The following is a 57,671-nucleotide window of genomic DNA, read 5'->3' on the forward strand; positions in this document are numbered from 1 at the left end:
AGTGTGATCCTTCGTTCCTCAGGATGACAAGTTTGTGTAAAACCTTTGTGGCTATGAACCTCTGCACCTTTGAACCTTAAGAATGAAATTCTGAACTATCTCGCGGAGTTTCTTTCCGATCAAACATTCCATAATCCCGAACGACATGAGCAATCCTTAAATGATAATTTTTAAAAACTTCATTTCTTCCTTTTGCCTGTGCGTGTCGGTGCATTTCCAGATTTCGCCATTGCTGAATGCTTTCTTCATCTTTCCAAAAAGACAAAGACAAAACCTTTTCAGGATTGCTAAAACTCTGAAAACGTTCGATTGAAATAAAACCTTCAATGTGATCTAATTCTGGACGCAAACCTGCAGCAATATCCAGATATTCTTCTTTTTTTCCTTCGTTCGGAATAACTTCAAAAATTACAGCTATCATATTTTTATTTTTTTTATTGTAGTGAAATCCAGATTGTTTTTGGTAATCTGGCATTAATCATGGGTTCGTATTGAATATTGTTTTCTAAAAGTTGTATCGCTTTATGGTTATCAAATAAAAACCATAAAGCGTCTGTGGCTAACTGAATCGAGAAATGTTTCGCCAGACACATATGGCCGCCGATTCCGAAAGTTAGATTTTCATTATTGTTTATTCTTTCAATATCGAAATCCGTAGCATTTTTAAACTTTTCAGAATCGCGATTGGCCGAAGCGAGAATAATTAATATCGAATCACCTTTTTTAATTTGGCTTTCGCCGATGTAAAAATCTTCAGTCGCAATTCTTCTGGTATTATGAATTGGCGGATCAAAACGCAATGTTTCAATAACCGATTTTTCTATTTCGATTTTATTCGAAAAAGTTTTATGATTCAGAATTTGTAATAATGAATTGCTCAAAACTCCTCTTCCAGCATCAAAACTCTGAATAAATAATCCAATTAAATTGCTAATACTTATTGTTTTAATTTCGTCAGGCGAAAGAGAATTTGATTCCGAAATTTTGGCTGATAAAGATTCGTAAAAATATAATGAAGAAAGCTGTTTTTCTACAATAGAAAATATTTCATCTGAAATTTCATTGATAGATTTTACTTGCTCTTCTGTTTTCTGCGGAAGCATTATTTTTACCAAAAATTCAATTCTGGCTGAAATAAAATCACAATCCTTTTCTTCAAAACCAAAACTTTTTAAAACAATTAAAACGGGTAATTTTTTGCAAACCGAATTTACCCAATCAATTTTATTATCGGCTAAATCACTTTTTATTAAATGAGAAATAATGGAATTGATATCGACCGATTTCATTTTTGAAAACAATAGCATAGCAATCTCTTTTGAAATTTCATGCTGAATTCCATTTGATAATCGTGTCAGATTATTTAAAATATCTAAAGCCTTTTTATTCAGTTTTTGTTCGTTGTTTGGATTTACAACCGGAATCTCAGCTTTTGGATTTTTCAAAATAGAAACACAATCTTCATAAGAATATATTGCCCATATTTTATTCGTTTCATCCCAATAAACCGGATTGTTTTGTAACATGTTTTTATAGATTAAATAAGGATCGCTAATATCAGATTGAAGGAATAAAATCGAATTCATGTTGAATGTTTTTGACAAAGTTATTTAACTTTACAAAGCAATACTTCATTCTGCGCTTAACTATGAATATCGAAATGGAAGATCAATTTATAAAAACGGCATCCTTAATTGGCGACCCAACGCGCGCCTCAATTCTGTGGACTTTACTTGACGGAAGAGCTTTTACAGCAACAGAATTAGCTGTTTCTGTAAATACTTCTCCGCAAAATATCAGCATGCATTTAGGAAAATTGCTAGATGCCGATTTGCTTTGTGTAGAAAAACAAGGACGCCATAAATATTACAGATTTTCGAATAAAGAAGTAGCATATGCGCTTGAAGCAATGGCAAGTTTGGTCCCGAAGCCTGAAGTTCCCGCAAAAAATAAAGCAGAAAAATATCCTCCAATAAAATTCTGCCGAACTTGTTACGATCATTTAGCCGGAAAAATTGGAGTTGCTTTAACCGATAGTTTATTGGAACAAATGATAATTGTAGAAAAAAACAATGCTTTCGAAATTAGCCAAGAAGGTGAAAAATGGTTTTCAGATTTTGGAATTAATCTAGCAGAAGCTCAAAAACAAAAGCGAATATTTTTAAAGCCTTGCCTGGATTGGAGCGAACGAAGAAATCACATTGCAGGTTCAGTCGGAACTTTGCTTTTCAATAAAATGATAAAAGAAGGCTGGCTCAGAAAAACCGAAAATTCCAGAGCAATAATTGTTACTGGAAAAGGAGAGAAGGAGTTGTTGAAGTATTTTAAAATTGTTGTTTAGACCACTTAGATTTTCGCGTAAAGTTTGTCATTCCGAGGTACGAGGAATCACCGCAAGTAGCTCTGTTCCTAAAATTGCCAATCTTTGCAGAGCTTCTCGAGGTGATTCCTCGTACCTCGGAATGACAAAAATGGGGTAAAACCTCTGTCCCTTTGAACCTTTGTCACTTTGTACCTCCTGAAAACAAAAACTCAATCACCTTATCATACAATTCATCATCATGCATTCCATGACCTAAACCTTTGGTTTCAATAAATTGACTATTTTTCCAATTGCTTTGAATTTTTTTACCTTCTTCAAAAGCAACGATCTTATCTGAAGTATCATGAGCAATTAATCCGGCAACATTAAATTGGGAAGCAAATTTCTGTCCCGAAAAATCTTCCAGTTTAAAATTAAAGCGATCCATGAATTTGCTTTCTAAAAGTGAAAACATTTTAGTATTCAAACTCAACATGGAGATATAATTGTCAATCAAAGTTTTTAATTCTGATGGAGCGCCTAAAATCACCATTTTATTGATGCTTGTATTCGGAAATAAATATTGATGATAAACGCAAGCCGCGCCACCAATTGAATGACCGATAATAATTTCCGGTTGATATTTTTCGACCGCTTTATTGATAAATTCAGCATAAAGCGGAACATTGAATTCTTTTCCACTGCTTTGTCCGTGCGCGGGTGCATCAATTGCAATTATGGTGCTTCCTGATTTTTGAAGATGTGGCAAAGTCTTTTTCCAGCGTGCAGCATTGCTTTCCCAACCGTGAACTAATAAAATTTTAGTTTCATTTCCTTTCCAGATATAAGTCTGAAAATGATGTTCGTTATGATGGAAAGTTTCAGTTTCTGTGTTTTTTAAAACTTTAGGCAATGTTTCTTTTTGCAATCTTCCAATTCTTGGTTGGCTAAATAATGCATAAGAAAGTTCAAGAGCTTTCTGCGGTCGCACATAACTTAGAAAGTTAATATATTGTCCAACCGATTTTATTGTAATAAAACGAATTCCTTTTTTAATTCTCAAAACTTAAATTTTTTTCTAAAGATAAAAAATACGATTTTAATCTGTGGCAAAAAAGTAATTGTAAAAAAAAAGTCCCGATTAAATCGGGACTCGTAATTATTTAGAATTTAGAGAACAATTGTTCCATTTTTTCTTTTTCTTCTTCAGCTAATGCGCTGTCAACCAAAATTCTTCCAGAGTGCTCATCAGTGATGATTTTCTTTCTTGAAGCAATTTCTACCTGTGTTTGAGGTGGAATTGTAAAGAATGATCCTGCAGAAGCTCCTCTTTCGATAGATACTACCGCTAAACCATTACGAACACTACTTCTGATTCTGTTGTAAGCAGCTAATAATCTTTCTTCAATTTGACCTGAAAACTCAGCAGATTTCTCAGATAAGAAGATTTCTTCTTTTTGAGTTTCAGCCATAATTGCATCAAGTTCAGATTTTTTATGTTTTAAATGAGAACTTTTTGCGTCAAGTTTTTCTTTTAAGTTAGAAATAACTTCTTTTTTATGTTCGATAGAAGCTTTCATTTCTTTGATTTGCTTTTCAGCCAATTGAATTTCTAATTCCTGAAATTCAACCTCTTTAGTCAAAGAATTAAATTCTCTGTTATTACGAACTGATTCTTGTTGTTTTGTGTATTTTTTGATAACCTCTTTGTGCTCATCAATAGCATTTTTCTTTGCTTTGATAAGATCCTCAATCACTTCAAGTTCACTTTTCAGTTTCTCTGAACGAGTGCTCAAACCTGCAACTTCATCTTCTAAATCTTCTACTTCTAAAGGAAGTTCTCCTCTTACGTTTCTGATTTCGTCAATTCTAGAGTCAATAAGCTGTAAATCGTATATTGCTCTTAACTTGTCCTCAACACTTAATTCTTTCGTATTCGCCATATTCTATAAGTACTTAACTGGATTTGTATTTTCTTCTGATAAAATGATTGCAAAATTAAGGATTTTTTTTCGAAGATACTCAACAATATAGTTTTTTGTATAGCGTTCACTCTCAAAATGACCAATATCGGCTAAAAGTAACTTGTTTTCGGCTTCATAAAACTGATGGTATTTTAAATCGGCGGTCAAAAAAGCATCAGCTCCAGCCTGAATTGCATTTTTGATAGCAAAACTTCCTGAACCTCCCAAAACGGCAACTTTCTTGATTTTTTTTCCTGTAAAGGCCGAATGACGAATTCCTTTGGCAATCATTTTGTCTTTTACAAAAAGCAAAAAGTCTTTTTCGTTCATTGGAGTTTCAAATTCTCCAATCATTCCTAAACCAATGTTTTGATGTGAATTTTGAAGCTCATAAATTTCATAAGCCACTTCTTCATAAAGATGATTTTCAAAAAGTGCTTTTAGAATTCGGGATTGTAGATGTTTCTCAAAAATTACTTCAATTTTTATTTCTTCGGTTTCAGTTAATTTATGTCGTTTTCCAACAACCGGATTGCTTTTAGAATTGCCTTTGTAAGTTCCAATTCCGTTTGAGTTAAAGCTGCAATTGTCATAATTTCCGATAGTTCCGGCACCAGCATCAAATAAGGCCTGACGTACTTTTTGTGCATTTTCAGGCACAGTGTAAGTCACTAATTTTTGTATGAAGCTTTGTTTTGGGATTAAAATTTTTGTGTTTTCTAATCCTAATATATCGCAGAATATTTTATTAACGCCTTGTGCATGATTGTCAAGAGCAGTATGAACAGCATAAATGGCAATATCATTTTTAATGGCTTTTAAAATCGCACGTTCGACATAATTTTTGCCGGTAATTTTTTTGATTCCGGAAAATAAAATCGGGTGAAAACAAACGACGAAATTGCATTTTTTCGCAATGGCTTCTTCAATTACATTTTCGAGTGCATCGTGGCAAACTAAAACTCCTGTGCTTTCTGTCTCTGAATTTCCGACTAAAAGTCCAACATTGTCAAAATCTTCGGCGTAAGCCAAAGGAGCCATTTCCTCGAGAACTGCAATTATTTCTTTAATTTTCATCTTCTTTTTGTTTCAGGTTTCAAGTTTCAGGTTTTATGTTTTACGATGAGCCTGAAACTTGAAACAAATTAACGAAAAAAATTATACTTTCGTAAAATGAATGTACTTCGAAAAATACTTTTTCCGTTTTCTATTTTATACGGATTCATTACTTCAATTAGAAATTTTCTTTTTGATAAAGGAATTTTAAAATCAACTTCATTTGATGTTCCGGTTATTGCTGTTGGAAATTTAAGTGTTGGCGGAACCGGAAAAACACCGCAAATAGAATATCTTATTCGATTATTATCAAATCAATATAAAGTTGCCACTTTAAGCCGTGGTTACAAGCGTAAATCAGAAGGTTTTGTTTTGGCTGATAGAACTTCAAATGCTGAAATTTTAGGCGATGAACCTTTTCAATTCTATCAAAAATTCCCAAATATTCAGGTTGCAGTTGATGCAAATCGTACAAACGGAATAACACAGTTGCTTTCTCAAAAAGAAAAACCTGAAATAATTCTGTTGGATGATGCTTATCAACACCGAAAAGTAAAAGCCGGATTTTATATTTTGCTGACTTCTTACGGAGATTTATATGCAGATGATTTTATGTTGCCAACCGGAAACTTACGCGAAAGCAGGAGTGGGGCAAATCGTGCTAACATTATTGTAGTAACCAAATGCCCAAAAGATCTATCGGATCAAAAACAAGAAGAAATCAGATTGAAATTGAAGTTAAAATGTTCTCAACAAATCTATTTTACTTTCATAGATTATGATGATGCTATTTATAGTAAAGAGGAAAAAATTGCTGTAAATGAAATTAAATCAGATGTAAAAGTATTATTGGCCGGAATAGCAAAACCAAAACCTTTTTTCGATTACTTAAAAAATGAAAATGATGAATGTCTAACTTTTCCGGATCATCATCATTTTTCAGATTCTGATTTGGATGAAATTCAAAGTAAAGCAGAAAGTAAAAAAATTATTACTACAGAGAAAGATTATGTTCGCTTAAAAGATTCTAAATTGGTTTCACAATTGTATTATCTTCCTATAAAAAGTACTTTTATCAAGCATCAGCAAAATTTTGATGCAACGGTTTTAGAGTATGTGAAGAGAACTTAGTCCCGAAGCCTCGGAATAGTAACTTAGAACCTCAGCACCTTTAGCTCAATCAAAAAACTTAGCAATTATACTATAGAACTCATCTGGTACAAAAGGTTTTGTGATCACATCATTCATTCCGAAAGATAAAAGCATATCTCGGTTTTCGTCAAGTGAAATAGCGGTTAAGGCAATAATTGGAGTGGCTTTGTCAAATTCTCTGATGAGTTTTGTCGCTGTTGTTCCGTTAATACCTGGTAAATGGACATCCATCAAAACCATATCAAAACGTTTAACTTTTAAAAGTTCAACGGCTTCTTCTCCATTATCCAGAATTTCGCAGCAAATAGCCTTGTTCTCGAGCATTTTACGGGTAATCATCTGGTTGATTTTGTTATCCTCGATCAACAAAATTGATTTATGTTTTAATTGTTTGTCGTTATATGGTTTTGCTTCCTCAACCACTTCTAATGGTTCCTTGTTAATTCTGAAATTTAATTTAAAAGTAAATGTAGATCCTTTCCCAACTTCACTTTTTAGTTTTATTTCGCCACCTAAAAGTTCGATTAATTTTTTTACAATGGTAAGGCCTAAACCTGTCCCACCGTATTTTCGGTTTACTTCTATAGAACCTTGTGAGAAGCTTTCAAAAACAGTTTGTAATTTGTCTTCTGGAATACCAATTCCGGTATCAACAATCTCAAAATAAACAGTCGCATTTTCTTCTTCTACGGCATACAATTTTGCAATTACATTTACATGTCCGTTTTGAGTGAACTTAAGGGCGTTATTAATTAAGTTCAAAATGATTTGAGATAATTTTGTTGGATCTCCAATTAAATTATCCGGAATTGCTTTGTCAATTTCGAGATTAAAGTAGTTTTTATTGGCGGTTGCCAATTCTTTTAAGGAGCTTTGAATGTTAAATAAAAGTTCTTTTAAGTTGAAACTTATATTTTCTATCTCCACTTTAGTAGAGTCAATTTTATTGATTTCAAGAATTTCGTTGATAAAAGTAGTAAGGTAGTTTCCTGAAAACTTTAAAGATTCTAAATATTTAAGCTGATTTTTTTTGGGATTGTCTTCCAGTAATAAATGCGTTATTCCGTTAATCGCGTTCAACGGCGTCCGTAGCTCGTGACTTACTGTAGATAAAAATTCAGATCTGGCTTTTGATGCTTTTTCGGCTTTATTTTTAGCAAGAATAAGTTCTTTATTTTTTTCTCTTAAAAGTAAATTATTCTGATTTCGAATAATGTTATTTTTGTATAAAGCCAGACTTAAGAGTGATAAAATTGAAATTAAAGCAATAGCCAGAATACTAACTAATTTAGAATAGCGATAGGTTTTTAATTGAATTTTTTCGTCACTCTCACGTTTAAGCGTTTTGTTTATAGACTGTGTTTTTTTGAACTTTTCATACTCATTAAGATCCAGTTTTGCATTTTTAAGCTTTAGAATATAATTCTCAATTTGGTAATGTTCATCAAGATAAGAGTAAGCAAGATCAAAGTTTCTATGTTTTTTATAGTATTGGCTAATGGCCAAAATAATCTTTGATTTTTGAACCAGATTATTGTTTTTGACACTATAATCTAAGGCATTGTCAAAGTATACAAGAGCAGAATCATTTCGCTTAAGTTGTGTTTCGATTAATCCAAGTTGATAATAAGAATCTGTTTTGGTTTTAAGGATTTTCGAATTATCTGGTTTTTTTATTATCTTTTGAAAAGTGTTAGCAGCAAGAGGTAGATTTTTTCCGGCTTTTAATGCCATTGCTTTCTGATAATTTAAAATTTCTGCATGATCCACAAGTTTTAATTGTTTTAGCAGATTATCAGCTTTTTGATAGTAAACATTCGCAATATCATAATTGCCTTTGGCACTATTTGTTGCACCAATATAATGCAAGGCTAAAATTTTAGTGCAGGTCGGTTTTACTTTGTCAAATAAAGAAACGCTTTTATGGAAGTTTTTTAAGGCTTCATCGTACTTCTGCTGATTGTAGAAAATTTTTCCCAGCTTGAAAGTTTGATTAGCTAAATTTTCATTTTTGCCATTTGTTTGGCAGAAATCAATTGATTTTTTAGTAAAAAAAACAGCCTGATTATACTTTTTCTTATCAAGATTGGAGTTCGCTAATTTATTATAATAGGAAATGCTATCTGTATTCTTCTTTTTAGTTTGAGAATACAAAAATGAATTAAAAAAACAAACAAGAATAAGAAGCTGGTATTTCATGTATGGCAACGCTTTTACAATGAATCTATGTTTTTCTTATCAGTAAAATCAAATCTATCAATCTTGATGAATAGCCAATTTCATTATCGTACCAACCCACAACTTTTACCATTTTGTCAATAACGGAGGTTAATTGCGCATCAAACAAGCACGAATGCGTATTGCCAATTACATCAACAGAAACAATAGGATCTTCTGTATAATCTAATATTCCTTTTAAATTTGTTTTTGAGGCTTCTTCAAATGCTTTATTAATTTCTTCAATAGTAACAGCACGTTTTACGTTAAACGTGATATCTGTCAATGAACCGTCCGGAACTGGTACCCGAATACCACAACCTCCGATTTTTTTATGCAATTTAGGAAAAATTTTTGTTAATGCCTTAGCTGCACCTGTAGTTGTTGGAACAATTGACTGACTTGCGCCTCTCGCGCGGCGTAAATCCTTATGTGGCTGGTCGTGAAGACTTTGGTCAGTAGTGTAAGAATGTATCGTTGTAATGTATGCTTGCTCGATTCCGCACAATTCTTCAATGATTTTTATCATCGGAGCAGCATTGTTTGTCGTGCAACTTGCATTCGAAACGATTAATTCACTTCCGTCTAAAATATCTTCATTTACTCCTAAAACTACTGTTTTTATTGTATCAACTTCTGAAGGAGCTGAAAGAATTACTCTTTTTGCTCCAACTTCAATATGTGCATTTAATTCTTCATGTGTTTTGTATTTCCCAGTTGATTCGATTACAAAATCAATAGAATGACTTTTCCAGTCTAAATTTGAAATACTTTTTTCATGAAAAAATAAAAAATGTTTTCCGTCAACAATAATACCTTCTTCATTATAACTCACCTTAAAAGGTAAAACTCCGTGTATACTGTCGTATTTTATCAAATGCGACATGGTTTTATTATCAGCAATATCATTAATTGCAACTACTTCAATTTCTGGGTGGTTTATAAGAAGGCGAAATAAATTTCTTCCAATTCTCCCAAAACCATTAATAGCAATTCTAGTTTTCAAATGCATTGTTTATTCGGTTAATCGTCTATTTGTTTAGCCGATTTGACAGTTAAACAAATAAACGATTAAACTATTTTTATAAAATATGTTTTTGTGCTTTATATGAAGAACGAACCAAAGGCCCGCTTTCTACGTGACGGAAACCTAATTCAAGACCAAATTTTTCATATTTAGCAAATTGATCCGGGGTTATGAATTCCTTTACAGGTAAGTGTTTTTTACTTGGTTGTAGGTATTGACCAATAGTAACAACATCAACATTTGCATTGCGTAAATCTGTCATGGTTTGAAAAACTTCTTCTTCCGTTTCGCCAAGACCAAGCATAATTCCAGATTTAGTTCTGTTGATTCCTTTTTCTTTTAAATAACGTAAGACTTCCAGACTACGATCATATTTTGCCTGAATACGTACTTCACGTGTTAAACGACGAACCGTTTCAACATTGTGTGAAACTACTTCAGGATTTGCTTCTACAATTCTATCAAGATTTCTTTCGATTCCCTGAAAATCCGGAATTAAAGTTTCAAGCGTAGTATTTGGATTCATCCTGCGAATTGCTTTCACAGTTTCAATCCATATAATTGATCCGCCATCTTTTAAATCATCTCTGTCCACACTTGTAATTACGGCGTGTTTGATGTTCATTATTTTTATAGAACGTGCTACTTTTTCAGGTTCATCCCAATCTACAGTCTCAGGTCTTCCGGTTTTTACACCACAAAATCCACAAGAACGGGTACAAACATTTCCTAAGATCATAAAAGTGGCCGTTCCTTCACCCCAACATTCTCCCATATTTGGGCAACTTCCCGAGGTGCAAATAGTGTTTAAGCTGTATTTATCAACTAAACCACGAAGTTCAGTATATTTTTGTCCAATTGGAAGTTTGACTTTTAACCATTTAGGTTTTCCAGTTGGTATATTTTCAATGACTGTTTCCATATATCAAAATTCAAAGTACAAAGATAAGCATTGTAGTTTATTTGTGGATTTGTTTAAGGGTTAATTTGAAATTACATAGCTTCAATTCTGAAAAAGCAGTTTTAGATATTGTTTGCTAAATTGTTAAATTATTGTTTTTAAAAGATAACTCTGATTTAAATAATGGTATTTTGTTTGTTTATTAGGGTTGATAGGATAATTATTATAATCTGTTGACTTTTCTTCATTTAAAATTTATACCTTTATTTGTTAAAAAACAGTCTTAGAGAAAATAATAAAATGATAATCTTGTAGTACATTTGGTGTTAAATTGAAATAAAAGAAAGATGAAAAAGAAAATTATTGTATTGGGAGTTTTAGTTGCGACTTTTAGTTTTACTAAAATCAGCGCGCAAATTAATTTTGGAGAGAAAGCAATTGGCGCTGTTCAAAAAGGTGTTACCGGTTTTACATTTAGTAATGCTGATGCTGCTGCATTATCTAAAGCGGCAGTTGATAAATTGGATACAGAAAATGAAATAGCCGCTGCAACAGATGGATATACTCTAAGATTGAACAGGGTTTTTGGGAAATATACTGCTGGAGAAGGTTATACATTAAACTATAAAGTATATAAATTAAAAGAAGTAAATGCATTTGCTACTGCAGATGGAAGCGTTCGTGTATATTCAGGATTAATGGATATAATGGATGATAACGAATTGTTAGCTGTAATTGGCCATGAAATTGGTCACGTTGCTAATCATGATTCACAAGATGCTATAAAAGCGGCTTACAAAAAAGAAGCTTTAATGGATGCAGCAGCTTCACAATCAACAACTGTTGCCACTGTTACAGATAGTCAGTTAGGAAAAATAGGAAGTGCTATTATTGATAGTAAATTTAGCCGTAAGCAAGAAGCAGAAGCAGATTTGTTTGCATATAATTTCATGAAAAAGAATGGTTATAATGTAAACGCCGAAGAATCTGCGTTTAGAATTTTGGCTAAAATGAGCGAAGGAGCACAATCTTCTTTTATTGACCAAATGATGAGTTCACACCCAGACTCAAAACAAAGAGCTGAAGATGCTAAAAAGAGAGCAGAAAAAGATGGTTTATACAAACCATATGTGCAACAAAAAATTGTAAATACCGTTCCTGCTCCGGTGAAGAAAGCAACTACGACTAAGAAAACAACAACTAAAAAGAAATAATCATTTCTTCTAGGAAAATAAAACCCGACAAATTCAAAAGATTGTCGGGTTTTTTAATTTTTATGATTAACCTAAAACGTGATGTGCTAATACTTTTTGCACTTCATATACATTCACAGATTTAGTAAATTGTTTTATAATGCTTGGTTGTAATTCGCTGGCAACCCAAATTTTTAGTTCGGCATCTAAGTCAAAAGTTCCTGCTGTTTCTACACTAAATCTTGTAATGCTTTTATAAGCAATCGATTTGTATTCTGTTTTACTTCCTGTTATTCCTTGTACGTCTACTAAAATTAATCTTTTGTTAGTGAAGATAAAAGTGTCACGGATCAGTTTAAAACCCATTTCAATTGATTCATTATCAGTTAAAAGTTGTCCGTAGTTTTTTAGTAAATCTTCCTGACTTACAGAACCTGCATTACCAAGAAGTGCTGAAAATATTCCCATTTTTTAGTTTTTAATTTTAATAAAATACTTTTCTTTTATGAATGGTAAAAGTAATTAAAAATAAAAAATGAAAGCTTTCTAAATGTTTTTTTAATGATTCAGAACTAAGCAAAAAAAAAGCAGAACCTAAATTCTGCTTTTTCTTTTTTATTCTACTTCCGTTTTTATGGTAATTGGAAGGTTATATGCTGTTCTTACTGCTTTTCCATTTAATATTCCAGGACTCCATTTTGCTTTTATTGATTTCAAAACTCTAATAGCTTCTTTTCCTAAACCATATCCCGGATCATTTATTACCGTGATATCAGTAATAGAGCCATCTTTTTCAATTACAAAAGATACATATACTCTAAGTGTTTTTTCAGCGTCCAATTCTGGTTTGTGAAAATTGTTTCCAACATAAGTATAAAATTTGGCCATTCCTCCAGGAAATTCTGGCATTTTGTCTAATACTGCTGCATTTACAGGATTACTAGTACCTGAATCTGTAGGGGCAGTTCCTTCACTACCACCGTTTGATGGTAAAACGTTCACTGTAGAACCTGTTCCTGGAGTTGCATTATCAACAGCAGGAGCGTTATCTGTGTTGGGTGCAATAACATCTGGAGTAGCCTTGTCTGCTGCAGTTACAACTGGATTGACCAATTGTGTACTTGTAATTGGTGGAGTGGCTGCGGTTTGTTGCGGTGGAGCAATTGTTTCTTCTGTTTTTGGAATAACAGGCTGGTCGTGAAATTCAGTTACTACAAATGGTTCAGGAATAATAGGCTCTGTTTCTATCACGTCTTGTGTTCCAATTTTACTAATCAACATCGACGCAGTTCCCAGACTTGCCAATAATAGTAGTCCCATAAATAGCGCTGTAATTGTGGTTTTTGAATTCTCCTGGCGTAATTGATACGCGCCGTACTCTTTGTTTTTGTTTTCGAAAACAAGGTCGGTCCAATTGGTTTCGTAGATGTTTGATTTAGACATGATTAATGGATTTTAAGGTTAAGTAACATTAAATCATAAGCAATAGGGTTTTTGGTTTTAGCAACAACGTAGGGATTGTTGTTTTAGTATGTGAATAATTTATTATTTTAAGAAAAAATACTAAAATATTTTATTCTTTATCTAAAGATAGTAAATTATCTGTTACGTTCGATGATTTCGGCTAATAATTTTTTAGCGCGAAGTAACTTTACTTTTACGTTGCTTAAAGGCTCGTCAATTTTAAGGGCAATTTCCTGATAAGTCATTTCCTGGAAGTAACGTAACTGTATGACTTCCTGATAATGGGGCTTTAATTCTTTGATGCATAAAAGCAAACGAGATAGATTTTGCTCCTTAATTAAAGCATCTTCTGCAGATGGGGTAGGGTCGGCAATATTGTATGCCTGTTGATCTTCAGAGTCGGTAATTTCGATAAAAAGATTGGTTTTCTTTTTACGCAGTAAATCAATATAGACATTTTTTGCGATCGCAATTAACCAGGTGTTGAATTGAAATTCTGAGTTGTAAGTAGCAATTTTGTCGAAAGCTTTTGAGAAAGTTTCGATTGTAATATCTTCAGCAATAGTTTCGTTTTCAGTACGTTTTAGCATAAAACCGTACACTTCATTCCAATAAAAATCTAATAAAAAAGTAAAGGCAATCTGGTCGCCTTTTTTTGCTTTTTCTATTTTAGAATTTATTTCCAATGTACAGGTTTTGAAAAGAGATTAGTTATAAAGATATTAATTTGTGTGAATATAAGCACTATCTCTACCACCGGAAACCAAATTTTAAGATCATTTTCTTTTAATTTTCCAGCCGAAAAACCAATTACAGTCCACGCAACAGTGTAGCGAGTCGCTAATATTGCCAGTACAGCGATCCATTGAAACTGGAAAGCCAGCAAAAGAATGACTAATAAAAAGAATAATAATTGTGAGGTATAAAAAAGACCCAATTGCATTTTATCAAAAAACTTATAATATTCTGCCGTCGAAACATGTCTCCTTTTTTGTGTAAACCATTCTTTATAAGATTCTTTTGGTTTCGAATAAGTAAAACCTTCCGGATTGTATGAAATGGTAGTGTTACTCTTGTTCGCCGCTTGATTAATAAACAAATCATCATCACCTGAGCGAACCTGAATGTGGTCTATAAAACCGTTTACATTAAAGAATTCTTCTTTTTTATAAGCCAGATTTCTTCCAACTCCCATATATGGAACTCCAATTTTAGCCCATGAAAAATATTGTACAGCTGTTAAAACAGTTTCAAAACGGATAATTTTATTCAACAAAGAACGCTCGATTTTTTCATAACCGCCATATCCTAAAACAATAGTTTTATTCATCGTGAATTGTGAAATCATTGACGTTATCCAGTCTTTTGAGCTTGGATAACAATCGGCATCTGTAAATAGTAAATAGTCTTTTTTTGAAGCTTTGATTCCTAAAGTTAAAGCGTATTTTTTATTTCCCCAAAAAGCTTCATTGTTTTGCACTTTTACCAGACGAATATTTGAATATTGTTTTTCAAATTCTTCAAAAACTTCTAAAGTTTCGTCGCTTGAAGCATCGTCAATTAATACAATTTCAAAATCAGGATAATCTTGTTCTGCTAATAAAGGAATAAACTTTTTTACGTTTTCTTCTTCATTTTTGGCGCAGACAATGACAGAAACCGGAAGTTTTTTTTGTGTAATGTCTTGTGGTTTACTGAAAGCAAATTTCCCAAAAATACCTAAGTAATAGAAAATTTGAATAAAAACAATAGCAATAAAGAAGTAAAATAAAGTTATAAGCATCTGATTTTAATGTCTTTTAAATTTTGAATCTTGCGAGTGCAAATGTACTTATGAATTCCTAGATTTCAATGGCTAAAGCCTATTTACTTTCGGCATTTCGACATTTCTTTTGCAACAGCAATAGCCTGAGGGTTTTCTGTTTTCTCTAATTCCGAAATTATGTTTTTGTAATTGTGATCATCGCGGTTTTGAGAGAGTTTTTTAGTGGCCTGAATCTCATCGATTTCTATTTCGAAACCAAATATTCCTCTGGCCTCGCGCATTGTTTTTGCTGATAAATTCTCAACACGAACGGGATTTTCTGAATTTGCATCATATTTGTCAACTAGTTTTTTTAATTGTTCTATTGAAGTCGCTTCATCCACAATTTTAATTCTTCCATAAATATGTACGGCTATATAATTCCATGTTGGTACATTTTCATGATCATACCAGGAAGATGAAATATAACTATGCGGACCTGTAAACACAGCCAAAACCTGATCGTTTTCTGAGAATCCTTCTGCTTGCGGATTCAGTTTTGAAATATGTCCTTGCAGAATCTCTTTTCCATCAACATTGACTTCAAGTTCTATCGGAATGTGAGTGGCACATAATTTTCCGTTTGTCTGATTAATCAGAATACCAAAACTATTTTCTTTCAAAAAAGCTCTGATCGATTCCGGATCTTCGTTTTTGTATATTTCAGGTGTATACATTTTATGAGTTTATTTTAAAGATTTTCCGAAGCAAATAGCTTCTGGTCGATCTATATATTTTCCGTAATTCGGAATTACTATATAACCTTGTTTTTTGTAAAACTCTGTCGCTTCACTATTTTTTATGCGTGTTTCTAAAATCAAATCGTTGTATCCACTTTTTAAAGCTATATCTTCTAAATAAGCCAAAATAGTGTGTCCGATTTTCTTTCGTGGATATTTAGAATACATTCGTTTTACTTCTCCAGTACTTTCAGAAATCGGTCTAATTGCTCCACAACCAACAATTTCATTATTAATTTCGGCTACGACAAAAACATATTTCGAATTGTTATATTCCCAATCAATAAAAGAATTTTTTCCATCACTTCCAAAACGAAGATAAAGATTTGCCGACAATTCTTCGATAATTGCCAAAACTTTTTCATCATTTGGATTTGCAATTTTTATAGAAGTAGTTAGAGTCATTTAAAAGGAAAATTATTTTTTAAATTACATTCACTTCAGCTTCAATATGAATTCCAAAAGTTTCAAAAACAGTTTTTTGAACATCTCTTGAAACGGCTAAAATTTCCTGACCAGTAGCATTCCCGTAATTCACTAAAACCAATGCCTGATTTTTATGTACTCCCGCATCGCCAAAACGTTTTCCTTTAAAACCAGCTTGTTCAATTAGCCAGCCTGCCGGGACTTTTACTTCTGTTTCAGAAACGTCGTAATATTTCATTTCCGGGAATTTCTGATGGATTTTTTCGAAATCAGATTTCAATAAAATCGGATTTTTAAAAAAGCTTCCGCTATTTCCTAATTCTTTCGGATCGGGTAATTTGCTTTGTCTGATGGCGATTACGGCGTTGCTTACATCTTTTAGAGTTGGAGAAACAACGTTGTTTTTAGCCAATTCAGCTGTAATGTCTCCGTAAGAAGTATTGATTTTATGATTGCGTTTTGTCAGTTTATAAATTACAGAAGTAATGATATATTGATCTTTTACTTCATTTTTAAAAATGCTTTCCCGGTATCCAAAATTACATTCTGTATTTGTAAATGTTTTAATTTCCTGAGATTCAATATTGATTGCTTCACACGAAACAAAAGTGTCTTTTATTTCCGTTCCGTAAGCACCAATATTCTGAACCGGAGTTGTACCAACATTTCCCGGAATCAGGGACATGTTTTCTAAACCACCAAAATTATTGTCAATTGTCCAAAGTACAAAGTCGTGCCAGGTTTCGCCAGCCTGACTTTCAACCCAGACAAAATCTTCATCTTCTTTAATGATTTTTTTACCTTTTAAATCAATATGAATGACTAAAGCATCAATATCTTTAGTCAAAAGCATATTGCTTCCTCCGCCTAAAATGAATTTTTTCTCGTTTTTATTTTCTTGTAAAATAGTTTTCAATTCTGCAACAGAATGTACTGCAACAAATTGTTTGGCTTTGGCTTCAATACCAAAAGTATTATAGTTTTTTAAAGAAAAATTGGATTGGATTTCCATAAATAAAAGGCTTTTTTTGATTCCGAAGCTTCGGGATAATTCTGAGCTCAAAAGTAAGGATTATAATTTATTTGAACTCAATTTCTGTAAAATAACAGATTAGAGTTTTATCAAAAAAATAATTGAGCTGTATAATGTTTTTGCTTTAGCCTTTTTATTTTGTTTTTACTTTATAGCCGCAATAAATCGTTGCATTTCTTTCATGGTTCCTATTGTGATTCTGGTCCATTTTCCGTTTTCTTCGTAGATTTTCGTTCCTTGTATATTATGATCTTTCAATTGTGTAAAATAATCTTTTTTATAATTGTCTAAAGAAAAATATACAAAATTCGAGTAGGATGGAATGCAGGTTAGATTGAGAAGTGTGAGTTGATCTATTGTATATTTTTTTACTTCCTGATTTGCAGTATATACCTGCTGAATGAACTTTTCATCATTTAAAGAGGCTATTGCTGCCGCTGTCGATACAACACTAACGGCCATATTTTGAGACGATCTTACTGTATCAAGTTCTTCAATAGTAGTAGAATTTGCAATAGCATAACCAACGCGGGCACCGGCCAAACCATACATTTTTGAAAAAGTCTTGGTGATAATCAGGTTTTTGTTTTCTATAACCAAATCACTTAAAGATTGTTCTGTTGTAAAATCAATATAAGCTTCGTCAACAAATACAATGGCTTTTTTTGTTGCTTCTTTTATAAAGGTTACTAATTCTTCTCTGCTGCATATTGTTCCTGTTGGGTTATTAGGATTGCAGATATAAATCATTTTGGTATCTGAATCAATAGCTTTCAACATAGCTGATAAGTCGTGCTTTTTGTCTTTAGTTAAGGGAACAGTAATTTTCTTAAGTCCTAATTTTTCAAAAGGAGCTGTCCAGTAGTCGAATGTGGTTTCGGCCAAAATGAAATTACCTTTTTTTAATGCAGTATATTGAAGTACTAAATCTAAAATTTCTGTTGAACCTGCACCCAATAAAATGTTATTGTCTGAAACCTTATTTTTTTTAGCGATATGTGTAATTAATTCTGAAGAAAGATCCCATCCGTATCGATTACTATTATTGACGCTTTTTGTCATTGCAGCACGAGCTAGCGGAGATGGACCATATGGATTTTCATTTGACCGAAGCAATATAAGAGAATTGTCTAAATCAGGTAAACTATATTCTTCAGTTGGATTTGCATATGCTTCGAATTGATAAAGTCCTAATCCTATCGTGCCTAAACCTATTTGTTTTAGCCAATTTCTTCTGTTATTCATTTCTGTTTTAGATTAAATTAAACAATTGCTCTTAACAGTATGTCGTTGATGTGGAAGAAAAGTTACGAGTGTATTTTTTTAATATAGTTCAGAATATTGGGGTTGATTTTTATTTGCAAATGATTGATTGGTTTTGATAAACAAAAAAGCCTTCAAATTTGAAGGCTTTCATATAAGTATTTGTAGTTTTATTTTGTAGCTAGTTTTTTAGAAAGAGAAAGTGAATTGTCTCCAATAAGGGTAGAGGCTATTTCCATTTTCTGTTTTCCAAAGGTTTCATCAAAAGATTTTCTGTTTTCCTTGTCTTTATAGGATACAGTAGTTTTTTTCTCAGATTTGTCTAAAATATCTTTAATTATATTTTTCATAACAACATCATTTTATATTACAAAGGTATAAAAAATTATTTGAACTCGTCTTTAATCTCAAAGGTTATAAAATTATATATTCTGCTTTTTTTAGGGTCATATATCTGATATTCAACTTTGTCAATATTGATAATTGAATTAGGTTGCTTTCCGGTTTCTGGATTTTCAATAATTTTTAAATCGCTAATTATACCACCTTTTATGATAAAACAACTTTGAATAGAGGCTAAATTATTATTCAGTCCCATTTTGTATAATCTGTGTTTTGCAGAAGTATTTCCGAAAATGGTTAAAATGGAGTTGGGAGAGATGGATAAAAAATCCAAAGCACAAGTAAAAACCGTTTTTAAAACTTTTTTGCCGTCTTTATTGTTTTCTCGTGACATGTCAGAAATTGATTCGGAACCATTTTCATCAATAAAGATATTCCCGAATCCTAAATTATAATATCGTTCTAAACCAGGTTGTGGATATTTGACTATGGCTATTCTTTTAGGGATTTCTTTTTCGCCTTTACTCACAAAATCATATTTGGTATGCAAAGGATTACTGTCTACCTGTTCGAATTCATAGGATTCATTTATTAAATCTTCCATTCATTGGTTTTTTTAAATGAAGGCAAATCTAAATTAAATACGGTAATGTCTTGTTAAAATTATTTGATTTTTTTAGATTTTCTTTTTGTAAGTTTGAATTGATTATAATATTGCAATTATGTCGAAATCAATTAGGAACGGTTCATTTTTCTTTTTTTTATTTCTGAATATATTCTTTTCTAATGCTCAAACGAATATGTTTGATACGTGGAGAATTAATAATATAATTGGAATTCGTGATCTTAATGAATATTCTATGGTTAGGATGGGAAAAGAACGTTTGGGATATATGTTAGTTTTAAATCTTGATGGAACATTTATATGTAGAAATTTACCTGAATGCGGAAACGATTTTTCTAAAAATATTTTAGGAAACTTTATATTAATTGATGATAATCATATTCGTTTCATTTTAAAGAAAGCTTCTTATAGTAGTTTAAATAAGGAGGATAATTTAGAATCAGAGTCGAATATAGATCTAGGAATTTTTTATATTTATAATGAAGGGAATTCAATTCGGTTAATCAAAAGTAATGGTGTTTTGCAGGATGATAAAGATAAAATGCTATACACTGAAATGCTTAACACTTTTGATGAAAATTGGAAATCTTACGATTATTCATGGGAAAGTACAAAAGCAAAAACACCTGAAGAAATTGTAAAAAATTGTATTGATAACAAAAAAAGGGTTGATTTATCTAATTGTAAAATTCTGTTTTCAAAAAAAGAAGGTTATGGTAAATTATTCCTCGTTCGGGAAAAGGAAAGTTTTCATTATGTTCTTTATGATGAATTTAAACAAAAAGTATCTTTAGCTTATCCTCGGTGATTTAATAAGTCATGATATTTATCTGCAATAATCTTCATATTAATATCATAATTTGCATTTTCTTCCACAAATTTTCTGTTTTGTAAAATAGCATTATTTCGGGATTCAACATTTTCACAAGACCAAATCAATTCATCGGCTAGCATTTCGATATTATCAATTTCAATCAATTGTCCGTTTTCGCGATGTTTGATCCAACTTTGATTTCCTGGAATATCAGAAACAACCGGATAACAATTACAAGCCATTGCTTCAAACAAAGAAGCCGAAACGCCTTCCGTAATAGGCATGCTGATATAAATGTTTGATTGTTGTAATAATTTAGGAAGTTCTGTATTCGGAATTCTGCCTGTAAAAATTACTTTTTTTTCGATTTGTAATGCTGTAGCTAAATCTTTTAAAAATTGTAATCTGGTTCCGTCACCAACAATCGTTAACGAAAAATCTATTCCTTTTTGATGCAAAATAGCGAAAGCTTTCAAAATAGAATCATGACGATATTCAGGTTGTAAAGATCGTGTTACAATCGCTTCAATTTTAGTTGAATTAATACTGGAAGGAGTGAAAAGCGTTAAGTCAATTCCTTTTGGGATAACCAAAACTTTGTTCATGTCAACGCCAATTTCTCTCATTGAAATCGTCATAACCGGACCCCAGGCGTGAATTAAATCGGCTTTTTTAAAAGCATATTTCTGAATGATTTTTTTAAAAGGCAATAAAACAGAGCCTTCAGGCCATAAGTCAGTTCGGCCTTGCTGTGCAATCGCAATTGGGTGCATTCCTGAAATTGCTGCAAGAAAACCGTAACTGGTGGTTCTTTCTGCAATAATCATATCTGGTTTTTCTCGTCGGATTGTTTTTCGAATAGAAATAGGAGAGAAGCAGTATTCTAAAATACGCTTGAATCGATTGAGTTTTGAAGTGTTTGGTGTTTGAAGTTCCCAAGTGCAAATTTCAAAATCACCAAATTCTTTCAAACCTTTCATCCACGTAATAGCGTCAGCACGGTACGATTCTCCCAGAAAAAGTATTTTTCTTTTTTTCATTCGGCAAACTTAAATTTTTTGACACGAATTTCACGAATTTCCACTAATTAATTCGTTGTAGTAGCTGTTATAAAATGTTTATTTCGCATTCAAATTATGGTCAGCAACCGTAATGCTTTTTATAAAAATTAATCCATCATACGTTTCCGAAAACTTTTTTTGATAGAAGGTAATTTTGTTTGGATTGTAACCCGGACCACCTAACATTAATTGTTTAGCTTTATTTTTGAAGAAATCCGAGGAATTACCATCTAAAGCTGTAGACATATCAATAAAATAAATTTCTTCTTGTGCCTCAATAAGTGTTTTGGCATACGTTTTGGGAAACGGTTCGTTTAATTCATATCTTTTCCAGCTATTCTTGTCGGCAATATAACCAGGTAAAATGCCTTTACCAAAATCAAAACCTACACTATAATAATCATTTTTATAATATTCTTTCAAATGTCTTCCTAAATTATAGATGTTTCGTCCGCCATAATTTCCAGCTTTCGTATTGTTAATATGCTCGTTATGAGCCCAAATAAAAGCTTTTCCGTTTTTTGATTTATTTTCTATTATCCATTTAGCATTTTCAAACATTTTCAAATCTCTATCCTGAGAGTAATTATTTTGTACAAAATCGGTGTATTTCGATAAATTTTGTAAAGCTCTTATTGCTGAATCAAACTCATCTATATTCTCTTCTTTAATACCTTTTCTAAAATCGAGTAAAATATTTTCAATTTCATTTAGCTTAGGAATTTGAATGTCTGCCCAATCAGTTGATTTACCGTATTCCACTTTTTTCTCTACACATTTATCAACTACTAAAAGGAGTTCTTCGCTTACAGGAATGTTATACTTTTTTACTGAATTTCGTATTTCCAGATTGATGTTTTTTGCGCTTTGAATGTCCATGCCATAATAGTGTATTTGCTCTTCTTTAGGTTTACCAAGATTGTAATTTCTCATCCATTCCAAAAGATGGACCACTTCTTTACAATACCAGGGTGCCAGAGTAAAATTGTTGGCAATAGTTTCTGCGTTTCCTTTTCCACCACTAATCCATTCATTTATTCCAGCTTCTGAACTATATGAATCCTCTATAATAAACACTTTCACATTTTGGGTTTCAACCAAATATTTGAAGAATTTAGCCTTTAAATCGAAAAATTCTTTTCCATGATGAGAAGCTTCTCCGAACCCGAAAATTTTTGCATCAGCAAACTTTTGAGGGATGTTGGTATTGAATATCGTAAGGTTTGTATCTGGATTAGCATCTTCAATTTTAATGGCATTTTCATTAATCCAGTTTACAGTTTTATCATCTTGGGCATATGTTTGAAATAATAGAAAAAATGTAAAGGTTGAAATGAAAATTCTCATATGGTAATGTTTTTTTAAATGTTTGTATAACGCGCTAATTTGTGAAATTACTTCGTCCGGATTGTGGCGAAAAAAAGTTATTTTAAAATTCTTCCTCAGTGTCTAGCGCACGATTTATGAATTCGTTTAATGGCTTTAAAGCAATAAGTTTTTTGCTCATTTTAGATACAAAGTCTTTCTGCGTTACTTCTGAAATATCGTATTTTTGAGTAGCCGTAAAACTTTTCAATTTTAAAAATTCAATTGCAGGATGATCTTTCTCATAACCACGCGGCATACTTTTAAGAGAATTAGTTTCGTTTATATCTAAACTTCCGAATTCTTTTTTGAAATTTTTATCAGCTAAAATGGCTTCTAAATCGTCATGAAAGAAAGCGATTTCTTTACGGACTTTTTTAAGATCTGGCGCTTCAGGCGAATAAAATCCGCCGGCAATAAAACTGGCGCCTTTTTCTATATGAACATAATATCCGGCACGATTCGCACCTTTGGCTCCAGTAGACATCCAAACGCCTAAATGCGCTTTATAAGGAGATTTATCTTTAGAAAATCGAATATCACGATTAATTCGGAACGTACAATTTTTAACTTCCAATAATTCTAGTGAAGGATCAAGTGGTTTCATAACATCCAAAAAATCACTTACCAATTGATGATAATCTTTTTTGAAAATTTCGTATCGTTTTTTATTGTCCTGAAACCAATCTCTATTATTGTTCTTTTTTAAATCGTCTAAAAATTGCAATGATTCTTTCGTTAGCATATTCTTTATTTTATTGCAGTTGTTCTTTTAAGTTTTTTTCTGTTGTAAAGCCTATTAACTTCTTTTGTACCGCTTTGTTTTCGTAAATCAAAATAGTTGGAAGCTGATTGATTTTCATTGTTTCTGCCAAAGTTTTGTTTTTATCCACATCAATTCTGATGATCACTACTTTGTCATTCATTTCTTTTTGCATTTTCAGAATGAACGGTTCCATTTGTTTGCAAGGGCCGCACCATTCTGCATAAAAATCGACTAAAACTTTTTTATCGGTATTTAATAAATCGTTGAAATCATTCATCGTCATTCCAACCTGAGCAGTTGACGGATTTGATAATCCTGCTTCGCTCCAGTTTAAGAAGCCACCGTCTAATTCATAAATCGTAGTAAAGCCAAGTTCCTGAAGTTTTGCTGCTGCTTTTTTGCTTCTTCCTCCGCTCAAACAATATACAAAAACGGGTTTTGATTTATCGTAAGATTCGGCTTTGGTTGCAAAATCATCACTATTCCAATTTACATTTACAGCATTACCAATATGTTCTGCTTCGAATTCGTCAGGAGTTCTAACGTCTAAAATTTGGGGTTTTTCAGTTTTTTTGATTTTTTCTGCAAATTCTTTTGGCGCAATCGATTCAAAAGGTTTTGCTTTTTGGTCGTTGCACGAAAATAGCAGAATTGAAACTATAAATAATAAAATTTTGGGGAATCTCATGATATTGAATTTTAAAAATAGTTACGCTAAAGTAATGATTTTTAAATTTTGAATTCATAAGAGAATGATAAAATCAATTTAGTAATGAGGCTTTGTTTCAGCTTCAAGTTTTACCTGAAACCTGAAACCTAAAATTATAAATTGAATATCTTATAACTCTGATGCGTAGATTTCACAATTGCTTCGGTACGTTCAGGATGTGTGTCTGAAATAAAAAGCTGGCCAAAAGTTTCGCTGTTTACCATCTCGATAATTTTAGATACGCGGGTTTCATCCAGTTTATCAAAAATGTCATCAAAAAGTAACAGCGGTTTTACACCACTTTGTTTCTTTAAAAACTCAAATTGAGCCAATTTTAAAGCAATCAAAAAGGACTTCTGTTGACCTTGCGAGCCGAATTTTTTTATGGGATAAGAATCGATTTCAAAAGACAAATCGTCTTTATGAATTCCGACACTTGTATAATGAAGCGCTCGGTCTTTATTAATATTTTCCTGTAAAAGTGTCAATAAATCTTTTTCATACAAATGACTTTCATAAACCAATTGTACCGTTTCTTCAGATCCGGTTATGGCTTGATGATGTACATTAAATATAGGTATAAACTGTTCGAGAAAATCTTTTCGTTTTTCAAAAATTGATTTTCCAAAACTATTTAGTTGCTCATTATATATAGATAAGGTGTCGTTATCAAAAGTATGGTTCAGGGCAAAATACTTCAAAAGGGCATTTCGCTGTACAATTACTTTTTGATATTGAATAAGCTGATGCAGGTAAGTCGAATCTAATTGCGAGATTACACTGTCCATGAATTTACGGCGCGTCTCGCTTCCTTCCACAATTAAATCGCGATCTGCTGGTGAAATAATTACTAATGGAATAAAACCAATATGATCGGAGAATTTGTCGTAAGCTTTGCCATTTCTTTTTAAAACCTTCTTTTGCCCTTTTTTTAAACTGCAGACAATTTGTTCCGTCCGGTCATTTTTTTCTATTTCGGCATCAATAACAAAAAACTCTTCTCCGTGTTTGATATTTTGGACCGCCAGCGGATTAAAATAGCTTTTTCCGTATGCCAAATGATAGATTGCATCAAGCACATTAGTCTTGCCAATTCCGTTTTTACCGACAAAACAATTAATCTTGTGGTCAAAATCAAAATTGACTTCAGAGAAATTTTTATAATTGAATAAAGAAATTTTGTTTAAATGCATTTTTTAAGGAACTCTAAGGTAAAATCTGATGTTTTAGAACAACAAAAATTTGAGGGTGCAAATTATCGAAAATTATTGATATAAAAGGCTTTTGGGGCGTTTCAAGATGAATTATTTTAGTGCTGAGATGAAAGGACTTAGCATTTGTGAAATTATTTTTTTTAAAATAGTGATAAAATTGATTTTTTTTACCTCAGTTTCAATAAAAATTTTATTTTTGCCGTTCACTAAATTAATTTTAAATGGCTACTTACAATAAAAGAGGATATAAAGCACCAAAAGAAAAGGAAGTTAAAGAAGTAAATGAAGAAACACAGGTAATCATTGACGAAAAAGACAGCACAACAGCTGGTGTTTTTTCTAAATTAGATGAAACTGCTTCAAGAACTGAGGATTGGGTTGCTAAAAATCAAAAAATCATTATTGGTTTAGTTGCTGGTATTGCGGTTGCTACTATTGGATATTTGGCTTACCAAAAATTTATCGAAGCTCCTAAACAAGATGAAGCTGCAAACGAAATGTTCGTTGCACAACAAAACTTCCAAAAAGCGACTGATGGTGTTGCAAGTGATTCATTATATAAATTAGCATTGAATGGTTCTGAAGGTAAATTCGGATTCGTGAAAATTGCTGATGAGTATTCTGGAACTGATGCTGGAAACTTAGCAAATTACTATGCTGGTATGGCATATTTGAATACAGGTAAATTTGATGACGCTATTAAATACTTAGGTAACTTCAAATCTGATGATATGATTTTAAGTGCTTTGGCAAAAGGTGCGATTGGAGATGCTTATTCTCAAAAAAATCAACAAAAAGAAGCTCTTGACTATTATGTAAAAGCAGCTGAATCTAATAAAAATGATTTTACAACGCCTCGTTTCTTATTAAAAGCTGGTAAAACAGCATTGGCTTTAGGTCAAAAAGAAGATGCGATGAAATACTTAACTGATATTAAAGAAAACTTCGACGCAACTCCAGAAGCAGCTTCTGTTGATGTATTGATTGGATTAGCGCAATAAAAATTTTAGACTTTAGATTTAAGATTGTAGATTTGTAATTAAGAATCTAAATTCTAAAATCAAAAATCTAAAATAGTACAGATGGCTACCGAAAATAAAAATTTATCAGAATACGATAAAAACACAATCCCAAATGCGAAAGACTTTCGATTTGGGATTGTTGTTTCTGAATGGAACGAAACCATAACAGAAGGATTATACAATGGCGCTTTTGATGCCTTAGTGGATTGTGATGTACCGGCGCAGCAAATTATTCGCTGGAATGTTCCGGGAAGTTTTGAGCTAATTTACGGCGCAAAGAAAATGTTGCAAACACAAAATGTTGATGCCGTAATTGTAATTGGTTGCGTAATTCAGGGAGAAACAAAACATTTTGATTTTGTATGCGAAGGGGTTACACAAGGAATTAAAGATTTGAATGTTCAAACGGATATTCCGGTTATTTTTTGTGTTTTGACAGATAATAATATGCAACAATCAATCGATAGAAGCGGAGGAGTTCATGGAAACAAAGGAACTGAAGCGGCAATTGCAGCAATTAAGATGGCGTATATTCGTCAACAGGCTTCGATGTCACATCCATTTAATCAGCCTTTGCTAACTTCTGGTGCGCTTCAAATTGAAGAAACACCAATAAAGATCGAGAACGAATAAAACACAATTGTTTTAAAAATACTAAAACCTATACTGTGTAAAATAGTATAGGTTTTTTGTTTTTTTTATGACACTACTTATTTAAAAAGCCAACGGAAATTCATTAAATTTGTATGCCTTGGTTTTGAAAAACCATAAAGCAATTAATAATATTATCCTGAGGTTTTTACGGATTGATTCCGATAAAATTAAAGGACAACCTTAACCCAAATTTTTTAATGTCGAGTATAATTCAATTACTTCCTGATCACGTTGCTAATCAAATTGCTGCTGGAGAAGTGGTTCAAAGACCAGCTTCAGTCGTAAAAGAGCTTTTAGAAAATGCTGTTGATGCAGACGCAACCGACATTAAATTAATTATTAAAGATGCCGGAAAATCGTTAGTACAGGTTATTGATAATGGTAAAGGAATGAGCGTGACTGATGCACGTTTGTGTTTTGAACGTCATGCAACTTCAAAAATTCGTCAGGCAGAAGATTTATTTTCATTATGTACAAAAGGTTTCCGTGGAGAGGCTTTAGCGTCTATTGCAGCTATCGCGCACATGGAAATGAAAACCAAACAGGATCAGGAAGAGCTTGGAACACATATTGTGATTGAGGGAAGTAAATTTGTTTCTCAGGAAGCAGCAGTTTTACCAAAAGGAACTTCATTTGCGGTTAAAAATCTATTTTTTAATACTCCGGCTCGTCGTAATTTCCTGAAATCAGATACGGTTGAATTCCGACATGTAATGGATGAGTTTCAACGTGTAGCTTTGGCGCATCCAAATATTCATTTTACTTTTTATCATAATGGAAGCGAAATGTACAATTTGCCGGCTGCTGGATATCGCCAGCGCGTTGTTGGAATTTTTTCAGGTAAAACCAATGAAAAATTAGTTCCGGTTAACGAAGATACCGAGATTATCAATGTTCAGGGATTTGTTTGCAAACCTGAATTTGCCAAGAAAAATAGAGGAGAACAATTCTTTTTTGTAAACGATCGTTTCATTAAAAGCGGTTATTTGCATCATGCAGTAATGGCAGCTTATGACGGACTTTTAAAAGATGGATCACAACCGAGTTATTTCTTATATCTGCAAGTTCCTCCAAATACAATCGATATCAATATTCATCCGACCAAAACAGAAATTAAGTTTGATGACGAACAAGCTTTATATGCTATTTTAAGAGCTTCGATAAAACACAGTTTAGGACAATTTAATGTAGCTCCGGTTTTAGATTTTGACCGTGATGCGAATTTAGATACGCCATATCATTATAAAGATTTAGAAGCTGAAACACCAACGATTCAGGTCGATGGTACTTTTAATCCGTTTACGGATGACAAGACCAACCAGCATTATACAAAATCGGGTTCTTCGGGATCTGGTTACAGTTCAGGTTCTTCTTCCTCTTCTTCAGGTTCATCTTATTCCGGATATTCTAAAAGAGTAGAGCCAACAGCTAGTTGGGAAAGTTTATATGTAGGTTTGGATACAGAAAGTATCGAAAGCTCACCTTTTACTTTTGAAAATGAAGAAGTAACTTCGTCTTTATTTAACGATGATGAGGTAGAAACAGCAAGTCAGAAAACATACCAGATTCATAAAAAATATATCGTTTCGCCTATAAAATCCGGAATGGTAATCGTTGATCAGCAACGTGCACACCAGCGTATTTTGTACGAACAATTTCTTTTGAATATGACGGTAAATCAGGCTTCAAGCCAACAATTGTTATTTCCGTTGAATTTGTTTTATTCTTCAGATGAAATGACATTGATCGAAGAATTAAAACCTTCATTAGAAACAACAGGTTTTGTTTTTGAAGAAGCACAGACAGATCACATTGTGATTTCAGGAATTCCTGTAAATATTACAGAAAGCGAAGTTTCTTTGGTAATTGAACAATTATTAAGTGATTTGCAAGACGGAATTCCGGCAAGTAGTTACAGCCAAAACGATACAATTGCCAAATCAATGGCTAAAAGTTTAGCGGTTAAAACAGGATCATATTTAACCGAAAAAGAACAAGATAATTTAGTAAACGGATTGTTTGCCTGTAAAGATCCCAATATTTCACCTTTTCAAAAACCTACTTTCATCACGATGCGTGTTGAAGATATAGATAAAAAGTTTGCCATATGATGAAGATAACTCCAGTTGTAAAACAATTATTGATAATTAATATTATCTTTTTTATTGGTTCTATGTTAGTACCAGTTTCTCAACAATATTTTGCTTTATTTTTTCCTGAAAATCCAGGGTTTAAAATTTGGCAACCTATCACGCATATGTTTATGCATGGCGGATTTGCTCATATTGCCTTTAATATGTTTGCGCTCTATTCGTTCGGATCTACTTTGGAACACTTTTGGGGCGGAAAGAAATTTTTGTTTTTCTACATTTCATGTGGTTTAGGTGCGGCCTTAGTCAATTTTGCTGTTAATTATTATTTTTATCAGGATAGTTTAAATATTCTCTTGGCCAATGGTTTTCACAAAACAGATATTCTCAATTTATTAAATGATGGTAAAATTGACACAAGATGGCAGGAAATTTTAACTGTTTCTGAGTTCAAACATTTTACAGAAGCATATTTTGGAACTGTGATCGGTGCGTCTGGTGCTGTATATGGATTGTTGGTTGCTTTTACATTTATGTTTCCTAATGCCGAACTTGGAATTATGTTTATTCCAATTCCTGTAAAAGCAAAATATTTTGTTCCAATTTATATGCTGTTATTTGATGGTTTCTTTGGGATTTTTGGAAGTTCACTTATGGGAATAGAATCTGGAATTGCCCATTATGCCCATATAGGGGGAGCATTTTTTGGATTTATGATTATGTGGTATTGGAAAAAAAATCAGTTTAATAGTAATCGTTGGAATTAATTTTTAACTTTAATATCCGAAACTAAAAACAAAAAAAGCTTTTATGAATATTTTAGACGATCTAAAACTACAATATAAAATAGGAGGAATTGCTCTACGTGTTATTTACTGGAATATTGCTTGTTTCATGATTTCATTAGTGTTTTTCTACCAATATTCGGGTGGAGGTTTTACTTATCCGGATTGGCTGGCTTTATCATCAGATCCAAATAGTTTTTTAATTAGACCCTGGACATTTTTAACCTATGCCTTTTTTCATTCATCATTTTTGCATTTGTTGTTTAATATGATGGTTTTGAATTTTGCAAGCCAATTATTCCTGACCTTTTTTACACAAAAACAGTACTTAGGCTTATATATTTTAAGTGCTATTTTTGCTGGAATTGTTTTCGCATTAAGTTATTATTTTTTAAGTTATTCTGCTTCTATAGTTGGCGCTTCTGCAGCAATTATGGCAATTTTAGTAGCAGCAACGACATATCAGCCCCTAATGAACGTTCGTTTGTTATTGATCGGAAATGTAAAATTGTGGCATATTACAGCTGTAATTTTAATTCTGGATTTAATGCAGCTTCGTTTAGAAAATATGGGTGGTCATATTTCGCATTTAGCCGGCGCTTTGTTCGGATTTATTTACATCAAATTGCTTCAAAACGGATCTGATTTGAGTATTGTTATTTCCAGAACACTGGATTTCTTCGTAAATCTATTTAAAAAATCCCCTTCGACCCCATTCAAAAAAGTTCATAAAAATTATCAAAAACCTACAGAAAGAGTGATATCAAGAATTGTTACGAAAGACAAAACGCAACAGCAAATTGATGAAATTTTAGATAAAATTAGCCAGTCTGGCTATGATTGTCTGACAAAAGAAGAAAAAGAGTTTTTATTTAAAGCTGGAAAATAATCCTTTTAGCAACAAAATATGAAAAACCTCTCGTGGTTTAATAAGATAATGTTCTTTTTGAATATAGTGTTAACTGTTCTCACATTTAGCGTCTATATTTTACCTTTTCTAGCACCTAAAAGCTTTCCGCTTTTATCGGTGCTGACCTTGTTTATGCCAGCTTTTTTTGTGCTGAATGCATTCTTCTTTATTTATTGGGCCATTCAGTTTAAAAAGCGCCTTATTTTGTCCGGTTTAGTTTTGTTGACGGGAATTACATTCATCAGTAAGTTTTACAAATTTTCACCAAAAGAATATGTTAAAGACGAAAAGGATTTCTCCGTAATGAGCTATAATGTGCGTCTTTTTAATGTTTTTAAGTGGCTGGATCGAGATGATATTCCATCAAACATCAAAACCTTTATTGACGAAAAAGATCCGGATATCTTATGTATCCAGGAATATTCGAATTCCGCTCATATTGATCTAAAAGTATACCCACATCGTTATATTTTTATAGACGGAAACCAAATTAAAACTGGACAGGCTATCTTTTCCAAATTTCCCATATTATATGAAGGCAATATCGTTTTTCCTAATTCTGATAATAATGTGATTTATGCAGATATAAAACGAGGTAAAGATGTAATTCGTGTATACAATATGCACTTGCAGTCTATCAAAATTTCACCGGATGTTGCTAAAATTTCAAATGATATTGATAATGTAAATCAGCAAAAATCGCAGTTGATTTATACCAGAATCAGCAAAGGATTTAGGCAGCAACAAGAGCAGGCTGAGATGTTTAAAGAAAACATTAAGCAATGTAAAAATCCCATTATTATTTGTGGAGACATGAATAATAGTCCATTTTCATACGTATACCGAAACATAAAAGGAAAATTAAGAGATACTTTTGAAGAAGCCGGAGGAGGCTTTGGAGCGACTTATAAATTCCGTTATTACCCGGCACGAATTGATTACATTTTTGCAGACAGTAAAATGAAAGTCAAGCAATTTGAAAGTTTTTCGGATTTTGAAAATTCAGATCATTACCCTATTATGACAAGACTTTCAATAGAATAAATTTTAAAAGCAAAAAGCGCAAAGGAGAAAAACTTTTCATAAACCTTTGCGCTTTTCGCTTTTAAGAAAATGATATTAAAGATTAAAGAAATACAATTACTAATACCATTAAACCATGATCAAAAAACATTTTTTATTACTTCTTTTTGTTTGTTCAAGTCTGTTGGCTCAAAAAGATATTGACATCAATGACCTAAAATGGCTACCAAATTCACATTCTTTCTGGATAAACTCAGGAGAAAAAATTATAGTTTATGATGTTGATAAATTAAATGAAGGTACTACTGTTTTAACAGACAAACAATTAAAAGAAGCTGGTTTTAATGGCGAAATAGAAGATTTAGTCTGGAATCAAAACAGAACAAAAGTATTGATTTATACGAACTCAAAAAAAGTATGGAGAGCCAATACAAAAGGCGATTATTGGTTTTTTGATTTAACAACGGGAAAAGGTAAAAAACTGGGAGCCAACTTAGAAGAGTCATCTTTAATGTTTGCTAAATTTTCTAGTGATAATGAAAATGTTGCTTATGTATCTAAGCATAATATTTATGTGGAAAATCTGGTTTCTGGTAAAATAACACCTTTAACGACAGATGGAACAGATAAAGTGATCAATGGAACCTTTGACTGGGTGTATGAAGAAGAACTTGCTGCCAGAGATGGATTTAGATGGAGCCCTGATGGAAAAAGTATCGCTTACTGGCGTGTTGATGCTTCACAAACAAAATTTCATTTAATGATCAATAATACGGATGAATTATATCCGTTTGTTGTTCCGGTGGAATATCCTAAAGCGGGAGAAAAACCTTCGTCTGTAAAAATTGGTGTTATTGATATCACCTCTTTAAAAACAAATTGGTTGAATATTCCGGGTGAACCTGATAATAATTACCTGGTTCGTATGGAATGGGTTGCAAAAGATGACGTAATGGTGGTTCAGCTTAATAGAAACCAAAATCAGGCTTCTATATATAATTGTAATGCACAATCTGGGAAAGCCAATTTAATCTATCAGGAAAAATCTGCCGAATGGATTGATGTTTTCGATATTTCTTCAGGCGTATATGACGGTTTTCCATGTCAATTTGTAGACAATGGAAAAGCTTTTTTATGGAGTTCTGATGCAGATGGCTGGATGCATATTTATAAAATCAGTAAAGACGGAAAAAAGAAAGAACTAATTACAACTGGAAAATTTGATGCCTATTTTAAGGCATACAATGATAAGACGAAATCAATTTATTACATCTCAAGTCCGACAGATGCAACTCAGCGTTATTTGTATGAAACCAATTTGAATTCCCGAAAAACAAAAAGAATTACTCCGGAAGTATTTGAGGGAACAAATGAATATGAATTCGCTACAGACGGATCGTACGCAAAACACACCAATTCTAATATCAACCGTAATCTAAACACGAGATTGGTGTCGCTTTCTGATCATAAAAAAATACTACCAAAAGAGGCAGATGTTTTTACGGCTCCTGCACGTAAATTTTCTCTGGAAAAATTTAAAATCACAACAGTTGACGGTATTGAAATGGACGGAATAATGGCAAAGCCTTTAGATTTTGATCCGGCAAAAAAGTATCCATTGTTTTTTTATGTTTATGGAGAGCCAATGGCTACTGTAGCGAATGATATGCCCTATTTTAATGGATTTATAGATTTGTTAGTCCCGAAAGGATATATCGGAATTGCAATGGATAACAGAGGGACTCCATCTCTGAAGGGAACAAAATGGAGAAAATCTATTTATAAAAATATAGGGATTATCAATACGCGTGACCAGGCAATGGCGGCAAGGGAGGTTTTAAAATGGAATTTTATTGATAAGGATAGGGTTGCTGTTCATGGTTGGAGTGGTGGTGGTGCCGTTACTTTGAATTTGATGTTTCAATATCCGGAAATATACAAAACAGGAGTAGCAATCTCTGCAGTTACAGATCAGCATTTTTATGATAATATATACACAGAGCGTTATATGGGATTGCCAACTGAAAATGAAGCAGCTTATGTTGAAGCTTCACCAGTTACGCACGCAAAAAACTTAAAAGGAAATTTGCTTTATATTCACGGAACAGGTGATGATAATGTGCATTATAAAAATGCTGAAGTTTTGATCAATGAATTAATTAAATATGATAAAGTTTTTAATTTAATGATTTATCCAAACCGCTCACATTCTATCTATGAGGGTGAAGGTACCCGAGAACATTTAATAGATACTTTTTTAAAATTTATAGAAGAAAAATGTCCTCCGGGCGCAAAATAAAATAATTTGAAAAAAAGTAAAAGGGAGAATTTCATTATAGAAATTCTCCCTTTTTTTATTTTAGAAAACCAAATGAGTATCTGATCTGTACAAAAAAAGTACTAAGTATTCGTTTTATACTATTTTTTGCGTTTTTAAATAATCCATAGCAAATTTACCTTCATTAAAGAGTAAGTCCAGGACACTCAGGTTATTTATAAAGCCATGCTTGTCATCAAATACTTGGGTGTATTTTTTGAAAGAATTTGGATCTTTTTTACCATTTGCTAAATACCTAAAGTCAGAGATGTTTTCTGTCTCCATGAAATATTCTGTTGTTTTACTGAATTCCATTTTCATTCTCAAACATTTGATAACTATATCCAGAACTTCCATGTTTAAATCCATCAAAAAAGTATGTTTCTTTTCGAAAACAGGTCGGATATCATCTTCAAAGAATTCAAAAAAAGGCGAACTTCTGTAGCCTGCTTCTAAAGATTTAAAATGTTGTTTTTGCCAGTCAAATTCATTTTCAATCAAAACATCTTTTGTTTTTTGATGTACTGTTTTAGAATGCTTAACGGGAATGTTTAATAACTGAATTCCGTTTGGACTATAGATATAGGTACGGTTTCTGTTAGTTTGTTTTTGAAAATTATCTTCCATTTCAAAAGTAATATTTTCAGATTGAGCCATAACTGCAAAGTGGCTAATCGAAGGAAAATAAGTAGGAAGTATTAAAGAGTTCATTGTGATTTTGGTTTAATCGGTAAATCGTTTAATCGCCCTTTTTGAGAAACGATTAAACGATTTACCAGTTCAACGAATTAACGTTTTTTATGCTTTATTTTCTTTTCTCTTTCTCCAGAAATATTCTCCAACGAAATAGGCAGCAAGGACCATTAAGAAATATTTGAAGTATGATTGTGGTTGTCCTTCGCCATCAACAGTGGTAAAAACTCTGTCCCAACGAACTTTGTTGATTCCTTTTCCGTTAGTGTCCCAGCTTAGCCAGATAAAAACCGGTTTCCCTACAATGTGATCTTCAGGAACATATCCCCAATAACGGCTATCTTCGGAGTTATGGCGATTGTCTCCCATCATCCAATAATAGTTTTGTTTGAATGTGTAGGTATTGGTTTGTTTTCCATTGATTATGAAATGAGAACCATCTATTTGCAATGTATTATGCTCGTAGTTGGTAATGATTTCTTTGTAAAAAGGTAATGATTCATTTGTTAAAGCAACCGTTTTTCCAGCTTCAGGAATATAGATTGGACCATAATTGTCTTCATTCCATTTGTTAATATGTGGAAAAATTCTATCATCGTTACCCGTTGCAATTTCTCTAACTACACCTGTAATGCCAGGAATGCTTTTCATGCGTTCGGCATTAGCTTCTGTTAAGGCGCCAATAAACAAAGTATCTCTCTTAGTTTGATCTCTAAAACCTCTTACATCAACAAGATTGACATTAAGCTCTTTTAAAAGCGCTTCCAGATCTATTGGAGTTTTTTCGTCTAATGCTATTTTATAGGAGTATTGTGGTTTTGCTCTTTCAGGTAAAATTAATTTTTTTCCGTTAATATAAACGTAACCATCTTTTATAGACAAGCTATCTCCAGGAATACCAACGCATCTCTTAACATAATTTGATCTTTTGTCAATTGGTTTTATAACACCAGGTCTTCCTTTTGGTTCGTAAAAATAATGTACTGTATCAACAGGCCAGTTAAAAACGACAATATCTGTGCGTTTTATTTTTTCGAAAGCAGGCAATCTAAAGTAAGGTAATTGTGGCCACTTTAGGTATGATCTCTTTTTTGTTAATGGTATAGAATCGTGTACCATCGGAAGAGCAACTGTCGTCATTGGAACTCTTGGTCCGTAGTTTAGTTTGCTTACGAATAAAAAGTCTCCAATTAATAATGATTTTTCTAATGAAGAAGTTGGAATCGTATAAGGTTGTACTACATAAGTATGTACTAATGTTGCTACAATTATAGCAAAAAGTAATGAACTTACGGTGTCAGCAGTTTTGTTCTCAGGGGTTAACGATCTGTTGGCATTGTATTCTAGTTTTTGAGTATAGTTTACATAGTAAATATAAAAACCAAGAGTAAAAATCCCCAGAAAAGTATCTACAGTTGATTTTTTACCAAACGTTCTTAGTGTTTCTACCCAAACAACAGGAAACATAATCAGGTTTATAATAGGAATGAAAAGTAATATTGTCCACCACGTTGGCCGACCAATGATTTTCATTAAAACTATAGAATTATATACAGGAATAGCAGCTTCCCAACTTTTTCGGCCAGCAGCCTGATACAATTTCCATGTTCCCAGAAAATGAATAATTTGAACAGCTAAGAAAAAAACAAACCAAAGATATAGTGTCATAATATTTTGTTTAAAGTTTCAAGTTTAAAGTTGATTCTTGGATTAACCTTAAGCTTTAAATTTATTTATTTTAAGTTTAAAACATCTTTCATGTTGTAGATTCCCTTTTTGCCAGCTAGCCACTCAGCTGCAATTACGGCTCCTAAGGCAAAACCTTCACGGTTATGAGCAGTATGTTTTAATTCGATGCTATCTACAATCGAATCGTAAGTTACGGTGTGAGTTCCCGGAACATCACCAATTCTCTTTGCCTCAATATGAATTTCGTTGTTTTTTGCCTCATCAAGGGTCCAATTTGCATAATTGCTATTTTCGATAACACCTTTTGCTAATGAAATTGCAGTTCCGCTTGGAGCATCTAATTTTTGAGTATGATGAATTTCTTCCATTGTCACTTTGTACGAATCAAATTGTGACATAATTTTAGCTAAGTATTCGTTTAGTTCGAAGAAAATATTCACTCCTAAACTAAAGTTTGAACTCGAAATGAATCCACCTTGTTTTTCGTTGCAAAGCGCAACCATTTCATCAAAATGTTCCAGCCAGCCTGTTGTTCCTGATACTACAGGTACATTGGAATGAAAACAATTTGAAATATTATCTACGGCAGCAGTAGGAACACTGAAATCTATTGCAACATCAGCAGTTGAAAGGCCATCAAAAGTATTAGTTTCATCTTTCTTTAAAACAATTTCATGACCTCTTTCTAAAGCAATTCGTTCAATTACTTTACCCATTTTTCCGTATCCTAAAAGTGCAATTTTCATTTTATGTATTTTTTTTGAATTTTAAATAGTAAAAAAAAAACTATCTAAAAGTGGTAATTAAAAGTTAGTCCAACGTTTGGTTTAAAAGTTACATCGGCCGGATAAATTTCCGGACGAACTGATAATCTTTCGTTTACGTTAAACTGAATTAAAGCAGCATCAACATTGGCATCAATAATATTCAAAACATAAAAACCAACAACAAACAAGGCTGATAAATCCCTGTTTCGTTGATAGAATTTTTGCCCGGCAATAAGTCTGCTATCATCTAAAAATTGGTAATCATCATCGTTGTAGCCTTCCAATCTTCGTTTGTAGGCATCACGATAATCGTGGTATTTTTTATTATTGTCAATATAAAAATATAAGCTGGTACCAATTGCTCCGTAAACTAGTGGGATTTTCCAGTATTTTTTGTTGTATGCCTGACCTAAACCTGGTAAAATTGCCGAGTAAAAAGCTGCTTTTGCTGGTGTTAGCGGGTCTATTTCCTGATACTTAGTAGTGTCTTTAACAACCAAAACCGTGTCTTTTTTTGCCTGGGCAAAAAGAGAAACGGTTCCTATAAGAAAGAACAATAGACTTATGGGGACAATTTTATTCACTATCCGTTTATTAATTTTATAATTCTGTCAAAGTCGGCTTGAGAATTGAAAGGAATTGTAATTTTTCCTTTTCCATTGCCTGCGACTTTTATATCAACTTTCGCACCAAAATAATCGTTGAAAGAGTTTTTCTGTGTTTCTTTAACCAGGAATGAAGATTCTGCTTTTGCTTTTCCTTCTGGTTTTGGTTTTACTCCTTCATGATAATTTTTTACCAAAGTCTCTGTTTCACGAACAGATAAATTTTGACTTACTATTTTTTGATAGATATCAGTTTGTACATCTAAATCTTCAATATTGATAATAGCTCTACCGTGTCCCATGCTAATAAAACCATCACGAATACCAGTCTGGATAATCGGATCTAATTTTAAAAGACGTAAATAATTAGCAATTGTTGAACGTTTTTTCCCAACACGTTCGCTCATTTGTTCCTGTGTTAATTGAATTTCATCAATCAAACGTTGGTAGGATAGTGCAATCTCAATTGGATCTAAGTCATGACGCTGAATGTTTTCAACCAAAGCCATAACCAATGATTCATTGTCATTCGCAATACGAATATAGGCTGGAACATGTGTTAAGCCAACTAAAGTTGAAGCACGTAAACGACGTTCTCCAGAGATTAACTGATATTTATTGAATTCTAATTTTCGAACAGTAATAGGTTGGATCACACCAAGTTCTTTAATAGAAGTGGCTAATTCACGTAAAGATTCTTCATTAAAATTGCTTCTAGGCTGAAACGGATTTATTTCGATAGCACTTATTTCAAGCTCTATAATATTTCCAACAACTTTGTCAGCATTTTTGTCTTCTACTGATATAATGTCGTTTTCCGGATCTTTTAATAATGCTGATAATCCTCTTCCTAAGGCTTGTTTTTTAATTGCTTTTGTCATAAAAACTATTTACTGTTTTTCTTTATAATTTCCTGAGCTAAATTGATGTAATTAACAGCCCCTTTGCTTGTTGCGTCATAATTAATGATGCTTTCGCCAAAACTTGGTGCTTCACTTAATTTTACATTTCGCTGAATAACGGTATCAAAAACCATATCGTTAAAGTGTTTTTGAACTTCTTCAACCACCTGATTAGATAAACGTAATCTTGAGTCATACATTGTAAGTAGTAATCCTTCAATATCAAGATCCGGGTTGTGTATTTTTTGAATACTTTTTATAGTGTTCAATAATTTTCCTAATCCTTCAAGTGCAAAATATTCACATTGAATAGGAATAACTACTGAATCTGCAGCTGTTAAAGCATTCAGGGTTAATAAACCTAAAGAAGGTGCACAGTCGATAATAATAAAATCATATTCATCTTTTACACTTTCTAATGCTTTTTTAAGCATGTATTCTCTGTTTTCTTTGTCGACCAATTCGATTTCGATGGCTACAAGGTCAATATGAGCAGGGATCACATCAACATTTGGAGCTGAACATTTCACGATGGTTTCTTTTGGGGTGTGGCTATGTTCAAGTATTTGGTATGTACCAATTTCTACTGATTCCACATCAATCCCAAGGCCAGACGTGGCATTTGCTTGAGGATCAGCATCAATCAATAATACTTTCTTTTCTAAAACACCTAATGAGGCTGCAAGGTTTACTGATGTAGTAGTCTTTCCAACGCCTCCTTTTTGATTAGCAATCGCAATGATTTTGCCCATTTATTTTCTGAATTTTGAACCGTAAAAATACAATTATTTATGGTTTTTGAAAATCTATTTTGTTAACATTTGCTAAACTTTGGGAAGCCTTTGTTTTGTGCGTGTTTTGTCAATTTAAGTATTCTCTTTAAAAAGGATTATAAATAAAATCGGGTTTTGTTTTATGCTTGTTTTTAACATAAAAGACATAAATAAAAGTTTAATTCGAGAAAAATATTCAAATGTTAAATCTGATTTTTGTTTTAATTCTTTTTTTAGGTCTCTTATTAAAGTTGGTGTAAAAAAATAGAGTATGAGTGGCGATAATACGATGGTATATTTTTTCGTTTAATTGTTTTAATCATAATCTTGAAATTGTCTGTTTCTGCTTTAAGTAAGATTGTATCCGAAGTAACTTTTATATAAGTGAAAGGTGTGGTATATTTTCGAGACCAATTTCATAGCGAATATTTACAATTATAAATTTAGCATTGAGGAATAATTTCTTAATAAAGTTTTCTCTGTCCTAGAATTTTTACAATACTAGTCTGTATTACAAGATAAGTGACCGCTTTGTATAGTTTTTGATAAGAAATTTGAAATTATAAATGAAGATGTAGGTTGAAGATTATTGCTACTTTCGGATCGCTAAAAACTACTTACTATTAAACCAAAAAAAGTTATTTATGATTAAAAAGTTAATCTCAATATTTACTGCATTTACATTTATATTGATTCTATGCAGTTTTGTAACATCCAATTCCTGTGATGAAAGAAAACAGGAGAATAAAATAGAGGGCAAGATTATTTATAATAAGAAGAAACACAATATAACATTATCATGGCCAGCATTTGGTTCTTCAGGAAATTACATTATTACAAGAGGCGGCAGTCGTTTGGCATCAGATTTTGTTTTGATGGGTTCAATTTCCAAACTGACCTTCACAGATAATAAGCCAAATGCTGATAAATATGAAAACTATTATAAAATAACTCGTAACTCGATAACAGTAATACTTTCGTTAGAGAACCAAATTTTTGGCGATAATATGTATTTCTACGATAGAAAATATGAGAAAGCAGAAACTGCCCGAAACGAAATTAATTCGCAATTTAGTGCTATTGGTCTGGGAGGATCAAATGGCGAGTGGACTACAAAACGTCAGGCCTATTATTTCAAAGCAAATGTTAAGGATCAAACTTATGATTCTGGCGGATCAGGTTCTGCATCATCGGCGGAAGCGAATTCAATAGAATTAGGGTTTTACTCTCATATTGGAGGTTTGGGGAAGTTGCCATCAGATGTTAAATTGGGTTCTATATTCACCAGGCCTCACCTTTCTGGAGGAGCAAATGCCACATGTACATTTTGGCGTTCTGTGGAAAATGTGGAAGTTATGCGGGATTTTGCATGGACAGTTTCTCAATCAACCAGCGCAAGAAGAATGCTAATTGAAAGTACTTCGAAATATATTTCAGATGTTGGAAACACTAACTTTTGGGGCAGTGGTGGTTTTATTGCCGACACTCATTATACTTCATCCAGACCAAACTGGGCCGGACAACAACAATGGTATACCAGAAATACTATTTTCCCTTCAGGTTCTGGAGCTATGGGCGGTTCATATAATATGGTTTGGCAAGGTTGCATCAATCCTCCGCAAGAGAATGATGCCAACTCTCCAATTCCAACTACGCCTATTATCAGAGAAAAACCTTTTCTTTTTATTGACAATGATGGAGAATACAAAGTATTTGTTCCGGCATGGCAAAAGGATAGAGTAGGAGTTTCATGGTCATCAACAGATATGGGCAAAGGAGAAATTCAAGATTTACTTACAGATTGGTATGTTACCAAAGAAGGCGATACTGATGTAGAAATAAATAATGCCTTAAAAAATGGCAAGAATATATTTTTCACGCCAGGACATTACGCATTGAATGCTCCTATTCAGGTGAATAGAAAGAATGCCATACTTTTAGGTGCTGGTATAGCTTCGGTAACGCTTGAACCTACTGAAAAAAATACTTGGGGATGTGTTTATGCTGATGATAAGGATGGAATTATTATTGCCGGACTTCTCATGGATTCATTCAATAGTACAACTTATCAGGTTAGAATTGGTGATGAAGGTGCAAATGCAGATCACTCTGCAAATCCTGTCTTGCTCTCAGACATTACTTGTAGGGTAGGTGGGGTTCAATCAAAAAATATTCAGATACAGGCTTCTATGCAAATAAACAGCAATAATGTTGTGGGCGATCATTTCTGGTTGTGGCGTGCTGACCATGGTTCGCAACAAGGCGGAAAGGCACGCTGGATAAGAGATCGATGCAAAAACGGACTTATTGTTACTGGCGATGATGTTACACTTTATGCTCTTTTTGTAGAACACTTTCAGGAATATGAAGTATTATGGTTGGGGGAACGTGGCAGAACCTATTTTTTCCAAAACGAACCACCATATGATGCCCCAAATCAGGGAAGCTGGAGCAGCCAGGGAGGCAGAGTTGATGGTTATGCAGCATTTAAGGTAGCTAATACCGTAAAAGAACATCATACTATAGGATTGGGTTCTTACGCAGTTTTGACAGGAACTGATGGGAATGTGAATAAAAAAAATGGCTTTGAAATACCGAATAGCCCGAATGTGAAATTTGAAAAAATGTGCATCAATCGTTTTGCTGGTTCTGGTAATATTCAAAATGTTATCAATGGTATTGGTGGCAGCACAGCAACTGGTGTAAAACGTGTGGCATTATACAACAATAGTTTAGGTATACAGCCTTACGATGAGGAATTTGATTTGCCCAATCGTGAATCATATCCTGCATATATTTTTATGGATAAGTAATTAAGGAAAATTGCATTATACTTGAAAATCCTTCAAACAAAGCAAAACTCTGAAGCCGATTAATCTTCAGAGTTTTTTTATACAAAATAAAATTTTTTCTTATTTCTTAAATTGTTTTGGATAAGCAAAAAATAGTTATATATTTGCACCCGCTTACGGGGTGTAGCGTAGCCCGGTTATCGCGCCTGCTTTGGGAGCAGGAGGCCGCAGGTTCGAATCCTGCCACCCCGACGAAAATCCTTTCTGTATATTACAGAAAGGATTTTTTATTTTATTTCTATTTGATATTCTCTATTTTAGAATAGCAAAAACTGATTAGTTCAGTTCTTTTTTCCAACAATAAAAACTTACTTTTGCACCATCAAATTATTAATACAACTATATTATGTCAGATACAATCGAAAAAATTAAATGCCTAATTATAGGTTCTGGCCCTGCGGGTTATACTGCTGCAATTTATGCTGCCAGAGCAAATATGAATCCGGTTTTATATCAGGGAATGCAGCCAGGTGGTCAGTTGACAACTACAAATGAAGTTGAAAATTTTCCAGGTTATGTTGATGGAGTAACAGGACCAGAAATGATGATTCAGTTACAAGATCAGGCAAAACGTTTTGGTGCTGATATTCGTGATGGCTGGGCTACAAAAGTTGATTTTTCAGGAGATATTCATAAAGTTTGGATTAACGATAGCATCGAATTGCACTGTGAAACGGTTATTATTTCAACAGGTGCTTCGGCTAAATATTTAGGATTACCATCAGAACAACATTATTTAAATATGGGTGGAGGAGTTTCTGCCTGTGCCGTTTGCGACGGATTTTTCTATCGTAATCAAGAAGTTGTAATCGTTGGAGCGGGAGATTCTGCTTGTGAAGAAGCACATTACTTATCTAAACTTTGTAAAAAAGTTACAATGTTAGTAAGAAGCGAAAAATTCAGAGCTTCAAAAATCATGGAAGAACGCGTTCGTAAAACAGAAAATATTGAGATTTTAATGAACCATGATACTGTTGAAGTTTTGGGAGACAACAATGTTGTTCATGCTATAAAAGCTTTAAATAAAACTACTGGTGAAGTTATTGAAATTCCTGCAACAGGATTTTTCGTAGCCATTGGTCATAAACCAAACACAGATATCTTTAAAGACTATATTACACTTGACGAAACAGGTTATATCATCAATACTCCGGGAACATCTAAAACAAATGTTGATGGTGTTTTTGTAGCTGGAGATGCTGCAGATCATGTATACCGTCAGGCAATTACTGCTGCAGGAACAGGTTGTATGGCCGCTCTTGATGCTGAAAGATATTTGGCTTCTAAAGAGTAAACAAATTTTGTTTCAGGTTTTCTTTGTTTCAGGTTTCAAGTTGGTGGAACGTGAATTAGAGATTCAATAAAATAAAAAATCCCATTTACATTTGTAAATGGGATTTTTTATTTTTTAACGTTTCAATAATCTGAAACCTGAAACTTTTTTATTTTATTTTCTTAATCAATTTTGCTTCTTCAGAAAAACGGGTAAGTGTGATTGCAGGGCTTCCAAAAAGAGAAACTTCTGTTTTATCTCCTACTGCTAATGTTACTGTTGTTTCGGCGAAGATACTTCCTACCGAATATCCCTCAGCAGTAATACTAGCATCTTTCAAGGTGAATTTAGTTCCGGTGAAAGTCGAATTATTATCTAAACGAATAGTCGCTTTTTGAGCAATTCCTTCAAGAGTAGCAGTAGCTTTTTGATATAAATCGCACTTGAATTTAGTTGCTGACACTAATGATTTTATAGCAGAACTTTTGCTCAATTGAAGTGTAGCTTCGTCAGCTTTTAAGTTTATTTCAGATTTTGATTTATCATCAGCAATTAAACTGAATTTTTTAGCATTTACATTCAAAAACAATTTTGAAAAATCTACACTATTAAAAGTAATATCATCTAACTGAAGTTCCTGAATCGCATAAATAATAGCTTCATTTTTTACAATAACTTTGTTTAAAGTATTCGTATATGTTACGTGTACAGTAAGTTTTTTGAAAATGGTGCTTTCTTTTGAGGTGTATAAGCGAAGTGTTTTGTCTCTTAAATCCATTCCGATAATTTCATGTAAATTATCATCAGCTTCAATTTTAATCTCGTTTTTTTCTCCGCGTTCTAAGTAAACTTCAATATTATCATCGACTTCAAGAGCATCAAAATTTCCTGATTCTTTTATTGAAGTCGTTACGATTTTAGTTCCTTTTATTTTTTCTCTTTTTTGTGCAAAAGTTAATGTAGTGACTAATAATAATAGGAGTAGTAGGGCTGTACTTTTTTTCATTAATTCTAGATTTGATTTTGACAAATATAAAAAAATCATCCACTTTTGATGAATGATTTCTTTTATATTTAACACATAATTTATTTTATCCCTGATTGATACTTCCTCCTGAATTAGATGTTTTTTCAATTGTTTTAGGAGATCCTTCGTAATTAATGCTTCCTCCGCTATTAGCGTGTGCTTTCAAACTCACGATTGGGTGAATATTTATGCTTGCCCCGCTATCGGCATCTGCTTCAATTTCATTAGCTAATAATTTTTCAGCCTCTATACTTGCCGCGCTTGATGCTGAAGATTTTACTTTTAATGCTTTTCCTTCAATTGTTATAGAACCTGCACTGTCTGTATCCAGAGAGATTTCATCAGACTCTATATTAACATTCATCGTTGCAGCACTTGAGGCATCTAATTTTATATTAGTAGACTGAATGACATTGTTAGTTGTTATAGTAGAGGCACTTGATGCTTCTAATTCTTCAATAACGGGCATCTTTACGATTACTTTTTTCTTAGTAACGTTATGAAAAGAAGTAAAACTACAACGAATTACAAGTGTTCCATTTTCAACAGTCGTTTTAATTTCTTTTTGCAAATTGTCATCAGCTTCAACAATGATTTCTGTTTTATCTGATTGTTCGATTACAACATCAATAGCATTGCTTACTGATACTTTTTTAAAATCTCCCTGAACAATTCGTTTTTCAGTCGTAACATTTCCACTACCTTCTATAGATTTCATGTTGTTAAAATTACATGAAGCGAACAATAATGCGGTAACAGTGGCAATAATGAATTTCGTAATATGAATGATTATTTTTATCATGGCTTTAGTTGATTTTGATTATAACTCCGTTTTTATCAGTGGTTAACTTTCCGTTAGTTTTTTTTCCGTTTAAAACTTCTTTTCCATTAATTTTAATTGAAACTTCTTTTACAGTATCGTTGTCAATTCTGGTGGTGTCGTTACTGTCGTAGTCTACATCGTCATGATCATCTTCATCTGCCGGGCAATTCAAACATTTAATTTTAGAACCTTCAACTTTATAATTGTAATTACCACTAAAATGCAAGTTGAAAAAGTCATTCTCAGAATCATCATAATCTTGTACAGATGCGTCTGGTTTAAACAGTTGACCTTCCGGTAAGTACAAATATACATCAACTTCCTGCCCTCTAAGTTTATTTTTTACATCCGTAAGAAAATAATTATCCAAAATTAAGTGATTTCCGTTAACCTGAATATTATAATTAATTTTTTCTGCTCTTTGTTTAGCGCTTGAAAATGAATTTCCTCTTGCGCTTCTTTCAATTTGTAAATAAGGAGCAGCGTCATCAGTATGCAAAACATGTAAACGTACATCTGTCGAATAGATTAACTGATTGTTAGCAGAATCCTGTACGAACTCAAATTCTCTATGGTGATTCAAATCTTTTGCGTAGTAATCATTGTATCTGAATTTTACATAAAGTGTATCTTTCTGATTGATATTGATTGCTTTTTTCTCTATCGTTTTTCCGTCATAAGATATTTCAGTTGCTTGTTTGATTCCAACGCTGATCGCAATTGCAATAGCTATAATCCAGATGGCCAACAAAGTATATTTTGTGATATTACCAATAGACTTTAAGTTTGGCGATAACAATTTGAAACCTAAAAGTGTCAAAAAGAAGAATGGAATTCCAACAGCAAAGAACATTAATAAACCAAATGACCAAATAGGATATTCTGTAAAGTTTCCGGCTTCAACAAAGTTTTGCCAAGGAAATTCGATAAAGATGTTAGTTCCTAAGGTAAACACTCCAATCAATAACATGATTAAAACTGCTATTCCTGACATGATTAAAATTACGCCTAAAAATTTTGCGAAGATTTTAAAAACCGTAATGACAAAGTCTCCAAATGAACTACTTATTCTCTCAGCTCCCGACTTTACCTGGTTTCCCATTTTATCATAATCTGCACTTTTAAATTTATCAGATAACGACTCTATTTCTTCACGAACTTTTTTTTCAATGTTCGAAATAGTTACCGGCTCACCAGTCATTTCTAGTTTTTCTGAAGTTGTTACCGCTTCAGGAGTTACAATCCAAAGAACGAAATAAGCTAAAATCCCGGTTCCAAAACCTGCAAAAACAAATACTAAGAATACGATTTTGATCCAAACAGCGTCAATTCCAAAATAATGCCCTAAACCTGTTGCAACACCCCCAATCATACCTTTTTCTTTGTCGCGGTATAATTTTTTATGTTTTCTTGCACCATAATCATTAAAAGATTGGTTCGATTTATCTTCGTCTTCAATGATGTAATCTTCAGGTTGTCCCATAACTGTAATAACCTCATCAACATCTTTCAATCCCACAACATGTTTCTCGCTTTTTTGTTTTTCTGTTAATAATTCAGAAACACGCATTTCGATATCTTTAATAATTTCGTCTTGTCCGGATGAATTGTTTAATGATCGTTTTATGGCGTCAAAATAGCGGGTTAATTTTAAGTACGCATCTTCATCGATGTGAAAAAACATACCTCCTAAGTTAATATTTACTGTTTTGTTCATGACTATTGATTTTGATTGGTGATTAGTTTTACGGCGTCAGATAATTCTGTCCAGGTGCCGCTAAGTTCGTTTAAAAAAGTTTGTCCTATTTCGGTTAATCCATAATATTTTCGTGGCGGCCCTGAGGTCGATTCTTCCCAGCGATAATTTAGCAAACCGTCGTTTTTCAGCCTAGTTAAAAGTGGATAAACTGTTCCCTCTACAACTAGTAATTTTGCGTTTTTTAAAGTGTCTAATATTTCTGATGTGTATGCGTCTTTTTCTTTTAATACTGATAAGATGCAAAACTCAAGAACACCTTTGCGCATCTGTGCTTTTGTGTTTTCAATGTTCATAATTTCATTTTGTTTTTTTTAGATTGAACAATTCGTTTTTTGATTGATGATGATTGATTGATGATGGTGATTGATTGATGATTGATTTCTATAACCTTTAATCTTTTCAGATTACTTTATAAAAGAAATCGTTAACGGATATTTGTAATATTCTCCGTTTGAAGCTTTTATTGAAGCATAAATAACTAAAAAGAATTCAACGAATTTTAGCAAACCAAAAAGTAAAACTGCCGTTGCACCAATACTCAATAACCCAATATTTCCTTGAAAATCGAAATTTCTAATAGCGAAATCGTGATCGTTAAAAATAGCTTCCATTGGAAGGTTCTGAAGAAAAACAGTTAAAAAAACCGGAATCGCGATTAGTGCCAAAACCAATGTGTAAAGCAATAAACTCAATTGAAAGTTTAAGGTTTGTTTTCCGTGGTGATTTACAAATTCTGATTTGTCTTTGTAACTCGTCCAGATCAAAATTGGAAAAATATAATTTCCAAGTGGAACGATGTACTGTGTTAAAGTACTTAAATGTGTGAACGTTGCAGTGTTCTTTTCTGATGTCTTTTCCATGATTAGTGGTGTTGGTGTTTCCATGATTAAAAGTATATAGTAATTTCTTATACAAATATATGGCTAAAAGACAGTATCTTGTTTTGCATAGTACCAAATATTAACAAAATTTTAACAAAATTGAAATTTTAAAAGCAATTATAATGTGTTGAAAATCATTCGTAATGCCTTATTTTACTGCCATTTTAGGAAAGTAATATCAATTTATTGTGCGTGCATAGTTTTTTTGTATTTTTACATAAAAAAATAAATCTCATGGCAGTTTCAGTTTCCAAACTCAATAAATTTGTATTATTCAAATTACCATCGGCGTACTTTTGTGGTGTGCGTGTCAAAGCAATTGATAAAGATAGATGTGTAGTAAGTGTCAAACATAGATGGATTAATCAGAATCCTTTTAACTCCATGTATTTTGCAGTTCAGGCAATGGCTGCTGAATTAACAACCGGAGCTTTGGTTATTTCTCAAATCCAGGAAAGCGGAAGAAAAATCTCAATGTTGGTAGCAAATAATAAAGGAAACTTTACTAAAAAGGCAACAGGAAGAATAACTTTTGTTTGCAACGATGGACATTTAATTGCCGATGCAATTAAAAGAACAATAGAAACAGGCGAGGGACAAACCTTCTGGATGAAATCGATTGGTACAAATGAAGAAGGAGTTCAGGTTTCTGAAATGGACTTTGAATGGAGTGTACGTTTGAAATAATAGCTTTAAGAACTATATAAAAAAAGACCTCAAGCAATTGAGGTCTTTTTTATTGAAACAGAATTTCATTTATTTTTTAACGCAACAAGATTTTTTGTCTTTTTTATCTGTTGACGTTTTTTTGCAACACGATTCTTTTTTTGCTTTTTCTTTTTGAACCGGTTTTGTTTCTTGAGCACTTACGCCAATTGAAAATACAGCAGCCGTTAAGAAGGTAATTACTTTTGTCATTTGATATAATTTATTGTGTTAGAAAATTGCTTTTGGTGCATCAAATATACCAACATTTGTTAGAGCTGATTCTTACAATTTGTTAATGTTTTTATAATAATATGTCATTGAAAATTAAACAATCCAGGCATGTCTTTTTTGTTTTTAAATTGTCAATCATCTTATTTGTTATTACAGTCTGTTAAGATTATTCCAGGCATAAAAAGTGGTGTAAAATAGATTTTTACTCCTATTTTATTTGAAAAATTTGTCATCAATTTTAATATTGAGGGATTTCATGATTATGCCGTTATAGTGTTCTTTAAGTAAATTGTTTATTGCTTGTTGCGATTTGTAAACAATCTTATAATTATCATTTTCAATTTCAATGCTTTTGATAGATTTAGTGATTTTAATTATCTTTTCATCATCCCATCTTCCTCTTCCAAAATAAATATATCCGAGTTCTTCTTCTGGATTATGAGGAATTAAGTTAAAAACAATTGAATCTCCTTTTTTCATCTCATCAATCTCATCGTTTTTAACTTTCGAATTTATAATAAGTTTTACTTTTACGTTGCTTTCGCCTTTATTTGTAAAACGAATACCTTGTGAAGGATCACAGCTTATTGAGAGAAAAGCAATCAGAAATAAGAATAAGAAATTTACTTTTTTCATTTTTGAAAATTACGGTTATTTCTATGCTAATATAATATTAATAGTTTAGATTCACACCAAAACCAATTCCCATATCACTATCATAATGTGTTGTGATTCCGAAGTTTCTTCCGGCTATATATTTTAGACCCGCCATGTATTCTTTATCGGTATTCCACATTAAGTTCATTCGCAAACGCCTTGATAGCGGAATATCTTTTCGTTCAAACTGAACTCTCACGTTTCCATCAGTATAAACCTCAACTTGCGCTTTTACCAACATTGGTAACGTATATTCAAGTCCGGCGCTAAATACAGAACGATTGTCTTTTGTATTCGTTTGTCCAAATAGATTTTGTTCTTGTTCGTCCATTCCCATTTTTCGATAACGCCAGTCGAAACCTATAAAAGGCATCAGCCATTGCATTTTGCCAATGTAACGACCAATATGTGTTTCGGTTTCATAGCCGTGTTTATCATTATAACCCAAACGCCATTCTGTTCCAATGCTCCAGCGAGTATTGCTGTACATCGCTTCTCCGTCATTTCCGTTTGTGGCAAAATCATTTTCTGCTATTAAATGAAACATTCTATCATCCATTTTAAGCATTTTGTACGCCATTTCAGGATGATGAATCAACGGATTTGGTGCTGAATTTTCATAACTAAAAATACGCCCCATTCCTGCCATCATATGATATAAAATATGGCAATGAAAAAACCAGTCACCATCAGCATTTGCCTGGAATTCTATCGTGTCGGTTTCCATTGGCATAATATCAATCACATTTTTGAGCGGGGAGTAATCGCCATGTTCGTTCAAAATCCTGAAATCGTGCCCATGCAAATGCATCGGGTGGCGCATCATTGAACCATTATATAGAACAATCCGAACGTTTTCTCCTTTTTTAATTAAGATTTTGTCCGTTTCAGAAACTACTTTATTGTCCAGACTCCAAACATAACGATTCATATTTCCGGATAATTCAAAACGCAATTCTTTTACCGGCGCCTCTTTTGGTAATGTTGTTATGGTTGGAGATTTTAGCATTCCGTAATTCAATGTTGTAATTTCAGCAACTTCTGTAGTATCAGATGACATTTTCATCTCTTCCATATTATGTTGTGAATGATCCATTTTTACAGATTCCTCTTCTCCCGAAATTTCAGGATACATTACGGCATTCATGTCCATTTTATTCAAAGACATATTCATGTTCATATCATTCATTTCGCCGTTCATCTTCATCATATCATTCATCATTTTCATCCCTTCAAAATATTTTAATTTTGGAAGATGAGCAACAGACTGTTTAGTTCCTTCTCCTAAAAATAAAGAAGCTGATCCGGTTCGGTCTTCGGCTGTAGCCAAAAAAGCAAACGATTTATTCTTTTCAGGAATGGTAACGACAACATCATACGTTTCAGAAACGGCAATAATCAACCGATCCACTTCAACCGGTTCAACATCGTTTCCGTCGCTCGCAACAACCGTTATTTTTCCACCTCCATAAGTCAGCCAGAAATAACTGGATGCGCCACCGTTTGCAATTCGCAATCGAACTTTGTCGCCGGCTTTAAATTGCGAAAGCTGATCTTCATTTTTTCCGTTAATTAAAAACTTCTCATAATAAACATCGCTGACATCCATGGCATTCATGCGTTTCCACTCATTGGTCACTTTTGTTGAAAACTGTCCCTGTTTAATGGCTTCGGCATAACTTTGTGTTGTCCCTTTTTTTATGGCAAACCAATCATTGGCATTGTGTAACATTCTCTGAACATTCTCCGGTTTCAAATCGGTCCATTCGCTTAAGATGATTGGAATTGTTGGCAAATCATCAATTCCTTTTCTAAAAGTAGGATCGTCTTTCTTTTTGTTGATGATAAAGAGACCGTATAAACCTATTTGCTCCTGAAGTCCAGAATGACTGTGATACCAATAAGTTCCATTTTGAATAATTGGAAAAGTATATTTATGAGTTGTTCCAGGCGTAATCGGCATTTGCGTTAAATAAGGAACTCCGTCTTCTTTATTCGGAAGAAATAATCCGTGCCAGTGTAATGCTGTATCTTCTTTGTCTAGTTCGTTGTGCACATATATTTCGGCAATATCGCCTTCGGTAAAAGTCAAAGTTGGCATCGGAATTTGTCCATTAACCGTTAAAGCGCGTTTTTCTTTACCTGAAAAATTAACAGTAGTATCGCGAACATGTAGATCGTACCGAACTACTTTCTGCGAAAGCATAATTTGTGTAAAAAAGAATAATAATGGGACAGCTAAAAATAGTTTTTTGTAATTCATTATAACATTGTTATTAGCATAATTATACTCATGATAATCATTAGACCGTCTTCAATAATCGTAACGGTGCTCATGGGTAAATTAAAAACAGCTCCCAAACAAGCACATTGAATTTTCTTTTTATTTAAAACCGATTGTAAAACACCAATGATACTAATGCTCATTGCAATAAAAGTAACTGCGTTTGTAAAAATTGGATTAAAATTCAACAGATAAGAAATTCCCAAACCCAATTCTAAAAAAGCATAAACATATCCCCAAGCAGGAATTTTTCTAGCCAAAACATCATACATCATATAACTTTCGGCAAAACCTTTTAAGTTGAGCATTTTGAAAAAAGAGAAAACCAAAAAGAATCCTGCCATAAAATGTTGCATGGCCTGCATGAAATCAAAATGATGATTTGTAGTTTGTATCAAAACCGTAATCAAACTGATGTAAAAGAATATAAGGAGAATAGGTTTGTAAGTTTCGAACCAGGATCTTTTTTGTTCAATAGTTTCATTGTGATCAGTAGCCGAAATTTGATATTTAGAATCTAAGGCATTTTGTAAATCTGTCAGGGCGACATGTTTGCTCATGGTAACAGTTGCAGTATTGTTTTCTTTTGAAACTGCAACGTTTGTGATATTGTCAACCAATTCAAGTGCTTTTTTTACTTTGTCCTCACAACTTGAACAAGTCATTCCGGTAAGTTGATAGGTATGTGTCATTGTTTTATCTTTTAAAGTATTACAATGCAAATTTCCGAAGTAACGATTGCTTCGGTTTGTATAATTTTGAGAATGATTTGTAAGATTTACAAAATTTATTTTAAGCAATAATTTAAAACAATCCTGAATTTAAGGATTTTATATCAATAATTCTGTTTTTTCATCAATATTTGTATTGCATGATTTTTGTATCTTTGTAATAATAAATAATTAAGATTATGACAACTATAACCATTAACGAGCGAACAAAGGCAGGCAAAACACTGCTTGAACTTGCAAAGTTGTTAGCTGTTACAAATAAGGGTGTAAAAATAGAGGAAGAAGAAAGTACTTATAATCCTGAATTTGTCGCCGAGATACAAAAAAGATATGCAGATTATAAAAGTGGAAAATCTAAAAGTATAACAGTTGATCCTGATGATATATGGGGAAGTTTAGGGTTGAAGTAATTCCGGAAGCTAAGGCAGAAATTTCTAAACATTTAAAATCAGGAAATCAAGCGAGTATAAAAAAAGATTGCAAAAATTTTAGAAGAACTTAGCGAAACTCCATTTGAAGGAGTAGGAAAGCCTGAAGCACTCAAACATAAATTTTCAGGATTTTGGTCTAGAGAAATAAATAAAAAAGACAGACTTATATATAGTGTTGAGGAAGAAATTGTAACTGTTGTTGTAATTTCAGCAATGGGTCATTATTTAGATAAATAAAAACGTGCTAATTATTAGCACGTTTTTTTATGGTATAAATTCATTTACAAATTCTCAATCTGAATGCGTTTTTTATCCTTCAATTTTTTAAAATAAGTGGGAGTGAAGCCCGTAATCTTCTTGAACTGATTACTCAAATGGGCTACATTACTATAGTTTAAAATATCGGCGATTTCGCTTAACGACAATTCATTATAAATCAGTAATTCTTTTACTTTCTCAATTTTCTGACTAATAAAATATTTTTCGATTGTGGTGTTTTCAACTTCCGAAAAAAGATTGCTTAATGTGCTGTAATCCTGATTTAGATTCTCTACTAAATAATCAGATAAATTGATTTTAAGTTCATTGTTTTTATGATGAACCAAATCAATAATGAGATTTTTTATTTTCTCAATAGTTTTACTTTTTTTATCATCGATTAAGTCGAAACCTAAAGCATGCAATTGAATTAAAAGTTCTTTTTTTTGATCTTCAGATATGTTGTCTTTTAGCTCGACTTCGCCCAATTCAACAGAAATAGTCTGAAGTCCGAGTTTTTCAAACTCAGACTTCACAACCATTTTGCATCGACTACACACCATGTTTTTGATGTAGAGCGTCATATTTATTTGATGGTTTCTACAACATTTCCACAAGTCAACATAGAAGAACCGTAATACGGATTCTTAACTGCTTTTTCTTTGCTTAACCAATCAGCATCTGCCATTGGACAATATTGTTTGTATACCACTTGTGCAGATTTTGAAACTTTAATCAAATCATAAGTGTTTTTAGAAAGTGATTTGAAAGTTTCACGTTGCTTTTTAAGATCTGTAGTTGCCGAAATGCTTTTTGCATCTGCAGTCAGTTTTTTTATGACTTTCATCCAGGCAGTATGTTCGTCACTTTTAAGTTTGTCCATTTTTACAGCCGAAATTGCTGTCAATAAAGCTGCGGCTTTCGCCGAAGTTAATTTGCTGTCACTTTTTATAAGTGCGTCTTTTACTGTAAAATACGCATCGTAAACAGGTTGCAACTGACTTGAATCTACAATTTCAATTGATGTTGTTTCTGTTTTAACAGCGTTTGCCTGAATGATATTTGCAGTAAATAATGTAATGACTGATACTATAGTTGCTATTGACTTTTTCATTTTATTATTGTTTAAGGAATTTAATTTCCAATTATGTTAGAATTTTTCTTTGCGGGCCTTGTGTAAATCTTAGCGTACTTTGCGGTTAAATTTTAACCCAGTTATGGCTATACAAAATACAATTATTTTATTTTTGGTGGTGACCAAATAGAAGTAAATCCGTCTGAAACAGGCGTTTCAGTATAATATAAAATAGGTTTCTCAAGAGAGAAATTAAAAGTATTATTATTGAAATCAAATTCATTTTCTGAAATCAAACTAAATGGTAATCCAGAAGTTGTACAACCCGAATGATCACATTTTCCGTTGCAACCGTGTTGGTCTTTTTTTGAAGAATGCTCTTTTTTGCAACAATCTTTTTGACAAGAACCTGAATTTGTTTTTGTTGATGTTACTTTCTTTTCGCAGGAAGTTTTTTCAGAAGATTTTCCACATGCATAGCCCGCGCCTGACGTCAAGAAGAAGCCAAGAGTTAAAATGAGAAATAATATGTGTCCTTTTTTCGACAAAGAAAATGTGTTACTGATACAAATTTAGGTTTTTTTTCCAAGTGTCAGAATTATTTAAGATTTTGATAACTACAGTTTTTTATAATCTGTGGGTTTCATATTTTTTCTCTTTTTAAAATAATTCGACAAATGACTTTCGTCAGTAAAACCAAATTCATGCGCAATTTGCTTAATTGGCAATTGATTGTTGTGGAATCGTTTTTCGATTAAAGTCGTTCGCAAATTATGAATATAATCACGGTAACTGATGTTGAAAGTTCTTTTGAAATAAGCACTAAAATAGGTTTGTGCAATATTAAAGTGATCGGCGATTACTTTAATCTGAACTAATTTTGGATTGTAAATATTCTGATGAATATAGGAGGCAATTTGCTCGTTGTCAATTGTAGTCGATTTCATTTGAAGATTCATTCCGCGAATGGTTTCCTTTATTAAACCAAAAATCGAAAGAATCTGATAAAACACAATTGCTGAGGTCGAAACATCAGTTTTACAATTATAAGCAGAAATGTTATCGATTGTATTTTTTAAAATGGTTTTACAAGGATCTTCCAGCTTTAAAACAGTTTCTTTCAATAATTTATCACGCATGAAATCTTCTGGCGTATTCAAAAGCAAATCATCACAAAACAAATTTTTATTAGAATTAAAATAATTGTCGGTAAACTTAATATAAAAGAAACGAGTACTTTTTTTAATGTCGAAATAATGCTCGTCTTCGGGAGAAATTACAAATAGATCGCCGGCCTTATAAGGCAGTAAATTGTTATTTAGATGATGAACACCGCTTCCCTTTTTTATATAAATGATTTCATAATAGGTATGCGAATGAAGTGGAAGATGGAATTTCTCATCTTCAAACTCATCAATCATCAGGGTTTTGAATTGATTTAATTTCGGCATAACTTAAATTTACAAGTTTATATCACAAATGTACAATTTATTTGTTGTATTCCTGTCGTAAATTTGCGTCATAGAAAATCTATTCCTTTCTTAATAAAACAAATGAAAAAAAGTCTTATTGCCTTGTCTTTAGGAGGTCTAACTATTGGGATAACCGAATTTGTCATGATGGGTTTACTTCCTGATATTGCTTCAGATATGAAAGTTTCGATTCCGGTTGCCGGATATTTAATTTCGGCCTACGCTTTAGGTGTTGTTATTGGTGCACCTTTATTAGTAATCATCGGAAGAAATTTTCCACCAAAAAAAATGCTTTTAATATTAGCTTTGATGTTAACGGTTTTTAATGCCCTTTCTATTATTGCACCTACTTATAATTTTCTGTTTGCTTCGAGATTTCTTTCCGGATTACCGCACGGTGCCTTTTTTGGAGTGGGAGCGGTAGTCGCAAGCCGTTTGGCTGATAAAGGAAAAGAAGCACAAGCTATTTCAATAATGTTTGCAGGTTTAACCTTGGCAAATTTAATAGGTGTGCCAATTGGTACTTATATAGGACACCACTTTATATGGCGTTATACTTTTATATTGATTGCAATTGTTGGAATGCTTACTTTCTTGTTTATTTCTTTGTGGATGCCAAATCTCGAGAAAAGTGGTGATGTTAATATGAAAACACAATTGTTGTTTTTCAAAAAAACAGAAGCGTGGTTAATCATCGGGATTACGGCTATTGGTTTTGGAGGATTATTTGCCTGGATAAGTTATATAGCGCCTTTATTGATAAATGTTTCTAAATTTTCTCCAGAAGATGTTTCTTATATTTTAATATTAGCTGGATTCGGAATGGTAGTTGGGAATTTTCTTGGAGGAAAACTGGCAGATAAATTCTCTCCGGCACCAACTGTATTAGCATTGTTATTTGTAATGGTGATCGATTTAATTATGGTTTACTCTTTATCTTCTAATCAATATATCTCTTTATTCTTTACGTTTTTAACAGGAGCAATTTCGTTTTCGGTGATTGCACCAATTAATATGTTAATGATTAAAACAGCCAAAGATGCAGAAATGATTGCTTCGGCAGCACTTCAGGGAAGTTTTAATATTGGTAATGCCTTAGGTGCTTTTTTAGGCGGATTGCCTTTAGCAGCAGGTTATAGTTATGCTTCTCCAAATCTTATAGGAGTTGGCATGGCATCTACAGGAATGATTATAACTTTAATTTTAATGCAAAAACACAAAACTTCGCTGCAGTTGCAAAGTGTGTAAATAGTATTTTCTAAACTATACAAAAAAGCCCTTACACTAATTTTAGTGTAAGGGCTTTTTTGTGCGCAATATTATCTTCTTTTTAACATTCGTTCATGATTGCAGAAAGCAAATTAAGATTCCTTCATTTTAAAATAGTACTATTTTCCTACTTGATTTAAAAAAAAAGATTTATTGTCTTATTGACTTTAAGTGTGATTTTTACACCTGATAATTATTTAAATTTTATTTATGTAATCGATTGTTTTTTTAGCAAATAGAAAACAATTGTATGATTAATAAAAATATATTTA

Annotated in this window: 59 protein-coding genes and 1 tRNA gene; 18 read left to right on the plus strand and 42 right to left on the minus strand. The window is 32.6% G+C overall.

The window, feature by feature from the left end:
• Positions 1-76: 76 nt before the first annotated feature.
• Together AC1RRN_RS19445 and AC1RRN_RS19450 are read right to left on the minus strand one after the other, a co-directional pair.
• Positions 77-421, minus strand: coding sequence for an antibiotic biosynthesis monooxygenase family protein (locus AC1RRN_RS19445; RefSeq protein WP_492968897.1), 345 nt, complete (start codon positions 419-421; stop codon positions 77-79).
• A gap of 13 nt (positions 422-434) precedes the next feature.
• Entirely contained in the window at positions 435-1,586 is a 1,152-nt protein-coding gene (locus tag AC1RRN_RS19450; protein ID WP_492968898.1) for a cytochrome P450, read from the minus strand.
• Positions 1,587-1,648: 62 nt separating this feature from the next.
• Between AC1RRN_RS19450 and AC1RRN_RS19455 the strand changes: the two genes are divergently transcribed.
• Entirely contained in the window at positions 1,649-2,341 is a 693-nt protein-coding gene (locus tag AC1RRN_RS19455; protein WP_492968899.1) for an ArsR/SmtB family transcription factor, read from the plus strand.
• A 163-nt stretch (positions 2,342-2,504) separates the two neighbouring features.
• Here the strand turns inward: AC1RRN_RS19455 and AC1RRN_RS19460 are convergent, their stop codons facing one another.
• The 3 genes from AC1RRN_RS19460 to AC1RRN_RS19470 all read right to left on the minus strand — a co-directional run bounded on the left by AC1RRN_RS19460 (position 2,505) and on the right by AC1RRN_RS19470 (position 5,343).
• On the minus strand, positions 2,505-3,365 hold the full coding sequence (locus AC1RRN_RS19460; protein WP_492968900.1) for an alpha/beta fold hydrolase: 861 nt from the start codon (positions 3,363-3,365) through the stop codon (positions 2,505-2,507).
• 100 nt (positions 3,366-3,465) lie between these two features.
• Positions 3,466-4,245, minus strand: a complete 780-nt coding sequence (locus AC1RRN_RS19465) for a zinc ribbon domain-containing protein (protein WP_072974617.1) — start codon at positions 4,243-4,245, stop codon at positions 3,466-3,468.
• Between the two features lie 3 nt (positions 4,246-4,248).
• Positions 4,249-5,343, minus strand: a complete 1,095-nt coding sequence (locus AC1RRN_RS19470; RefSeq protein ID WP_492968901.1) for a Nif3-like dinuclear metal center hexameric protein — start codon at positions 5,341-5,343, stop codon at positions 4,249-4,251.
• Between the two features lie 96 nt (positions 5,344-5,439).
• On the opposite strand from AC1RRN_RS19470, the gene lpxK reads away from it, so the two are divergent.
• Positions 5,440-6,453, plus strand: coding sequence for a tetraacyldisaccharide 4'-kinase (gene lpxK, locus AC1RRN_RS19475; RefSeq protein ID WP_492968902.1), 1,014 nt, complete (start codon positions 5,440-5,442; stop codon positions 6,451-6,453).
• A gap of 45 nt (positions 6,454-6,498) precedes the next feature.
• On the opposite strand, the gene AC1RRN_RS19480 is transcribed toward lpxK, so the two are convergent.
• The 3 genes from AC1RRN_RS19480 to lipA all read right to left on the minus strand — a co-directional run bounded on the left by AC1RRN_RS19480 (position 6,499) and on the right by lipA (position 10,640).
• The gene (locus AC1RRN_RS19480; protein WP_492968903.1) at positions 6,499-8,673 is read right to left on the minus strand and encodes a tetratricopeptide repeat-containing hybrid sensor histidine kinase/response regulator; all 2,175 of its coding nucleotides are present in this window, start codon (positions 8,671-8,673) and stop codon (positions 6,499-6,501) included.
• A 25-nt stretch (positions 8,674-8,698) separates the two neighbouring features.
• Positions 8,699-9,697, minus strand: a complete 999-nt coding sequence (gene gap, locus AC1RRN_RS19485; protein ID WP_492968904.1) for a type I glyceraldehyde-3-phosphate dehydrogenase — start codon at positions 9,695-9,697, stop codon at positions 8,699-8,701.
• Positions 9,698-9,773: 76 nt separating this feature from the next.
• Entirely contained in the window at positions 9,774-10,640 is an 867-nt protein-coding gene (gene lipA / locus AC1RRN_RS19490) for a lipoyl synthase (protein WP_029272210.1), read from the minus strand.
• 326 nt (positions 10,641-10,966) lie between these two features.
• Here lipA and AC1RRN_RS19495 point away from each other — a divergent pair, with 326 nt between their 5' ends.
• Complete coding sequence (locus AC1RRN_RS19495) at positions 10,967-11,833, plus strand: M48 family metalloprotease (protein ID WP_492968905.1); 867 nt, start codon at positions 10,967-10,969, stop codon at positions 11,831-11,833.
• 66 nt (positions 11,834-11,899) lie between these two features.
• Here the strand turns inward: AC1RRN_RS19495 and AC1RRN_RS19500 are convergent, their stop codons facing one another.
• From AC1RRN_RS19500 to AC1RRN_RS19545, 10 genes are all read right to left on the minus strand, one after another.
• A complete protein-coding gene (locus AC1RRN_RS19500; RefSeq protein WP_492968906.1) occupies positions 11,900-12,280 on the minus strand; it encodes a PH domain-containing protein in 381 nt (126 codons plus the stop codon).
• Between the two features lie 147 nt (positions 12,281-12,427).
• Positions 12,428-13,255 carry an energy transducer TonB gene (locus tag AC1RRN_RS19505; protein WP_492968907.1) on the minus strand — a complete coding sequence of 276 codons (828 nt, stop codon included), beginning with the start codon at positions 13,253-13,255 and terminating at the stop codon, positions 12,428-12,430.
• Between the two features lie 155 nt (positions 13,256-13,410).
• A complete protein-coding gene (locus AC1RRN_RS19510; protein WP_074659495.1) occupies positions 13,411-13,962 on the minus strand; it encodes an RNA polymerase sigma factor in 552 nt (183 codons plus the stop codon).
• A complete protein-coding gene (locus AC1RRN_RS19515) occupies positions 13,953-15,059 on the minus strand; it encodes a glycosyltransferase (protein ID WP_492968908.1) in 1,107 nt (368 codons plus the stop codon). Before AC1RRN_RS19515 ends, AC1RRN_RS19510 begins: the two co-directional genes overlap by 10 nt.
• An 83-nt stretch (positions 15,060-15,142) precedes the next feature.
• Complete coding sequence (locus tag AC1RRN_RS19520) at positions 15,143-15,757, minus strand: FMN-binding negative transcriptional regulator (RefSeq protein WP_492968909.1); 615 nt, start codon at positions 15,755-15,757, stop codon at positions 15,143-15,145.
• A gap of 9 nt (positions 15,758-15,766) precedes the next feature.
• Positions 15,767-16,225 carry a GNAT family N-acetyltransferase gene (locus tag AC1RRN_RS19525; protein WP_492968910.1) on the minus strand — a complete coding sequence of 153 codons (459 nt, stop codon included), beginning with the start codon at positions 16,223-16,225 and terminating at the stop codon, positions 15,767-15,769.
• 19 nt (positions 16,226-16,244) lie between these two features.
• Complete coding sequence (gene murB / locus AC1RRN_RS19530) at positions 16,245-17,258, minus strand: UDP-N-acetylmuramate dehydrogenase (RefSeq protein ID WP_492968911.1); 1,014 nt, start codon at positions 17,256-17,258, stop codon at positions 16,245-16,247.
• 165 nt (positions 17,259-17,423) lie between these two features.
• Positions 17,424-18,524: a histidinol-phosphate transaminase gene (gene hisC / locus AC1RRN_RS19535; protein WP_492968912.1), complete on the minus strand. Its 1,101-nt coding sequence runs from the start codon at positions 18,522-18,524 to the stop codon at positions 17,424-17,426.
• A 188-nt stretch (positions 18,525-18,712) separates the two neighbouring features.
• Positions 18,713-18,892, minus strand: a complete 180-nt coding sequence (locus AC1RRN_RS19540; protein ID WP_492968913.1) for a hypothetical protein — start codon at positions 18,890-18,892, stop codon at positions 18,713-18,715.
• A 35-nt stretch (positions 18,893-18,927) separates the two neighbouring features.
• Complete coding sequence (locus tag AC1RRN_RS19545) at positions 18,928-19,488, minus strand: DUF6934 family protein (protein WP_492968914.1); 561 nt, start codon at positions 19,486-19,488, stop codon at positions 18,928-18,930.
• Positions 19,489-19,606: 118 nt separating this feature from the next.
• Between AC1RRN_RS19545 and AC1RRN_RS19550 the strand changes: the two genes are divergently transcribed.
• A complete protein-coding gene (locus AC1RRN_RS19550) occupies positions 19,607-20,317 on the plus strand; it encodes a hypothetical protein (RefSeq protein ID WP_492968915.1) in 711 nt (236 codons plus the stop codon).
• Here AC1RRN_RS19550 and AC1RRN_RS19555 read toward each other — a convergent pair.
• From AC1RRN_RS19555 to recF, 5 genes are all read right to left on the minus strand, one after another.
• Positions 20,305-21,363, minus strand: a complete 1,059-nt coding sequence (locus AC1RRN_RS19555; RefSeq protein WP_492968916.1) for a glycosyltransferase — start codon at positions 21,361-21,363, stop codon at positions 20,305-20,307. The genes AC1RRN_RS19550 and AC1RRN_RS19555 overlap by 13 nt on opposite strands.
• 78 nt (positions 21,364-21,441) lie before the next feature.
• Positions 21,442-22,731 (minus strand): erythromycin esterase family protein, encoded by a 1,290-nt coding sequence (locus AC1RRN_RS19560; RefSeq protein ID WP_492968917.1) that lies wholly within the window; start codon positions 22,729-22,731, stop codon positions 21,442-21,444.
• An 82-nt stretch (positions 22,732-22,813) separates the two neighbouring features.
• Entirely contained in the window at positions 22,814-23,494 is a 681-nt protein-coding gene (locus AC1RRN_RS19565; RefSeq protein WP_492968918.1) for a DUF2461 domain-containing protein, read from the minus strand.
• A gap of 10 nt (positions 23,495-23,504) precedes the next feature.
• Entirely contained in the window at positions 23,505-24,203 is a 699-nt protein-coding gene (trxA, locus tag AC1RRN_RS19570) for a thioredoxin (RefSeq protein WP_492968919.1), read from the minus strand.
• Positions 24,204-24,337: 134 nt separating this feature from the next.
• Entirely contained in the window at positions 24,338-25,417 is a 1,080-nt protein-coding gene (gene recF, locus AC1RRN_RS19575) for a DNA replication/repair protein RecF (protein ID WP_492968920.1), read from the minus strand.
• Between the two features lie 242 nt (positions 25,418-25,659).
• On the opposite strand from recF, the gene AC1RRN_RS19580 reads away from it, so the two are divergent.
• From AC1RRN_RS19580 to AC1RRN_RS19610, 7 genes are all read left to right on the plus strand, one after another.
• Positions 25,660-26,439, plus strand: coding sequence for a tetratricopeptide repeat protein (locus AC1RRN_RS19580; RefSeq protein ID WP_492968921.1), 780 nt, complete (start codon positions 25,660-25,662; stop codon positions 26,437-26,439).
• Between the two features lie 81 nt (positions 26,440-26,520).
• Positions 26,521-27,093: a 6,7-dimethyl-8-ribityllumazine synthase gene (gene ribH, locus AC1RRN_RS19585; protein ID WP_026982812.1), complete on the plus strand. Its 573-nt coding sequence runs from the start codon at positions 26,521-26,523 to the stop codon at positions 27,091-27,093.
• Positions 27,094-27,311: 218 nt separating this feature from the next.
• Complete coding sequence (gene mutL, locus AC1RRN_RS19590; protein WP_492968922.1) at positions 27,312-29,225, plus strand: DNA mismatch repair endonuclease MutL; 1,914 nt, start codon at positions 27,312-27,314, stop codon at positions 29,223-29,225.
• Positions 29,222-29,971 carry a rhomboid family intramembrane serine protease gene (locus tag AC1RRN_RS19595; protein ID WP_492968923.1) on the plus strand — a complete coding sequence of 250 codons (750 nt, stop codon included), beginning with the start codon at positions 29,222-29,224 and terminating at the stop codon, positions 29,969-29,971. Before mutL ends, AC1RRN_RS19595 begins: the two co-directional genes overlap by 4 nt.
• Positions 29,972-30,014: 43 nt before the next feature.
• Positions 30,015-30,878 (plus strand): rhomboid family intramembrane serine protease, encoded by an 864-nt coding sequence (locus AC1RRN_RS19600; protein WP_492968924.1) that lies wholly within the window; start codon positions 30,015-30,017, stop codon positions 30,876-30,878.
• Positions 30,879-30,896: 18 nt separating this feature from the next.
• On the plus strand, positions 30,897-31,943 hold the full coding sequence (locus AC1RRN_RS19605) for an endonuclease/exonuclease/phosphatase family protein (RefSeq protein ID WP_492968925.1): 1,047 nt from the start codon (positions 30,897-30,899) through the stop codon (positions 31,941-31,943).
• 115 nt (positions 31,944-32,058) lie between these two features.
• Positions 32,059-34,221, plus strand: coding sequence for a S9 family peptidase (locus AC1RRN_RS19610; RefSeq protein ID WP_492968926.1), 2,163 nt, complete (start codon positions 32,059-32,061; stop codon positions 34,219-34,221).
• Between the two features lie 114 nt (positions 34,222-34,335).
• Here the strand turns inward: AC1RRN_RS19610 and AC1RRN_RS19615 are convergent, their stop codons facing one another.
• From AC1RRN_RS19615 to AC1RRN_RS19640, 6 genes are all read right to left on the minus strand, one after another.
• Positions 34,336-34,950 (minus strand): WbqC family protein, encoded by a 615-nt coding sequence (locus AC1RRN_RS19615; protein WP_492968927.1) that lies wholly within the window; start codon positions 34,948-34,950, stop codon positions 34,336-34,338.
• An 87-nt stretch (positions 34,951-35,037) separates the two neighbouring features.
• On the minus strand, positions 35,038-36,600 hold the full coding sequence (gene lepB, locus AC1RRN_RS19620) for a signal peptidase I (RefSeq protein WP_492968928.1): 1,563 nt from the start codon (positions 36,598-36,600) through the stop codon (positions 35,038-35,040).
• A 65-nt stretch (positions 36,601-36,665) separates the two neighbouring features.
• On the minus strand, positions 36,666-37,367 hold the full coding sequence (gene dapB / locus AC1RRN_RS19625) for a 4-hydroxy-tetrahydrodipicolinate reductase (protein ID WP_492968929.1): 702 nt from the start codon (positions 37,365-37,367) through the stop codon (positions 36,666-36,668).
• A gap of 44 nt (positions 37,368-37,411) precedes the next feature.
• On the minus strand, positions 37,412-37,972 hold the full coding sequence (locus tag AC1RRN_RS19630; RefSeq protein ID WP_492968930.1) for a DUF5683 domain-containing protein: 561 nt from the start codon (positions 37,970-37,972) through the stop codon (positions 37,412-37,414).
• Positions 37,972-38,874 carry a ParB/RepB/Spo0J family partition protein gene (locus AC1RRN_RS19635; RefSeq protein ID WP_492968931.1) on the minus strand — a complete coding sequence of 301 codons (903 nt, stop codon included), beginning with the start codon at positions 38,872-38,874 and terminating at the stop codon, positions 37,972-37,974. Before AC1RRN_RS19635 ends, AC1RRN_RS19630 begins: the two co-directional genes overlap by 1 nt.
• 5 nt (positions 38,875-38,879) lie before the next feature.
• Positions 38,880-39,647 (minus strand): ParA family protein, encoded by a 768-nt coding sequence (locus AC1RRN_RS19640; RefSeq protein ID WP_026982801.1) that lies wholly within the window; start codon positions 39,645-39,647, stop codon positions 38,880-38,882.
• Between the two features lie 665 nt (positions 39,648-40,312).
• Between AC1RRN_RS19640 and AC1RRN_RS19645 the strand changes: the two genes are divergently transcribed.
• From AC1RRN_RS19645 to trxB, 3 genes are all read left to right on the plus strand, one after another.
• Positions 40,313-42,481 (plus strand): pectate lyase-like domain-containing protein, encoded by a 2,169-nt coding sequence (locus AC1RRN_RS19645; RefSeq protein ID WP_492968932.1) that lies wholly within the window; start codon positions 40,313-40,315, stop codon positions 42,479-42,481.
• 156 nt (positions 42,482-42,637) lie between these two features.
• Positions 42,638-42,712 (plus strand) — tRNA-Pro (locus tag AC1RRN_RS19650).
• A 154-nt stretch (positions 42,713-42,866) separates the two neighbouring features.
• Positions 42,867-43,814 (plus strand): thioredoxin-disulfide reductase, encoded by a 948-nt coding sequence (trxB, locus tag AC1RRN_RS19655; protein WP_492968933.1) that lies wholly within the window; start codon positions 42,867-42,869, stop codon positions 43,812-43,814.
• 148 nt (positions 43,815-43,962) lie between these two features.
• Here the strand turns inward: trxB and AC1RRN_RS19660 are convergent, their stop codons facing one another.
• From AC1RRN_RS19660 to AC1RRN_RS19680, 5 genes are all read right to left on the minus strand, one after another.
• On the minus strand, positions 43,963-44,799 hold the full coding sequence (locus AC1RRN_RS19660; RefSeq protein WP_492968934.1) for a GIN domain-containing protein: 837 nt from the start codon (positions 44,797-44,799) through the stop codon (positions 43,963-43,965).
• Positions 44,800-44,884: 85 nt separating this feature from the next.
• On the minus strand, positions 44,885-45,622 hold the full coding sequence (locus AC1RRN_RS19665; RefSeq protein ID WP_492968935.1) for a head GIN domain-containing protein: 738 nt from the start codon (positions 45,620-45,622) through the stop codon (positions 44,885-44,887).
• A 4-nt stretch (positions 45,623-45,626) separates the two neighbouring features.
• On the minus strand, positions 45,627-47,360 hold the full coding sequence (locus AC1RRN_RS19670; RefSeq protein WP_492968936.1) for a PspC domain-containing protein: 1,734 nt from the start codon (positions 47,358-47,360) through the stop codon (positions 45,627-45,629).
• Positions 47,361-47,362: 2 nt separating this feature from the next.
• The gene (locus AC1RRN_RS19675; RefSeq protein WP_017498072.1) at positions 47,363-47,695 is read right to left on the minus strand and encodes a PadR family transcriptional regulator; all 333 of its coding nucleotides are present in this window, start codon (positions 47,693-47,695) and stop codon (positions 47,363-47,365) included.
• 111 nt (positions 47,696-47,806) lie between these two features.
• The gene (locus AC1RRN_RS19680) at positions 47,807-48,262 is read right to left on the minus strand and encodes a DUF4870 domain-containing protein (RefSeq protein WP_492968937.1); all 456 of its coding nucleotides are present in this window, start codon (positions 48,260-48,262) and stop codon (positions 47,807-47,809) included.
• A gap of 255 nt (positions 48,263-48,517) precedes the next feature.
• Between AC1RRN_RS19680 and AC1RRN_RS19685 the strand changes: the two genes are divergently transcribed.
• Complete coding sequence (locus tag AC1RRN_RS19685) at positions 48,518-48,970, plus strand: DUF4442 domain-containing protein (protein ID WP_072974544.1); 453 nt, start codon at positions 48,518-48,520, stop codon at positions 48,968-48,970.
• A 69-nt stretch (positions 48,971-49,039) separates the two neighbouring features.
• Here the strand turns inward: AC1RRN_RS19685 and AC1RRN_RS19690 are convergent, their stop codons facing one another.
• From AC1RRN_RS19690 to AC1RRN_RS19705, 4 genes are all read right to left on the minus strand, one after another.
• Positions 49,040-49,201 carry a hypothetical protein gene (locus tag AC1RRN_RS19690; protein ID WP_492968938.1) on the minus strand — a complete coding sequence of 54 codons (162 nt, stop codon included), beginning with the start codon at positions 49,199-49,201 and terminating at the stop codon, positions 49,040-49,042.
• Between the two features lie 234 nt (positions 49,202-49,435).
• Positions 49,436-49,858: a hypothetical protein gene (locus AC1RRN_RS19695; protein WP_492968939.1), complete on the minus strand. Its 423-nt coding sequence runs from the start codon at positions 49,856-49,858 to the stop codon at positions 49,436-49,438.
• Between the two features lie 37 nt (positions 49,859-49,895).
• A complete protein-coding gene (locus AC1RRN_RS19700) occupies positions 49,896-52,085 on the minus strand; it encodes a multicopper oxidase family protein (RefSeq protein WP_492969023.1) in 2,190 nt (729 codons plus the stop codon).
• A gap of 56 nt (positions 52,086-52,141) precedes the next feature.
• Positions 52,142-52,855, minus strand: a complete 714-nt coding sequence (locus AC1RRN_RS19705; protein ID WP_492968940.1) for a heavy-metal-associated domain-containing protein — start codon at positions 52,853-52,855, stop codon at positions 52,142-52,144.
• Between the two features lie 218 nt (positions 52,856-53,073).
• On the opposite strand from AC1RRN_RS19705, the gene AC1RRN_RS19710 reads away from it, so the two are divergent.
• Both AC1RRN_RS19710 and AC1RRN_RS19715 read left to right on the plus strand, forming a co-directional pair.
• The gene (locus tag AC1RRN_RS19710; protein WP_492968941.1) at positions 53,074-53,304 is read left to right on the plus strand and encodes a DUF2683 family protein; all 231 of its coding nucleotides are present in this window, start codon (positions 53,074-53,076) and stop codon (positions 53,302-53,304) included.
• A 75-nt stretch (positions 53,305-53,379) separates the two neighbouring features.
• Positions 53,380-53,562, plus strand: a complete 183-nt coding sequence (locus AC1RRN_RS19715; RefSeq protein WP_492969025.1) for a Txe/YoeB family addiction module toxin — start codon at positions 53,380-53,382, stop codon at positions 53,560-53,562.
• Between the two features lie 44 nt (positions 53,563-53,606).
• On the opposite strand, the gene AC1RRN_RS19720 is transcribed toward AC1RRN_RS19715, so the two are convergent.
• From AC1RRN_RS19720 to AC1RRN_RS19735, 4 genes are all read right to left on the minus strand, one after another.
• A complete protein-coding gene (locus tag AC1RRN_RS19720; RefSeq protein ID WP_492968942.1) occupies positions 53,607-54,125 on the minus strand; it encodes a helix-turn-helix domain-containing protein in 519 nt (172 codons plus the stop codon).
• A 44-nt stretch (positions 54,126-54,169) separates the two neighbouring features.
• Positions 54,170-54,697, minus strand: a complete 528-nt coding sequence (locus AC1RRN_RS19725; RefSeq protein ID WP_492968943.1) for a DUF3347 domain-containing protein — start codon at positions 54,695-54,697, stop codon at positions 54,170-54,172.
• Between the two features lie 122 nt (positions 54,698-54,819).
• Positions 54,820-55,155, minus strand: a complete 336-nt coding sequence (locus tag AC1RRN_RS19730; RefSeq protein ID WP_492968944.1) for a hypothetical protein — start codon at positions 55,153-55,155, stop codon at positions 54,820-54,822.
• Positions 55,156-55,275: 120 nt separating this feature from the next.
• Positions 55,276-56,109 carry an AraC family transcriptional regulator gene (locus AC1RRN_RS19735; protein WP_492968945.1) on the minus strand — a complete coding sequence of 278 codons (834 nt, stop codon included), beginning with the start codon at positions 56,107-56,109 and terminating at the stop codon, positions 55,276-55,278.
• Between the two features lie 102 nt (positions 56,110-56,211).
• Between AC1RRN_RS19735 and AC1RRN_RS19740 the strand changes: the two genes are divergently transcribed.
• Positions 56,212-57,378 carry an MFS transporter gene (locus AC1RRN_RS19740; protein ID WP_492968946.1) on the plus strand — a complete coding sequence of 389 codons (1,167 nt, stop codon included), beginning with the start codon at positions 56,212-56,214 and terminating at the stop codon, positions 57,376-57,378.
• Positions 57,379-57,671: the final 293 nt, after the last annotated feature.

The organism is Flavobacterium sp. GW821-FHT11G01 (assembly GCF_058808175.1).

Excerpts from the sequence above, each read along its gene's own strand:
- AC1RRN_RS19445 (WP_492968897.1), bottom strand. The coding sequence starts at position 421 with ATGATAGCTGTAATTTTTGAAGTTATTCCGAACGAAGGAAAAAAAGAA.
- AC1RRN_RS19450 (WP_492968898.1), bottom strand. The coding sequence starts at position 1,586 with ATGAATTCGATTTTATTCCTTCAATCTGATATTAGCGATCCTTATTTA.
- AC1RRN_RS19455 (WP_492968899.1), top strand. The coding sequence starts at position 1,649 with ATGAATATCGAAATGGAAGATCAATTTATAAAAACGGCATCCTTAATT.
- AC1RRN_RS19465 (WP_072974617.1), bottom strand. The coding sequence starts at position 4,245 with ATGGCGAATACGAAAGAATTAAGTGTTGAGGACAAGTTAAGAGCAATA.
- AC1RRN_RS19470 (WP_492968901.1), bottom strand. The coding sequence starts at position 5,343 with ATGAAAATTAAAGAAATAATTGCAGTTCTCGAGGAAATGGCTCCTTTG.
- lpxK (WP_492968902.1), top strand. The coding sequence starts at position 5,440 with ATGAATGTACTTCGAAAAATACTTTTTCCGTTTTCTATTTTATACGGA.
- AC1RRN_RS19480 (WP_492968903.1), bottom strand. The coding sequence starts at position 8,673 with ATGAAATACCAGCTTCTTATTCTTGTTTGTTTTTTTAATTCATTTTTG.
- lipA (WP_029272210.1), bottom strand. The coding sequence starts at position 10,640 with ATGGAAACAGTCATTGAAAATATACCAACTGGAAAACCTAAATGGTTA.
- AC1RRN_RS19495 (WP_492968905.1), top strand. The coding sequence starts at position 10,967 with ATGAAAAAGAAAATTATTGTATTGGGAGTTTTAGTTGCGACTTTTAGT.
- AC1RRN_RS19500 (WP_492968906.1), bottom strand. The coding sequence starts at position 12,280 with ATGGGAATATTTTCAGCACTTCTTGGTAATGCAGGTTCTGTAAGTCAG.
- AC1RRN_RS19505 (WP_492968907.1), bottom strand. The coding sequence starts at position 13,255 with ATGTCTAAATCAAACATCTACGAAACCAATTGGACCGACCTTGTTTTC.
- AC1RRN_RS19515 (WP_492968908.1), bottom strand. The coding sequence starts at position 15,059 with ATGCTTATAACTTTATTTTACTTCTTTATTGCTATTGTTTTTATTCAA.
- AC1RRN_RS19520 (WP_492968909.1), bottom strand. The coding sequence starts at position 15,757 with ATGTATACACCTGAAATATACAAAAACGAAGATCCGGAATCGATCAGA.
- AC1RRN_RS19525 (WP_492968910.1), bottom strand. The coding sequence starts at position 16,225 with ATGACTCTAACTACTTCTATAAAAATTGCAAATCCAAATGATGAAAAA.
- murB (WP_492968911.1), bottom strand. The coding sequence starts at position 17,258 with ATGGAAATCCAATCCAATTTTTCTTTAAAAAACTATAATACTTTTGGT.
- hisC (WP_492968912.1), bottom strand. The coding sequence starts at position 18,524 with ATGAATAACAGAAGAAATTGGCTAAAACAAATAGGTTTAGGCACGATA.
- AC1RRN_RS19540 (WP_492968913.1), bottom strand. The coding sequence starts at position 18,892 with ATGAAAAATATAATTAAAGATATTTTAGACAAATCTGAGAAAAAAACT.
- AC1RRN_RS19545 (WP_492968914.1), bottom strand. The coding sequence starts at position 19,488 with ATGGAAGATTTAATAAATGAATCCTATGAATTCGAACAGGTAGACAGT.
- AC1RRN_RS19550 (WP_492968915.1), top strand. The coding sequence starts at position 19,607 with ATGTCGAAATCAATTAGGAACGGTTCATTTTTCTTTTTTTTATTTCTG.
- AC1RRN_RS19555 (WP_492968916.1), bottom strand. The coding sequence starts at position 21,363 with ATGAAAAAAAGAAAAATACTTTTTCTGGGAGAATCGTACCGTGCTGAC.
- AC1RRN_RS19560 (WP_492968917.1), bottom strand. The coding sequence starts at position 22,731 with ATGAGAATTTTCATTTCAACCTTTACATTTTTTCTATTATTTCAAACA.
- AC1RRN_RS19565 (WP_492968918.1), bottom strand. The coding sequence starts at position 23,494 with ATGCTAACGAAAGAATCATTGCAATTTTTAGACGATTTAAAAAAGAAC.
- trxA (WP_492968919.1), bottom strand. The coding sequence starts at position 24,203 with ATGAGATTCCCCAAAATTTTATTATTTATAGTTTCAATTCTGCTATTT.
- recF (WP_492968920.1), bottom strand. The coding sequence starts at position 25,417 with ATGCATTTAAACAAAATTTCTTTATTCAATTATAAAAATTTCTCTGAA.
- AC1RRN_RS19580 (WP_492968921.1), top strand. The coding sequence starts at position 25,660 with ATGGCTACTTACAATAAAAGAGGATATAAAGCACCAAAAGAAAAGGAA.
- ribH (WP_026982812.1), top strand. The coding sequence starts at position 26,521 with ATGGCTACCGAAAATAAAAATTTATCAGAATACGATAAAAACACAATC.
- mutL (WP_492968922.1), top strand. The coding sequence starts at position 27,312 with ATGTCGAGTATAATTCAATTACTTCCTGATCACGTTGCTAATCAAATT.
- AC1RRN_RS19595 (WP_492968923.1), top strand. The coding sequence starts at position 29,222 with ATGATGAAGATAACTCCAGTTGTAAAACAATTATTGATAATTAATATT.
- AC1RRN_RS19600 (WP_492968924.1), top strand. The coding sequence starts at position 30,015 with ATGAATATTTTAGACGATCTAAAACTACAATATAAAATAGGAGGAATT.
- AC1RRN_RS19605 (WP_492968925.1), top strand. The coding sequence starts at position 30,897 with ATGAAAAACCTCTCGTGGTTTAATAAGATAATGTTCTTTTTGAATATA.
- AC1RRN_RS19610 (WP_492968926.1), top strand. The coding sequence starts at position 32,059 with ATGATCAAAAAACATTTTTTATTACTTCTTTTTGTTTGTTCAAGTCTG.
- AC1RRN_RS19615 (WP_492968927.1), bottom strand. The coding sequence starts at position 34,950 with ATGAACTCTTTAATACTTCCTACTTATTTTCCTTCGATTAGCCACTTT.
- lepB (WP_492968928.1), bottom strand. The coding sequence starts at position 36,600 with ATGACACTATATCTTTGGTTTGTTTTTTTCTTAGCTGTTCAAATTATT.
- dapB (WP_492968929.1), bottom strand. The coding sequence starts at position 37,367 with ATGAAAATTGCACTTTTAGGATACGGAAAAATGGGTAAAGTAATTGAA.
- AC1RRN_RS19635 (WP_492968931.1), bottom strand. The coding sequence starts at position 38,874 with ATGACAAAAGCAATTAAAAAACAAGCCTTAGGAAGAGGATTATCAGCA.
- AC1RRN_RS19640 (WP_026982801.1), bottom strand. The coding sequence starts at position 39,647 with ATGGGCAAAATCATTGCGATTGCTAATCAAAAAGGAGGCGTTGGAAAG.
- AC1RRN_RS19645 (WP_492968932.1), top strand. The coding sequence starts at position 40,313 with ATGATTAAAAAGTTAATCTCAATATTTACTGCATTTACATTTATATTG.
- trxB (WP_492968933.1), top strand. The coding sequence starts at position 42,867 with ATGTCAGATACAATCGAAAAAATTAAATGCCTAATTATAGGTTCTGGC.
- AC1RRN_RS19660 (WP_492968934.1), bottom strand. The coding sequence starts at position 44,799 with ATGAAAAAAAGTACAGCCCTACTACTCCTATTATTATTAGTCACTACA.
- AC1RRN_RS19665 (WP_492968935.1), bottom strand. The coding sequence starts at position 45,622 with ATGATAAAAATAATCATTCATATTACGAAATTCATTATTGCCACTGTT.
- AC1RRN_RS19670 (WP_492968936.1), bottom strand. The coding sequence starts at position 47,360 with ATGAACAAAACAGTAAATATTAACTTAGGAGGTATGTTTTTTCACATC.
- AC1RRN_RS19675 (WP_017498072.1), bottom strand. The coding sequence starts at position 47,695 with ATGAACATTGAAAACACAAAAGCACAGATGCGCAAAGGTGTTCTTGAG.
- AC1RRN_RS19680 (WP_492968937.1), bottom strand. The coding sequence starts at position 48,262 with ATGGAAAAGACATCAGAAAAGAACACTGCAACGTTCACACATTTAAGT.
- AC1RRN_RS19685 (WP_072974544.1), top strand. The coding sequence starts at position 48,518 with ATGGCAGTTTCAGTTTCCAAACTCAATAAATTTGTATTATTCAAATTA.
- AC1RRN_RS19690 (WP_492968938.1), bottom strand. The coding sequence starts at position 49,201 with ATGACAAAAGTAATTACCTTCTTAACGGCTGCTGTATTTTCAATTGGC.
- AC1RRN_RS19695 (WP_492968939.1), bottom strand. The coding sequence starts at position 49,858 with ATGAAAAAAGTAAATTTCTTATTCTTATTTCTGATTGCTTTTCTCTCA.
- AC1RRN_RS19700 (WP_492969023.1), bottom strand. The coding sequence starts at position 52,085 with ATGCTTTCGCAGAAAGTAGTTCGGTACGATCTACATGTTCGCGATACT.
- AC1RRN_RS19705 (WP_492968940.1), bottom strand. The coding sequence starts at position 52,855 with ATGACACATACCTATCAACTTACCGGAATGACTTGTTCAAGTTGTGAG.
- AC1RRN_RS19710 (WP_492968941.1), top strand. The coding sequence starts at position 53,074 with ATGACAACTATAACCATTAACGAGCGAACAAAGGCAGGCAAAACACTG.
- AC1RRN_RS19720 (WP_492968942.1), bottom strand. The coding sequence starts at position 54,125 with ATGGTTGTGAAGTCTGAGTTTGAAAAACTCGGACTTCAGACTATTTCT.
- AC1RRN_RS19725 (WP_492968943.1), bottom strand. The coding sequence starts at position 54,697 with ATGAAAAAGTCAATAGCAACTATAGTATCAGTCATTACATTATTTACT.
- AC1RRN_RS19735 (WP_492968945.1), bottom strand. The coding sequence starts at position 56,109 with ATGCCGAAATTAAATCAATTCAAAACCCTGATGATTGATGAGTTTGAA.
- AC1RRN_RS19740 (WP_492968946.1), top strand. The coding sequence starts at position 56,212 with ATGAAAAAAAGTCTTATTGCCTTGTCTTTAGGAGGTCTAACTATTGGG.